This window comes from Allokutzneria sp. NRRL B-24872 (assembly GCF_002155965.1).
Lineage (GTDB): Bacteria > Actinomycetota > Actinomycetes > Mycobacteriales > Pseudonocardiaceae > Allokutzneria.
Genome location: NZ_MUMH01000029.1, coordinates 57,672 through 105,724, shown reverse-complemented (window position 1 = coordinate 105,724; position 48,053 = coordinate 57,672). Strand labels below are relative to the sequence as shown.

Annotated in this window: 52 protein-coding genes and 1 pseudogene (1 of these 53 only partly in view); 19 read left to right on the top strand and 34 right to left on the bottom strand. The window is 66.5% G+C overall.

All coding sequences use genetic code 11. The annotated features are described in order from the left end of the window. Positions 1-84: 84 nt before the first annotated feature. From CCN37_RS09065 to CCN37_RS09040, 6 genes are all read right to left on the bottom strand, one after another. Positions 85-945, bottom strand: a complete 861-nt coding sequence (locus tag CCN37_RS09065) for a type II secretion system F family protein (protein WP_086820248.1) — start codon at positions 943-945, stop codon at positions 85-87. Beyond that, positions 942-2,306 (bottom strand): CpaF family protein, encoded by a 1,365-nt coding sequence (locus CCN37_RS09060; RefSeq protein ID WP_086820238.1) that lies wholly within the window; start codon positions 2,304-2,306, stop codon positions 942-944. The genes CCN37_RS09065 and CCN37_RS09060 overlap by 4 nt, the downstream gene beginning before the upstream one ends. Continuing rightward, complete coding sequence (locus CCN37_RS09055; RefSeq protein ID WP_246842906.1) at positions 2,303-3,175, bottom strand: chromosome partitioning protein; 873 nt, start codon at positions 3,173-3,175, stop codon at positions 2,303-2,305. Before CCN37_RS09055 ends, CCN37_RS09060 begins: the two co-directional genes overlap by 4 nt. Before the next feature lie 11 nt (positions 3,176-3,186). After that, positions 3,187-3,855 carry an SAF domain-containing protein gene (locus tag CCN37_RS09050; RefSeq protein WP_246842905.1) on the bottom strand — a complete coding sequence of 223 codons (669 nt, stop codon included), beginning with the start codon at positions 3,853-3,855 and terminating at the stop codon, positions 3,187-3,189. Positions 3,856-3,949: 94 nt separating this feature from the next. Next, complete coding sequence (locus CCN37_RS09045) at positions 3,950-4,960, bottom strand: hypothetical protein (protein ID WP_086820235.1); 1,011 nt, start codon at positions 4,958-4,960, stop codon at positions 3,950-3,952. Beyond that, the gene (locus CCN37_RS09040; RefSeq protein WP_086820247.1) at positions 4,954-5,487 is read right to left on the bottom strand and encodes a hypothetical protein; all 534 of its coding nucleotides are present in this window, start codon (positions 5,485-5,487) and stop codon (positions 4,954-4,956) included. The genes CCN37_RS09045 and CCN37_RS09040 overlap by 7 nt, the downstream gene beginning before the upstream one ends. A 261-nt stretch (positions 5,488-5,748) precedes the next feature. On the opposite strand from CCN37_RS09040, the gene CCN37_RS09035 reads away from it, so the two are divergent. The 3 genes from CCN37_RS09035 (at position 5,749) to CCN37_RS09025 (ending at position 8,593) form a co-directional block, all read left to right on the top strand. Continuing rightward, entirely contained in the window at positions 5,749-6,387 is a 639-nt protein-coding gene (locus CCN37_RS09035; RefSeq protein WP_086820234.1) for an A24 family peptidase, read from the top strand. 356 nt (positions 6,388-6,743) lie between these two features. Further along, on the top strand, positions 6,744-7,193 hold the full coding sequence (locus CCN37_RS09030) for a hypothetical protein (protein WP_143261514.1): 450 nt from the start codon (positions 6,744-6,746) through the stop codon (positions 7,191-7,193). A 1,001-nt stretch (positions 7,194-8,194) separates the two neighbouring features. Then, the gene (locus tag CCN37_RS09025; RefSeq protein ID WP_086820232.1) at positions 8,195-8,593 is read left to right on the top strand and encodes a hypothetical protein; all 399 of its coding nucleotides are present in this window, start codon (positions 8,195-8,197) and stop codon (positions 8,591-8,593) included. Here CCN37_RS09025 and CCN37_RS09020 read toward each other — a convergent pair. Further along, positions 8,590-8,925, bottom strand: coding sequence for a helix-turn-helix domain-containing protein (locus tag CCN37_RS09020; protein WP_086820231.1), 336 nt, complete (start codon positions 8,923-8,925; stop codon positions 8,590-8,592). The genes CCN37_RS09025 and CCN37_RS09020 overlap by 4 nt on opposite strands. 398 nt (positions 8,926-9,323) lie before the next feature. Between CCN37_RS09020 and CCN37_RS09015 the strand changes: the two genes are divergently transcribed. Genes CCN37_RS09015 through CCN37_RS09000 form a run of 4 tightly spaced genes read left to right on the top strand, consistent with a single transcriptional unit; the run spans position 9,324 to position 13,250 of the window. Continuing rightward, positions 9,324-10,109: a helix-turn-helix domain-containing protein gene (locus CCN37_RS09015; RefSeq protein WP_168200589.1), complete on the top strand. Its 786-nt coding sequence runs from the start codon at positions 9,324-9,326 to the stop codon at positions 10,107-10,109. Further along, the gene (locus tag CCN37_RS09010) at positions 10,106-10,660 is read left to right on the top strand and encodes a hypothetical protein (RefSeq protein WP_086820229.1); all 555 of its coding nucleotides are present in this window, start codon (positions 10,106-10,108) and stop codon (positions 10,658-10,660) included. The genes CCN37_RS09015 and CCN37_RS09010 overlap by 4 nt, the downstream gene beginning before the upstream one ends. 2 nt (positions 10,661-10,662) lie before the next feature. Further along, positions 10,663-11,865 carry an MAB_1171c family putative transporter gene (locus tag CCN37_RS09005; protein WP_086820228.1) on the top strand — a complete coding sequence of 401 codons (1,203 nt, stop codon included), beginning with the start codon at positions 10,663-10,665 and terminating at the stop codon, positions 11,863-11,865. Next, positions 11,862-13,250, top strand: coding sequence for an NAD(P)/FAD-dependent oxidoreductase (locus tag CCN37_RS09000; protein ID WP_086820227.1), 1,389 nt, complete (start codon positions 11,862-11,864; stop codon positions 13,248-13,250). Before CCN37_RS09005 ends, CCN37_RS09000 begins: the two co-directional genes overlap by 4 nt. 99 nt (positions 13,251-13,349) lie before the next feature. Here CCN37_RS09000 and CCN37_RS08995 read toward each other — a convergent pair whose 3' ends face one another. The 20 genes from CCN37_RS08995 to CCN37_RS39695 all read right to left on the bottom strand — a co-directional run bounded on the left by CCN37_RS08995 (position 13,350) and on the right by CCN37_RS39695 (position 24,455). Further along, on the bottom strand, positions 13,350-13,796 hold the full coding sequence (locus CCN37_RS08995; protein ID WP_168200588.1) for an Imm1 family immunity protein: 447 nt from the start codon (positions 13,794-13,796) through the stop codon (positions 13,350-13,352). Next, positions 13,793-14,590 carry a DddA-like double-stranded DNA deaminase toxin gene (locus CCN37_RS08990; protein ID WP_143261513.1) on the bottom strand — a complete coding sequence of 266 codons (798 nt, stop codon included), beginning with the start codon at positions 14,588-14,590 and terminating at the stop codon, positions 13,793-13,795. Before CCN37_RS08990 ends, CCN37_RS08995 begins: the two co-directional genes overlap by 4 nt. A gap of 5 nt (positions 14,591-14,595) precedes the next feature. Continuing rightward, positions 14,596-14,868: a hypothetical protein gene (locus CCN37_RS08985; protein WP_086820224.1), complete on the bottom strand. Its 273-nt coding sequence runs from the start codon at positions 14,866-14,868 to the stop codon at positions 14,596-14,598. Further along, positions 14,865-15,242, bottom strand: a complete 378-nt coding sequence (locus tag CCN37_RS08980) for a hypothetical protein (protein WP_086820223.1) — start codon at positions 15,240-15,242, stop codon at positions 14,865-14,867. Before CCN37_RS08980 ends, CCN37_RS08985 begins: the two co-directional genes overlap by 4 nt. Then, positions 15,236-15,493 (bottom strand): hypothetical protein, encoded by a 258-nt coding sequence (locus tag CCN37_RS08975; RefSeq protein ID WP_086820222.1) that lies wholly within the window; start codon positions 15,491-15,493, stop codon positions 15,236-15,238. The genes CCN37_RS08980 and CCN37_RS08975 overlap by 7 nt, the downstream gene beginning before the upstream one ends. A 473-nt stretch (positions 15,494-15,966) precedes the next feature. Beyond that, positions 15,967-16,116, bottom strand: coding sequence for a hypothetical protein (locus CCN37_RS39710; protein ID WP_168200587.1), 150 nt, complete (start codon positions 16,114-16,116; stop codon positions 15,967-15,969). Between the two features lie 38 nt (positions 16,117-16,154). After that, a complete protein-coding gene (locus CCN37_RS08970) occupies positions 16,155-16,334 on the bottom strand; it encodes a hypothetical protein (RefSeq protein ID WP_086820221.1) in 180 nt (59 codons plus the stop codon). A gap of 55 nt (positions 16,335-16,389) precedes the next feature. Then, a complete protein-coding gene (locus CCN37_RS08965) occupies positions 16,390-16,866 on the bottom strand; it encodes a hypothetical protein (RefSeq protein WP_086820220.1) in 477 nt (158 codons plus the stop codon). A 73-nt stretch (positions 16,867-16,939) separates the two neighbouring features. Beyond that, complete coding sequence (locus tag CCN37_RS08960) at positions 16,940-17,566, bottom strand: hypothetical protein (RefSeq protein WP_086820219.1); 627 nt, start codon at positions 17,564-17,566, stop codon at positions 16,940-16,942. 175 nt (positions 17,567-17,741) lie between these two features. Next, positions 17,742-17,963, bottom strand: coding sequence for a hypothetical protein (locus CCN37_RS08955; RefSeq protein WP_143261512.1), 222 nt, complete (start codon positions 17,961-17,963; stop codon positions 17,742-17,744). 142 nt (positions 17,964-18,105) lie between these two features. Then, on the bottom strand, positions 18,106-19,494 hold the full coding sequence (locus CCN37_RS08950; RefSeq protein ID WP_086820217.1) for an MFS transporter: 1,389 nt from the start codon (positions 19,492-19,494) through the stop codon (positions 18,106-18,108). Positions 19,495-19,672: 178 nt separating this feature from the next. After that, positions 19,673-19,819, bottom strand: a complete 147-nt coding sequence (locus tag CCN37_RS39705; RefSeq protein ID WP_168200586.1) for a hypothetical protein — start codon at positions 19,817-19,819, stop codon at positions 19,673-19,675. A gap of 135 nt (positions 19,820-19,954) precedes the next feature. Continuing rightward, a complete protein-coding gene (locus tag CCN37_RS08945) occupies positions 19,955-20,308 on the bottom strand; it encodes a hypothetical protein (protein WP_086820216.1) in 354 nt (117 codons plus the stop codon). Positions 20,309-20,401: 93 nt separating this feature from the next. Next, a complete protein-coding gene (locus CCN37_RS38895; RefSeq protein WP_143261511.1) occupies positions 20,402-20,674 on the bottom strand; it encodes a hypothetical protein in 273 nt (90 codons plus the stop codon). A 149-nt stretch (positions 20,675-20,823) separates the two neighbouring features. Then, positions 20,824-21,702 (bottom strand): trypsin-like serine protease, encoded by an 879-nt coding sequence (locus tag CCN37_RS08940; RefSeq protein WP_143261510.1) that lies wholly within the window; start codon positions 21,700-21,702, stop codon positions 20,824-20,826. A gap of 66 nt (positions 21,703-21,768) precedes the next feature. Continuing rightward, positions 21,769-21,942 (bottom strand): RNA polymerase-binding protein RbpA, encoded by a 174-nt coding sequence (locus CCN37_RS42300; protein ID WP_086820214.1) that lies wholly within the window; start codon positions 21,940-21,942, stop codon positions 21,769-21,771. Beyond that, a complete protein-coding gene (locus tag CCN37_RS41385) occupies positions 21,909-22,073 on the bottom strand; it encodes an RNA polymerase-binding protein RbpA (protein ID WP_256388027.1) in 165 nt (54 codons plus the stop codon). The genes CCN37_RS42300 and CCN37_RS41385 overlap by 34 nt, the downstream gene beginning before the upstream one ends. Positions 22,074-22,120: 47 nt before the next feature. Further along, a complete protein-coding gene (locus tag CCN37_RS08930; protein ID WP_086820213.1) occupies positions 22,121-22,894 on the bottom strand; it encodes a hypothetical protein in 774 nt (257 codons plus the stop codon). 200 nt (positions 22,895-23,094) lie between these two features. After that, positions 23,095-23,520, bottom strand: a complete 426-nt coding sequence (locus tag CCN37_RS08925; RefSeq protein WP_086820212.1) for a hypothetical protein — start codon at positions 23,518-23,520, stop codon at positions 23,095-23,097. A 791-nt stretch (positions 23,521-24,311) separates the two neighbouring features. Continuing rightward, positions 24,312-24,455 carry a hypothetical protein gene (locus CCN37_RS39695; protein ID WP_168200585.1) on the bottom strand — a complete coding sequence of 48 codons (144 nt, stop codon included), beginning with the start codon at positions 24,453-24,455 and terminating at the stop codon, positions 24,312-24,314. A 329-nt stretch (positions 24,456-24,784) separates the two neighbouring features. Here CCN37_RS39695 and CCN37_RS08920 point away from each other — a divergent pair, with 329 nt between their 5' ends. From CCN37_RS08920 to CCN37_RS08905, 4 genes are all read left to right on the top strand, one after another. Next, complete coding sequence (locus CCN37_RS08920; protein WP_168200584.1) at positions 24,785-25,633, top strand: helix-turn-helix transcriptional regulator; 849 nt, start codon at positions 24,785-24,787, stop codon at positions 25,631-25,633. 36 nt (positions 25,634-25,669) lie between these two features. Next, positions 25,670-25,900, top strand: a complete 231-nt coding sequence (locus CCN37_RS08915) for a DUF397 domain-containing protein (protein ID WP_086820210.1) — start codon at positions 25,670-25,672, stop codon at positions 25,898-25,900. A 299-nt stretch (positions 25,901-26,199) separates the two neighbouring features. Then, positions 26,200-26,991: an alpha/beta hydrolase gene (locus CCN37_RS08910; protein ID WP_086820209.1), complete on the top strand. Its 792-nt coding sequence runs from the start codon at positions 26,200-26,202 to the stop codon at positions 26,989-26,991. Further along, positions 26,982-27,656, top strand: coding sequence for a DapH/DapD/GlmU-related protein (locus CCN37_RS08905; protein ID WP_086820208.1), 675 nt, complete (start codon positions 26,982-26,984; stop codon positions 27,654-27,656). The genes CCN37_RS08910 and CCN37_RS08905 overlap by 10 nt, the downstream gene beginning before the upstream one ends. Before the next feature lie 77 nt (positions 27,657-27,733). Here the strand turns inward: CCN37_RS08905 and CCN37_RS08900 are convergent, their stop codons facing one another. Both CCN37_RS08900 and CCN37_RS08895 read right to left on the bottom strand, forming a co-directional pair. Further along, positions 27,734-28,438 carry a glycosyltransferase family 25 protein gene (locus CCN37_RS08900; protein ID WP_246842904.1) on the bottom strand — a complete coding sequence of 235 codons (705 nt, stop codon included), beginning with the start codon at positions 28,436-28,438 and terminating at the stop codon, positions 27,734-27,736. A gap of 13 nt (positions 28,439-28,451) precedes the next feature. Next, positions 28,452-29,717: a hypothetical protein gene (locus tag CCN37_RS08895; protein WP_210407931.1), complete on the bottom strand. Its 1,266-nt coding sequence runs from the start codon at positions 29,715-29,717 to the stop codon at positions 28,452-28,454. Between the two features lie 410 nt (positions 29,718-30,127). On the opposite strand from CCN37_RS08895, the gene fxlM reads away from it, so the two are divergent. From fxlM to CCN37_RS08865, 6 genes are all read left to right on the top strand, one after another. Further along, complete coding sequence (fxlM, locus tag CCN37_RS08890) at positions 30,128-31,405, top strand: methyltransferase, FxLD system (RefSeq protein WP_086820205.1); 1,278 nt, start codon at positions 30,128-30,130, stop codon at positions 31,403-31,405. 12 nt (positions 31,406-31,417) lie between these two features. After that, positions 31,418-31,609 (top strand): FxLD family lanthipeptide, encoded by a 192-nt coding sequence (locus CCN37_RS08885; RefSeq protein WP_086820204.1) that lies wholly within the window; start codon positions 31,418-31,420, stop codon positions 31,607-31,609. A 90-nt stretch (positions 31,610-31,699) separates the two neighbouring features. Next, positions 31,700-34,816, top strand: coding sequence for a lantibiotic dehydratase (locus CCN37_RS08880; protein ID WP_086820203.1), 3,117 nt, complete (start codon positions 31,700-31,702; stop codon positions 34,814-34,816). Between the two features lie 32 nt (positions 34,817-34,848). Beyond that, on the top strand, positions 34,849-36,021 hold the full coding sequence (locus CCN37_RS08875; protein WP_210407930.1) for a lanthionine synthetase C family protein: 1,173 nt from the start codon (positions 34,849-34,851) through the stop codon (positions 36,019-36,021). Further along, the gene (locus CCN37_RS08870; RefSeq protein ID WP_086820246.1) at positions 36,003-36,977 is read left to right on the top strand and encodes a thiopeptide-type bacteriocin biosynthesis protein; all 975 of its coding nucleotides are present in this window, start codon (positions 36,003-36,005) and stop codon (positions 36,975-36,977) included. Before CCN37_RS08875 ends, CCN37_RS08870 begins: the two co-directional genes overlap by 19 nt. 2 nt (positions 36,978-36,979) lie before the next feature. After that, positions 36,980-38,122, top strand: a complete 1,143-nt coding sequence (locus tag CCN37_RS08865) for a hypothetical protein (protein WP_086820201.1) — start codon at positions 36,980-36,982, stop codon at positions 38,120-38,122. Between the two features lie 55 nt (positions 38,123-38,177). Here CCN37_RS08865 and CCN37_RS38885 read toward each other — a convergent pair whose 3' ends face one another. The 5 genes from CCN37_RS38885 to CCN37_RS08860 all read right to left on the bottom strand — a co-directional run bounded on the left by CCN37_RS38885 (position 38,178) and on the right by CCN37_RS08860 (position 45,400). Next, complete coding sequence (locus CCN37_RS38885; protein ID WP_143261508.1) at positions 38,178-38,420, bottom strand: hypothetical protein; 243 nt, start codon at positions 38,418-38,420, stop codon at positions 38,178-38,180. Beyond that, positions 38,410-39,129 carry a hypothetical protein gene (locus tag CCN37_RS38880; RefSeq protein WP_143261507.1) on the bottom strand — a complete coding sequence of 240 codons (720 nt, stop codon included), beginning with the start codon at positions 39,127-39,129 and terminating at the stop codon, positions 38,410-38,412. The genes CCN37_RS38885 and CCN37_RS38880 overlap by 11 nt, the downstream gene beginning before the upstream one ends. 646 nt (positions 39,130-39,775) lie before the next feature. Then, complete coding sequence (locus CCN37_RS38875; RefSeq protein WP_143261506.1) at positions 39,776-40,783, bottom strand: hypothetical protein; 1,008 nt, start codon at positions 40,781-40,783, stop codon at positions 39,776-39,778. A gap of 223 nt (positions 40,784-41,006) precedes the next feature. Further along, a complete protein-coding gene (locus CCN37_RS38870) occupies positions 41,007-42,167 on the bottom strand; it encodes an HNH endonuclease (protein WP_143261505.1) in 1,161 nt (386 codons plus the stop codon). Between the two features lie 296 nt (positions 42,168-42,463). After that, a complete protein-coding gene (locus CCN37_RS08860; protein ID WP_086820200.1) occupies positions 42,464-45,400 on the bottom strand; it encodes a tetratricopeptide repeat protein in 2,937 nt (978 codons plus the stop codon). Between the two features lie 506 nt (positions 45,401-45,906). Here CCN37_RS08860 and CCN37_RS42295 point away from each other — a divergent pair. Further along, a pseudogene (locus CCN37_RS42295) lies at positions 45,907-46,059 on the top strand (helix-turn-helix transcriptional regulator); the annotation flags it as partial. A 39-nt stretch (positions 46,060-46,098) separates the two neighbouring features. Beyond that, positions 46,099-48,053, top strand: partial view of a restriction endonuclease gene (locus tag CCN37_RS08855; protein WP_246842902.1) — the start only. Its footprint extends 1,972 nt past the window's final position; the window shows 1,955 of its 3,927 coding nt (coding positions 1-1,955); it begins with the start codon at positions 46,099-46,101; the stop codon falls past the right edge of the window.

Below are 48,053 nucleotides of genomic sequence, written 5' to 3'. Positions count from 1 at the left end.
GGCGGGGCGGGACCAGCCACACGGCCAACGCCCACAGGCCGAGCCCGAGCCCTGCCCCCAACGCGAGTGCGGTCGCCACGGCCATCACCCCTGTTGCTCGGTGGGTTCCGCGGTGAGGAACCGGGCGGGTTCGTCTAGACGCGCGATGCGCGCCAACCACGCGAACCCGACGACGAACAAGGCGCCGATGCCGAGCAGGACGAGCTGCCCCGCCGCGGTGTCGTACGCGTCCAGGTAGTCGCGGTTGAGCAGCACGATCGCGACCGCGAAGGCGAGGGTGGTGCCGACGATGACCCGGATCGAGGTTCGGGCACGGGCGCGGCCTGCGCTCACGCGCATCCGCATCGCGGCGTGTTCGCGGGCGGCCTGCGCGAGCGAGCCGAGGACGTCGCCGAGGTGGCGGGCCGGCCGGTCGGCGGCCAGCACGAGCGCGGCGATGACGAGGTCCCCGACCGGGTCGCCCAGCTCGTCGGCGAGGCGACGCAGCGCCGGCGCCAGGCGCTCGCCGGCAGCGATCCGTGTAGCCAGGACGGTGAGGTCGTCGCGGATGGCCGCGGGCGCCAGGTGTGTGGTGGCGAGGACGGCCTGCTCCAGGCCGGCGGCGGCCGAGAGGGTGTCGCGCAGCATCTCCGTCCAGGTCGCGATCGCCTCCACCCGGGCGATCCGCCGGGCATGCTCACGGTCGGGGCCGAGCATCCTGGGCAGCGTCCAGCAGGCGAGGCCGGCCAGCGCCGCGCCGACGATCCACCCGGTGACCGCGCCGGTCACCACGCCGACCGCGACCGCCACGACGACGCGCCGAGCCCCGTGCCTTGTCGAACGGCGGGAGCGCGGTCGCGGCACACGGCCAGGTGTGCCGTACCAGCCGATACCAGCCAGCAGCAGGCCGACGCCGACGCCCGCTCCGAGCACGGCGGCGATGACGCTGCCGGTCGGGGCGGTCATCGCGGCCACCACCCCTCGGGCCGCTCCAGCACCGCCGGATCGAACCCGACGTCGACGAGGTCGGCCAACGTGGAGGCGCTCAACGCCCCGGCGACGGGACGAGCGCGACGGTCGTCCGGGCCGGGCCGGTAGACCTCGTTGGAGATCACCTGCGGCCCTTCCGCTCCCACGACTTCGCGGATCGAGGACAGCACGCGGTCGCCGTCGCGGGTGCGAGCCAGGTGCACGACGAAGTGCACCGCGCTGGCGACGAGCAGGTTCGTGGCCTCCAGCGGGAGCCGTTCGACGCTCTGGGCGGCGTAGGAGGCCAGCCTCGTGAACGCGATCGCGGAGCTGGAGGCGTGGAGGGTGGCCATCGAGCCGTCGTTGCCCTGGCTCATGGCGTTGCACATCGGGATAACTTCCGAGCCGCGGATCTCGCCGACGATGACCCTGTCCGGGCTCAACCGCAGCCCCAAACGCACCAGCTCGGCTTGAGAGATCTCGCCCGAGCCCTCAACGTTGGGATCACGGGACTGCAAGGCGGTGACGTCGGCGTGGAGGTCGGGATCGCGGTCCAGCGCGAGCTCGAAGGCATCCTCGACGGTCACCAAACGCTCCATCGGGTCCATCTCGGCGGCCAGCGCCCGCAGCAGGGTGGTCTTGCCCGCGCCGGTGCCACCGGTGATCAACAGGTTCTTCCTCGCGCGCACGAGCGCGCGCAAGAACTCCGTCAGGCCCGCGTCGAGCGTGCCGCGCTCACGCAGTTGGGGCAGGGTGACGGTGAGGTAGCCGTGGCGGCGGATCGACAGCGCGGTCACCCCGCCCGCGGTCACCCCCATCACCGCGCACAGCCGCGCCCCATCGGGCAACTGCACATTCACCGTCGGCGAGCCGTAGTCGAAACGCCGCTCCTGGCTGGAAGCGCGCGCGGCGAGCATCCGCACCAGCTCGGTCAACTCCTCGTTCGACGCCGCGATCGGCGCGACCTGCGCGCGGCGGCCGTCACGGTACTGAACGAACACCCGATCCCACCTGTTGGCGTTGATCGTCTCGATCGAGGGGTCATCCAGCAGCGGCTGCAAACCGCCCAATCCCAGGAGTTCGTCGAGTACCTGGTCGAGCACCCGCTGCTCGTCATCGCGCTCGACTAGCGTACGGCTGTCCATCAGCTCAGCCTCGGTGTGCGCGGTGACGACCTCGGCGAGGATCTCCCGCGCGATCTCCCGACGTACTCCCGCAGAGACGGGAACGCCGGAACTGCGCTGATACTCCTCCATCCGAGCGGGCAACGCTGCCCGCAAGTCCGCGCGCAGGCGGCTACGCAGCCGTGCCACGCCCGTGGTGTCCGGCAACGGAGTGCCGTCGTGCGGATCGGTCATGACGCTCGCCCTCCTCGGGACGGGATCTCCTCGTGCACCAGGTGGGGTGCGGGCCGCAGCCCGTTGACCGAGATCGCGGCGGCGGGCACGCCCGGGACGACATGCAGCCCAGGAACTGGCCGCTGCTCGGCTCTCCGCGGGATCGGGATCTCCTGCCGGGCAAGCAACGCCGAGGCGACTCTGCGGGCAGCGCCGCCCACCGCCGAGCGCTCCAGCACGCGCGCACCCGGCCGCAGCGCGGTGCGCCCACACAGCAGTGCCGCGCCGCGCGGATCGTCCGGCACGCGCCCCAGCGGCGCGACGCCGAGTTCGCGGGCGACCTCGGCGGGCGAAAAGCCGGGTCCGGCCAGCAGCAGTACGGGATGTGGCGTCCAGGCGCCGAGCACCGGCAGCCGGTAGACGAGGTGTGCGAGATCGGGCGCGTGCGCACGGGAGATAAGGATCAGGGCGTCCGCGCCGCGCGCGATCGCCGCCGCCGGAGAACCCGCGTCGATCCGACCGCAGTCGACGATCACCACCGTCTCCGAGGCGCTCGCGACCGCGCGCACAAGCCTGATCCCGGCGCCGGGCTCGGACGTCAAAGCCGACAGCGTGCTGCGGGCGCGGTCAGCGTCCGCCGGAGCGGCCACCACCGGTACCCCGAACGGCACCACCTGGGCGTGCTGCCACAGCAGCATCGGGTCGTCGGCGTGCCGCGCGGCGGCGGCCAGGCTCACCAGGCCCGGCGTCGCCGCCATCCCCATCCGAACACCGACATCGCCGCCGGAGTGGTCCGCTTCGATCAGCAGCGTCCTGGCCGGCGCTGGCCAGCACGCGGCCAAGGCGAGCGAGAACGTGGTCGCCCCGGGGGAGCCTTTCACCGACGTCACCGCGACCAGCATCACCGCTCACCGCCCGCGAGCAGCACGATCGCCACCTGCCCGGCGGGCACGGCGGCGACCTGCCGGGCGGCGGCCCTGCCCAACTGCACCGAGACCACCGTGCCCTGCTCCTGCGGCGACGAGGTCACGCTGACCACCACGGCTGGCCACACCGCGCTGGCCTCCGGCGTCGCGGGGCTCGTCTCCGCGACGTCGGTCCGGCCGGGCACACGCACCACCGAGACCTGCGCGCCCGCGGCCACCTCCACCGGGACCTGGCCGGCCTTGACCGCCACGGCGACGATCGCCTGCCCCGCCGGAACGACCGCTGGCCGCACCGACTCCGCCGTGAGCAGCGCACCGGCAGGCAGGCTCGCCGACACCGACTTGCCCACCACGCTGGAGGCATCCCGAGCATCCACAAAGGACACTCCCGGATCAACGGACATCGATACCTGACGCAGATCCTGCGGCGTCACCACCTGGCCGACCGACACCGGTCGAGCCCACGCCAGCACCAGCCGGCGGGTGTCGGCGGTCAGCGACACCACCAGGAAGCCCGTGGCGCAGCCGAGCACGAGCAGCACCCCGAGCACCAGGTGCGGGACGCTGCGCCGTCGAAGCCCGGTGGCGGGCTTGATTCCGCTCGCCGCCCAGGTGCCGTCGCTGGCCGTGATGTTCGTATTCACGCTGCCTCCAGGCATGGGGGTACTACGCCGCGTCGCCGGTCATGCGGTGAGCGGATGAGGATCGTGCGGAGTGTGTTGGGAGAGAAGGGAAAAACTAGCCGCTGGTGTTCAAGGCGTGCGATTCCGCGACGCGGAAACTCGTGTTCGCCGTGGTCGTCAGATCAGGGAAGGTCCCGGCCTGCCCGGCGCCGGACCAGGTGACCGTCCACCGCACAGTCGCGGTCACGGCGAACGCCTTACTCGGTTGGTTCGCCGAGGCGGTGCGGTAGATGTGGCCGCAGTCCGGTGAGGCCGCCTTCGGGTCGCTGCCCGCGCGAAACGGTGTGCCGCCGCCGGTGCAGGTGATCGTGGTGCCATCCCCCATCGCCCACGACACCGACATCGGCTTCGCCACCGCGGTCACCGCCACCCCCGGCACTTCCGCAGTCGCTGACACGGAGCCCCAGCCGCTGGACAACCACAGCCAACTCGGCAGGTGCACCAGGTGCTGCCCAGCGGGGCTTGCCGCGATGGTCGGCGTCGGGAGCCGCAGCTGCTGCCGCGCCTGAGCCGCAACCTCCGCAGGCGACGGACGACGGACCGCATCCGGTTGCGCGCCGTCAGGAATCCACACCGGCGGCCTGTAGAACGCGTCGGCGAACCCGTTTCCCGTACACCGCCACACGTACCACGCGCCGCGCTGTCCCGACGGTGGCTGCGGTGCCGCTACGTGGCTGTGCGCCAGGACAGCCGCGCGCACCACGGCAACGGTGGAATCCTCGGTCGCCGGGCGGGTGAAGCCGATCGTCGTCGCGCCGGCGGCCGGCGGCTGGTAGGTGCTCTTCGTGTACGAGCACTGCGGCAGGTTCAGCCTCCCGGCGACCGAGTCGCCCCTACCGCTCGCATCACGGCGAGGCGCACTGCCCTTCGGCTGCGGCGAACCGCCGCGTGGGGAAGTGCCCTTCGTGCCTCCTCCGCTCTTGCCAGCGCCGAGGTCGCACGCAGCGGTAGGGCTCTGGACACAGTCGACGCTGCCGTAGATATGGGCCCACGCGGGAAGTGCCGTCGCGAGCAGCGCCGTCACGGTGACGCCGCCAACGAGGAGCTTCCTGTTTCCTGTCAACATGATCCGACCTCCTGGACGCCAAAGTCCGTGACGCGCCATGCTCCGTCGGGTTGCTGCTGCACCGTGGCGTTGATCAAATGGTGGCCCCCCGGGCTGTCACCGGCGGGCTGGCCGTCGGAGCGGAGCTTCGTCGTGTTGGTGGAGTCGCTGCAATCGCGCACGATCACCGTGGTCGGGTTCGATTGAGTGTCCACTGAGGACACTTCGGCGTTGTGTGTCGGAGCGCCCTTGCTGATCAGCCCGTTGTAGTGATCCGCGTACAGGCCACGGGAAAGCGTGGACAGCGCCGTGCCCGTCGCGTGCCGGCCCAGCGTCGGCGACTGCCAGTCCGCCGTCGCCGCCGCGGCGACGAAGTCCCTCCACATCCCCAGATACGCGGCGACGCTGGCGGCCTTCGCGGCATCCTCCGGGGAGGACCGGGTCGTGGGAGCGGCGGACTGGGGTGGCGCGGTCGGCGCTCGACTGGGCGCCGAGGGACTTGGCGTGCCGGAGTTGCACGCGGCGAGGGCCAGCAGTGCGACTGCCACGGCGCCCGCCGTCGACCACCTGCGCGCCGTTCTGTGCGATTCCGTGATCACCATTCACCCCTGGGCCATCAAGACGTTCTCTCCGATAAAGGACAGGATCTAGGTCTACACCGTCACCCCGTACTGACCGCAAAGTGCGTATGCGCTAACTCCGGGGTCAGAATGGGGTTATCGCCTCGAATTTCATTCGTTCGGCTTATGGGCATCTGCGTGCTCGGGTTGTGTCGAGCAATACTGGCGGCGAGGGCGAGGTGGTTTCCCATGTCGGTGTTCATCGCAGCGTGGGCGGGTGCCGGCCTCGCCGTCGGAGCGGCCGTATCGGTGCTGTACCGGCGGGTGCTCGACGTCGGCTCAATCGGATCAACGACACGGTGCTTCGCGGTCCTGGTGACAGGCGCCGCCTTCGGTTCCCTGGCGGGCCGCTACGGCACCCAGATCGAGCTGCTGCCCTACAGCGGCCTCGCCGCGCTCGGCGTCGTCCTCGCCGTCGTCGACCTCATCGAGCAGCGCTTGCCCCAGCAGCTCACCTACAGCTGCGGCATCCTCGTCGGCGGGCTGCTGGCGAGCGTCGCGGCGATGCACTCCCGCGAGTCCGAGCTGCTCCGCGCGCTGATTGGGATGGCGTTGCTGGCGGGCTTCTACCTCGTCCTCGCGCTCATCTCGGCAGGAGGCATCGGGGCTGGCGATGTGAAGTTCGGCGGCGTGCTCAGTCTAGCGACAGCGTGGCAGGGCTGGTCGACGCTGTTCGTCAGCACGCTGCTCGGGTTGGTCCTGGCCGCACTCGCGTCGCTGCTGCCGCCGCTGCGCCAGCATTGGCGGCGACACGACGGCGTCGCAGTTCCCTTCGGGCCGTTTCAGCTCGCCGGGGCGCTGCTGGCTTTGCACGTCACTGGCAGCTGATCCACGTCACCTCGGGGTTCCCCTGGGACCGTGCCAGGTTTGGTGGTGCACGGTTCTCTCGGAATGGTCGACGGCCCCGGCGCTTACCCGAGGGGGGAGGGGTAAGACCGGGGCCGCCTGGCACGTGTCAGGGGGGAGGACACGCGGTGCAGCAAACATAAACACCGCCGCCCAGGAAAACCTACACAACAGGACCGGGGTCACCCATTCGGGCAAGAATCCCCTTTCTGACTTCTTGGTTAGCACATCTTGACGTTGACATCAGTGGCGTGTGGCGCGATAGGAAGTAAACACGTTGACGAACACCGTCGACGCTCTTCACTTCCCGGAACTCGACCGTGCCAATGGAGGCCGCTGTGAAATCAACAACGAGCGCACAACGTGACGAATCCTGGTCGCTCGACCCGATGCGAGAACGAAAGCCGCAGAGTCGAGCCGCGATGATGCGCATGGCCGCCATGCTCGTCGTCGTTACCGGCGCGCTTTCCGTTCCTATTGCGACCTCGGCTACCGCCAACGCGGCGTCGGCCCCCGGATACCGCCTCGTTCACGAACACCGCCAGGGCGGTGCGCTTCTCAAGGTATGGCGCGGCGCTAATGGCGCAACCCACGCCGACCTCATCGCGGCCAAAGACGATACGTGGATCTACCTGCACGACTGCAACAGTGGGCGCGTGTTGGCCCGAGAGGTCCAGTGGTACGGCATCGGTCGCAAGGACATCCGCGTGGGACCGGTCACGGGCGCCGCGAAGGTGCGCATCACCGGTCCCGAAGGCAATTACGAACCGCGAGTGTGCTTCCTGTAGCCGATTTTGCCGCGTGCTTATCGCTCAACGATCCCAGGGGCCCCGAATGCGCCTTCAGTAGCCAAGAGAGGGCTCCAGGGGAAGATTGAAGGAATCTCGAAATGGTCAGATCCACGACTGGGTCAACAAGGCTACGAAGAGGGCTGGCTAGAGGCATCGCAGCTTTGTTCATGGTCGCCGCTACCTTGCTTGCCGACGGCGGTCTCGCGACGTCCTCACCTGTTGAGGCAAGGGCGAGTCGGCCATGTGGATTCTCGGTAGACAATCATATTGGCTTCTATCGAAATTGTACAGATTATCCGGTTCGACTCAAGCTGGAATATTACGGGGAAGAGTACACCTATAAGTGTGTCGACGGCTGGCAGACGCGCAAGCTCGGTTTTGTCGGCGTTGACTGGGGAATGCTTTACGACTTGTGGGTTCTTGGTCGCTGTTGGGGTTGAAGTGCCTCGTTCGCTTGATTCAATGGCGTGCTGTGGGCGGCCTCTCTCCGGAGAGGCCGCCTCGTCGAAATTCTCACGTCACCAACGTCGGCCCATGTGGCACTGTTCTTCCAGGCGTTGAAGAACCGCAGCATCGTCGCCGGCCGTGCAATCGTGCTTTTCCAGTGCGGCGTCGGCCGCTTCGTGGCTTGCGAAGTGGCCCGCCCATCCGCAGTAACAAATGGCTCGAACAGCGGAGTTTGCCGCCGGCTGCGTGTCAGCGTCGCTCGCTGTCCAGTGCGTAGTGAACTCCGACATAGCCGACCTACTTCCTTTGGTGTCAGCACCGAGTCGAGCCCTCTTAGCTGGCCGCGACAACGGGGAACTTCTATGAACATCCGAAGGCAAGGAATGTTGGCGATGATCGGGCTCGTAGTGCTGGCCGGATGCACCTCCCCAGATCAGCACCCTGCCTCCTCGTCAGCCCGTCCACCGGAGACAACGATCACGAGAGAGCTGGCACCACTGCGACCAGGCCCGGCGCTGCCGACATCTCTGTCGGCAGCTACAGAAGACGCCGTGCACGACGCGCTCGCCAGCTACACGTTGCTGTGGCAGGACTACGCGATGGCGGCGGCGACCTCCGACCACGGCACCTCGACCCTGTCCCGCCACGCCAGCGACCAAGCACTGCGTGAGATCCAGGGCTGGCTCTACCGCGACCGGATCGGCGGGTTCATCACCCTCGGACGACCCGCTCCCACACCGCGTGTCCTCGCCGTCCGCGTACCCGAGATGCCGGTCGAGGTGTTGCTTGTCGACTGCTTCGACGCCGCGCTGTGGCCGAAGTACCGGATGGCGGGTGGACGCTCCGACAAGCCCTCGGCAGGCCGTCAGCATGTGGACGCGGTGGTCAGGCTCGACCGCGGCAAGTGGCTCGTGACCGGCCTGACCCTCGCATCCTCTGGCACCTGCTAGGCCCGTCGTGCCCAGTCACCGATCGGTCCGAGCGCGGCGATCAAGGACTTCCCCTCGTCGGTGAGCTGGTACGTCACCACTCGCGAAAATGCCCCCGGCCGCTCGACCCTCGCGACCAAGCCGTTGATCTCCATGCGCTCCAGTGTCCGGACGAGCACCGCGTCGTGCAGCACGCGTCCGCCCCTCCGCTTCTCGTTGTCGCGCATAGTGGTTGCGAGTTCGGTGAAGCGGTGTGGCCGGCCATCCGCCAAGGCCGCCAGCACCGCTGGAACCCACTCTCCCCGTAGTTTGTGAGCCGCGTCGGTCACGCCACTCCAGAAATCTCCTGCCATTGCTCATCCCTCCCCGTTGAGCTCAAGTTTTCGTGGGTCAGATCCCGCATCTGGTCCACGAACTTGGTGCTCTGTCCGCCGTGTGCAGAGGTAACGCGCTCTGCGACGGCGCCCCGAAATCCGAACGTGCTCGTTCCTTCCCGTGAACTCGATGCCCCGTGCAGATCCCGCATCTGACACGGAGCGCGGCACAGAGCGCTCGTCGCCGGTGCTCGCTGGGCACCGACATTTGCTTGTACTCAGTTGAAGGTCGAGAGCGATCCGTCGCCGTTTGAGTCTATTTATGCAGGGTAAGCCGCTGTGGGGCTTGGCGCAGTCCTTGGATGGGAATGAACCTGATTGGGGCATAGGCATCAACTGAGTACAAGCGGACGATCGAAGGTGGTACGGGCGGGGGTGTGATCATCAGCGCGAGATCGTTCAGAGAGCTGCTCGACGAGGTGTGCGAGGAGCGGCGCACGGCTGCGGGACGGAGCTTCTCCAACGTCGCGCTCGCGGAGCGGACCGGCTTCACGCACAGCTACATCGCCGCGCTGCGCCGAGGACGGACCAAGCCCTCCTACATCACCGTCATCGCGCTCGCGGAGGCCCTGGACGTCCACCCGAGATTCTTCGTCGGCGGGCCGCGTGAGCGTGTCCCCGCCGCGAGTCTGCCTCGGAGGCCGTTCGCGGAGAAGCTCAACGTGTTGTTCGCGCTCGTGCATCCGCCTGGACGGCCGGAGATGACCACGGACGCCATTGTTACGCGCGTCCGCGACCGGGGGCGGGAGCTCGACGATCCACTGTGGACGATCTCACCGAGCACGGTCGTCGACCTCCGCAGCGGCAAGACGACGAACCCGCCCATGAGGCACGTCGTCGCGCTGGCAGAGGCATTCGGCACGGAGCCCCGCTACTTCTTCGACGATGCCTTCGCCGCCGAACTCGAAGAGCAGCTGGCACGGCACCACACGCTAAACCAGCTCGGCGTCAACGCACTCATCCTCCGTGCTGCCGACCAGCCGCGCGAGATTCGCGATGACATCTTGAAGGCGCTGGTGAGTGCTCTGCGTCCTAGCTCGCAGGTCGAGATCGCCGTGCAGGCGGCTTTAGATCAACGTCCATCGAGCGCCGACCACGGTCAGGACGCGCTCGACGAGTGTGGCAAAGCCAGCGACGAGGACACGGCAGAGGAGACGAGATGAAGCGGCGGGAGGTGCGCGCACTCCGAGCCCGGCTCCTGGACGAGCTTCAGCACCTCGACCGAACCGCGCCCCCCGACGCGATGTGCGCGCACCTGTGCGACATCGTCTCGGCCTGGCTCGGCCGACGAATTCTGCTCCGCTTCGACGATCTCGGCCCACGCGGGCTCACCGGCTTGTGGGCCGTCACCAACGAAGGCACCTACCTCGTCATCGTGACGACCGTGGCGAGCTGGACCCAGCGCGTCCACATCCTGCTGCACGAGCTTTCGCACATGCTCTGCGATCATCAACCCCCTGAGGCGGAAAGCGACCTCGCCCAGGAGTTGTTCTACCCCGACATCTCGCCGAGCATGCTCCAACTCCTCGCGGGCCGATCACCCTCGCCTCACCGCGACGAGCTCGAAGCCGAGCATCTGGCGGGCGTGCTGCTCAGAACCGTTCTCGACTGGGCTCGCGAACCGGCGGCGCCGGAATCGCCCGCAGGTAGGGCGGACGCCGCCACACGCGTCTGGTTCTCCATGGGCGGACCGTCGTCACGGCAGGCGGAGTAGCCATGCCGATCTGGGCGATTTTCGCGTGTGCCACCGTCGCTTTGGTTCTCTACAAGGTGTCGGTGTGGCGCTCCGCGCCCGCCGAGGTCCGCCCGTCCATCATCCCAGTCTGCACCGGCGGCATGGCCGTCGCCGCCGCGTCCATCCTCGTACCGCCCTCGGTCGGCGCCGCGGTCAACAACGCGCTCGGCATCCCGAGTTTCGCGGCGCTGCTGATGCACGTGCTCACGCTGATGTGGGCAGGCTCGGCACACGCCATGCTCGTGTACTGGCGCCACGACCGAGCACGAGCCTGGCGCACCACCCGCTGGGCCATGGCGTTCTACGCCACCGTAGTCGCCGCCGAGACGATCCTGTTTTTCCTTGGGGCTCCTGAGGAAAACCACGACGACTTCACCGTCACCTACGCCAGCGCGCCGTGGCTGAGCGCGATGCTCGCCATCCACTACCTCGCGTACTCGGTCACCATGGGCGGCGTGGTGCTCCAGTGCTGGCGCTGGTCCCTCGACGACGGAACCCTCGACCGGCCGTGGCTTCGGCGAGGACTGCGCACGACCTCGTTCGGACTGGCCTTCTCCTGCACGGGCAGCATCCTCATCCTCGTCGCGCTCATCGGCCGCTGGAGCGGCGCCTCGTGGAGCACGCCCGCGATCCTCGTCGGCCAGGAGTGCTCCACGGTGGCCCTGCCGCTTGTCATCGTCGGCATGACGATCTCCGCGTGGGGGCCACGCATCTCCCTTGCACTCCAAGGGATTCAGCGCGCCTACGACGACACGCGCGACTACCGACGGCTGAAGCCGTTGTGGACGACGCTGAACAGCGCCGGGCTACCCCGTATCCACCGAAGCCGTGGGCTTGCCGACTGGGCGCCAGGCTCGCGCCTGCTGTGGAGGATCGTGGAGATCAACGACTGGCACCACCGCCTCCGCCCCCACGCCATCGACCGCGAGCACGCCGACCACGAGGCCGCGATGATTCTGGACGCGATCGACGCCTACGAGCGGGGAGAAGTGCCCCGCATCCCCGAGGCTGCCGACGACGCCCGAGTTTCCGGACGGACCGCGCACGTCATCGTCGACGAGCGCTCCTGGCTCCTCCTCGTCTCTCAAGCACTGCACGATCGCACCAGAACGTCGTCGCGCCGACCTGAGAAGTTCCTGCACACCAACGCTTCTACCGATGTTCACGGAGGATTGACTTCATGACGATGCGCCACGCACTGGTGCTCGGCGGCGGCTTCGCCGGGACGCTGGCTGCGATCGTGCTCGCACACCACGCCGACACTGTCATGGTCGTCGATCGCGACCGCCTCGACGACGCCGAGGCGCCCCGCAGGGGCATCCCGCACGGTCGCCACACCCACGTCCTCGTCTCCGGCGGTGCCCGAGCCCTCGATAAACTCCTCCCCGGCATCACCGATCACCTGTTTTCTCTTGGCGCACAACGAATCGGTCTCCCCGGCCGCTACATGGCCACCGCAGCGGGTGGCGGTTGGTTCCCTCGTCACGAGGGCCGGCAGTTCATCATCGGGTGCAGTCGAGCGCTGCTGGAAGCCACTGTCCGCGAGCGCCTGCTCGACCACAACAACATCACCTTCGTCAGCTCCGCTGACGTTGTCGGCCTCACCGGTGATCCCGCGCGCGTCACCGGCGCGCGCATCCGCGACCGCGCAACGCGGACTGAGCGAACCATCGAGGCGGACCTCGTCATCGACAGCACCGGGCGGAGTTCCCGCGCGCCGCAGTGGCTCGTCGAACTCGGCCTGCCCGAGGTGGAGGAGGACGTGGTCGACCCGCAGATCTTCTACGTCACCCGGCGCTACCGCGCCCCCGACGGCGCGCACAACCTGCCCGCGATCAACATCATGGCCGACCCCACGCGCACCGACCGCGTCCGCGGCTCAGGACTTCTGCTCCCCATCGAGAACGGCACCTGGAGCGTCACCCTCTCCGGCACCGTCGGCGGACACCCACCGGTTGAGGAAGCCGGCTTCCACGACTTCGCAGCAGGGCTCCCGTATCCGACGATCGCCGAACTCCTCGACCTGGCCGAGCCGCTCGGTTCTCCTTTCGGGTTCAAAGCCGACGCGAACCGGCGCAAGCACTTCGACAAGCTCGTTCCGCCCGGCTTCCTCGTCCTGGGCGACGCCGCGGCCACCTTCAACCCCGTCTACGGCCACGGCCTGACCGTCGCCGCCCGTGGCGCGGTCGCCCTGCGCGACGGGCTCGCGCGCGCAAGAGCCGAGGCGTCCCAGGACATCCAGCGCGCGATCGCCCGCGCGTCGCAGGACGCGTGGATGATGGCCACCAGCCAGGACTTCCGATTCCCGCAAACCCTCGGCCCAAGGCCAGAATCCCGCGACGGGCTCGCACAGCGCTTTCAGGAGCGGCTCGGTCGTTCGGCAATGAGCCGCCCCGCCATCGCCGACGCCCAAATGGCCATCTTCACCCTGTCCACATCACCAGCAGAGGCCCTCATGCGCCCGAGCGTTCTCCTCAGCGCCCTTCGAGGCCCAGACCCTGCGGTGAAGCCGCTCTCCGAACCACCATTCACCCCGGATGAGCGAGAAGTCCTCGCGCAGTGCCGATGAACCACCCGCATTGAGCACCAACTGAGAGCCCAGCGAATACGTTCGGGTAGACATAGGTCCCGGTCGTCGAAGGGAGTGCTGTGGTCTCGGGCGAGCGGGTCACAGGATGTGCGCGGGCTGCCAGGTGATCACCGTCGGCTGAGCACCGGTGCGAAGGTACTCGGCGATCGCGGCGTGAGCGAGGTCGCGGGGCAGGACAGCGTTGGTGGGAAAGAACTCCTGCGCCTCGGCGTCGTAGATGATCTCGGGTGCGTCCGGGAGCGGTGGTGCGCTCAGCGACTGCGCCACAACCTCTCGGGGCGTTCTGGCGCAGTAGTGCAGCGCGGCGTGGTGGCCGTCGCGGGTGGTGCCGACACCCAGTTGGTGTCCGGGGTAATGCCCGCCGTGTCCGTCCTCGTCGGGGCTGGAGCAGCGTTGGTCGGAGAGGTAGAACAGGCTGCGGTTCGGCCAATGTCGCCCGCTGAGTGCCAACTCGATCAACGTGGTGATGGCGGCGGGCGCGGTGGCGTAGCGGAAGCGCTGGGACAGGAGCGCGCTGACGATCACTGGTTGGCCTTTCCGTGGAAGACGCGGGGGCTGGCGGCCTCGGTCGTCCACACCAGCAGGGTGCAGCCGCGAGGGAGGATAGCGGGGATGGCCTGCCTGCATCCGTAGATCCCGTCGCAGACCTCGCTGGTGTTAAGGACGAGGGTGGCGAAGGTGATTCCCTTGTGCCGCATCAGGGTCGCGGTCTTGGTTTCGACGTGAGCAGCAGCGGCTACCGGCAGGCCCGCGATTGGTCGCGGAAACTGCCCGGAGTTCGCGAGCTGCGTCCTGGCCGCGGCGATGAGTTCGCGGTCACCGGGGCCGCTGACGAGGGTGAGGTCGCTGCCGTCGCTGAAGCAGACCCGGCCGGTCTGCGGCTCGGTGCCGGTGGGGCGTAGGGGAAGCGTGTCCTGCTCCCACCGAGCCCACGCCGGGTCGAGGGTGCGTGCCAACGTCGGCGGCGGCACGAGCTCGGACCGAGGCACCCACACCGTCTCCGGCGGTGGCGCGGGGCGACGCGTGCTCGCCACGGGGCCCGCTGTCTCGACGAGGCCGTAGACGTCGATGATGTAGTCGGTGATCTTCTCCGTGGCCATCGTGAACTGATCGGCGGCGTCGGTGAAGCCGTGCATCGTGGCGTCGAGGAGCCCGAGTGCGTCGCTGAGGCCGACGTTGGTGGTGCTGCGGCTGAGCTGCCCGAGCGGCTGCCACACCTGTTCACGGATGGCCTCCGCGAACGCGTGCAGTTCGGCGGGGGCGAGGTCGTCGCGGGCATGCCGAAGCCGTGCGATGACCTCGGCGAGAGGAGAGGGCATGCCGGTCACATCCTCGCCGCGACGTCGCGCAGCAGCTGGGCGACGCGGCGCAGACCGGCCACGGCTTGGTCCAGAGCGGCGACGCCGACGGCGATGTGGGCGCGTGCGGTGTAGGCGGCGTCGTGGGTCGAGCCCACCCACACGTGGGCCACCGTCACTTCCGTCTGGTGCCGGGCACGATGGAGTGCTGCGGCCTCGCCGGCTCGGAGGTCCAGGCGTTGGGCGAGCAAACGCAGCGTCTCGGAGACATCCCGCACCGAGGAGTGGTACTCGCTCACCGCACGCACCTCGCCTCTTCGGAAGGCGATCCCAGCTGCGATGCTTTGGGGGACAACGGAAGTGAGCTAGGAGGAGCTTCCGTGCCCTGCGCGGCCTGGGGCTGCGGAGCCTGCTTGTTGTTGATGAGCAAGACGAACTCCTCGCGTTGAGCTGAGGGGCCGAAACGAACGGAGTGCCCAGCGCGCAGCACGGAGTGCAGGTGCAGCCCGTCGCGCAGAAGGAACTCGGCGGCGTAGTGGCGCTCCGGCAGCGCGTACTGCTGCACCGACGAGTCCGAGGCGCGGGTGCACCGCGCGCGGAGGCGGGGAGCGAGATCGGCCGCAGCGTCGTGGATGCTGGCCCGCGTGGCGAGGGTGAGGTTGATGGTCAGCACTGAGCCCCATTCGCAGACCGGGGGCAGGGCAGCGGGGGCAGGCCAGGCAGGTCCGCCTCGCGCACCGCGTGGATCTCGCGGCCGAGTTCGACCACGATGCGCACCGCTTCGGCGTAGGAGGGCTCGCCCAGCGCTTCGAGGCGGGCGCGGGTGGAGTCGGTGAGCACAAGGCTGGTCGACACCGGCGTCGGCGTCGTGAGATCCAGCGGTGCCGAGACGCCCTCCACCGCGATCGGGCACGGCGCGGTCATCGCCGCCTCCCTGGACCCGGGAGCTCCGCGAACACGCTGAAGGTGGCTGCGACCGCTTGTAGCCCACCGAGTTCCTCTGTGGACGGGATGGGCCTTTGGTGGACTGTCCTCTGAAGAGTGTCGGCGTTCGACGTGGTGGTGCGCGCGGGGGCGAGGGTGCTGCGCTGCCCTGCGGGCACGGTGAGATAGCCGGAGAACGCTGCGGCCAAGACCAGCAGTCCGGTGACGCGGCGACGACGCGCGCGTTCAGGGAGGGCGATGTCCTTGTCGTGGTGGGGCATGGGGTCTCCGTGAGGTGGGGAGTCGACGTGATTGGTCTCGGCTCGGTGATGTCGTGTGCGCGTGCCGAACGCGGGAAGGGCGGCGAATGCTTGGTGCCGCACGCAGCGGCGCCGAGCGGTCAGGTCGACAGCGGAGTCGTGGGCGAGCGGGCCTTGTGGTTCCGGGGTGGCGGCCATGCGTCACCGACCTGTTCAGCGGGCAGGCGGCGCGGGCCGCGCAAGCCCGTCGTTGACTTTGGCCAACACGGTCGCGAAGAACGGCTTCGCGGTGAACGCGGGGTCGTGCCGCGAGCCTTTCCAGGCCGTGTGCAGCTCCTGCATCGCCGTCTCGGTTCGCAGCACGCCCGCACCGGCCTTTTCTTGTGCGCTCGCTGCGGAGGTCAGTAGTCCGAGCCGGTTCCTGCCTCCGAACCGCGGTCCACCACGCATCCGCGGTGCCACAGCTCGTAGACACGTTGCAGCTCGACGATCAGCCGACGGACCTCCTCCGGTGTCGCATCGAAGGAGATGCTGGGCACCAGTACGTGCAGTTCGTGATTGTCGATAAAGTGCAGTCCCATGCGACTTCTTCCTATGTGAAAGCGGAAAGCTCGATTGGTGTGCGGCGCACGGTGGTTATGTCATCGCGCTGGAGGTGGCCCAGATGACGCCGCTTCGCGCGTGAGCGGTGCAGTAGCGGCGGACATTCGAACCCCGAGACCGTGTCCGCGTTCCGAGATGTAAAAACAGGTGCTGGTGCTTCGTGGCGAGTGCCCGATAATCGGGCCGGTATCCATTCGCCTGAATCCCGATCTTCCCGATCACTTCCAGGGTCGTCGTGTCGTCCGTGAGCACGGCCTGTGCCTGGCGAGGGTCGATCACCTGGGGCTTCCAGGTGAAGTCGCGAAGTTCCAGGAGGTCGGCCAGCTGACGGAATCCGGCCTCGCCTTCCGGGCGGAACGGGCTCATCAGCCAGTGGACCGCGGTCCTGGTTTTCCATGATTCGTTCTGGCCGTGCTGTGTCACGAGCCGACACGCACTCGTATACGCGTCGAGAATGATCTCCTTCTCCAGGGAGTCAAGCTCGATCACATCGGGCAGGTGCAAATCCACTGCGGCTTCTCCTTGGAATGTAGAAAAGTGTGTATCGTTGGATGTGCTTAGGCGAAGTTCATCGTGTTCTCCTTTACGGTGCCGTCGTGATCTCGCACGTACAGACACAGGCAGCGGGCCATTTCCCGATCGCGGACTGGCGCAGCCGTGTCACGGTGTCCTCGCACACGTTCAGGCGCTCGGCAATCTGGTGACGCAAGTGGCCCTTGCTCACCGCTTCGGCCACGAGTTCGGCGATCCGTTGCCGGGATTCGGGCCTGTGTAGCGAGCCGGGCTCGATCCCGTTCGGCAGCCGCTTCCACACCTCCGGACAGGGAGGCGCGGGGGTGGCTGGAACGCCGTCTGGGTGCGGGCCGCACCGGCACCGGCAGGTGTGCACGCCGATCATGTGCAGAAGCGTGCGCCCCTCCGCCTCGCACAGGCCGACGCGAGCGGCGACCGTCAACAGCGTCATCTTCCGCCGGTAGTGCTCGGCGCAGGCATGAGCGAGCTGCACTGCCCGAGGATTGCTCGACTCCAGCGGCCCGATGTTCTCCAGGATTCCCGCGTTGGCTTCCCGCAGAAGGCCAGCGAGGACGCCGCGACTCACTCCGAGGCGGTGTGCGATCAGAGGAGCGCTGGACAGGCTGTCGAAGAGCGCGTTCACCTGCGCCAGCCGCCCAGCGCGATCCGGGTCTCGGTGCTTGACGTACTTGCTCATCGCCCGTCCACCCCGCACGGCGTGCCCGTGGGATACACGGGTGTGCTCGGGGAGCGGACGACCGTCGTCTCTACCGCCTGATCCCTCGCGTGGTCGGCATCCATCGATTCTCCTTATGCACCAACAAAATTGTTGGAATTACCGTGGCGTGAACGCGCTTCTGGTTTCGAGTCGGCTATCTCGGTTTGAGGAAGGTCACGGTTGCCGGAGGCGTGTCGGTTTCCCTGTGCGACTCGACGTGATCGACGTACCGACACAGCAGGAGTAGGAGGTCTTGGGCGAGGTCATCGACTCGGGGTAGCGCGTCGGTGATGACCGGCGGTAGCTCACCGGGAAACCGCTTCGCTGCCGCCATGACCGAGTGGAGTGCCATCAGTGCGTAGTCGAGCTTGTTCACGGCGTCATCGCAGAGTTCGCCGACCTGCTCGGTGATCGCCGTGTTCCCCCTTGGGGTCTGCTGCGGTTGAGGGGTGGCTGGGCGCGGCAGCATGAGGATTGTTGCGCCCGCGCTCGATGGCTCCACGCTCGGCTGATCATCGTTACTTGCCAACGTTTTCCGCCTCGACATCGTTGGCGGGTCTCGGATTCCCTTGGTGCGGAGCGGAAACCGCGTGAGGATGATCGGATGCCGTGTCGGGGCACAGCATGGTGTCGGTCGAGGGGGGCGTGGCGGCGAGGCTGGAGAGGTTGCGTACGTGGGGGGAGAGCAGCGCGAGTGCGGCGGAGGTGGCGATGATCAGCGCGCACCCGAGGAGCACCGGCCGGTGGCCGTAGGCGGTTGCCAGCGGACCAGCAACCTGCAACGCCACTGGGGTGAGCGTCAGGTGGGTGAGGTCGTCGATGCTGGCCACGCGCCCGCGCAGCTCGGCGGGGATGTGCTGGTTGAGTGCGGTGTCCCACAGGATCAGCGACAGGCTTGTTCCCAGTCCCACCAAGAACATCGCGCTCGCGCTCACGGGAACGGGAGCGCCGAGGGCGAGTGACACCATGGGAATCGGGTAGACCGCAGCGCAGCCGATCGCCCACACCAACGGCTTCACCGGGCGTATCCGGTAGCCCACGGTGCAGCCGAGGAGCGCACCCACGGACGGGGCGGCGATGATGACCGACCACGCCCACACGCCCCCGAGCCCGTCGCTGACCGCCACCGGCCCCAGAATCGTGGTGACAGCACCGAAAGTGGCGAAGCACGTGCCGATGTGCAGGGAGGTCCGCCACACCCACCTACGCTGGGCAACCAGCCGAGCACCCTCGCGCAGATCCGCCCACGGCCGACTGTCTCCGCGAACGCGGTGCGAGGGTACGCGCGCGGCGGCGATACAGAGGGCACTGACCACATAGGACAGTGCGTCTACAGCGAACGCCACGCCGGGGCCGACCAACACGACCACGGCGCTGGAACAGCTCAGACCAATGAGCATGGCGACGGCGGTGCTGGTGCGCAGCACCGCGTAAGCCGACTGGAGGTGCACGGTCGAGATCAGCTCGGGGACAGCGGCGCGGGAGGCAGGCCCGAACAGTGATGTACTGACGCTCGTTGCCGCCGCGAGCACGGCCAGCACCGGGATCGAGGTCGTCCCGGAGAGCACCGCCACGGCCAGGACCGCGTGCGTCGTCGCACCGAGCAGGTCAGCGACGACCATGATTCGGCCTCGGGGCAGACGATCGGCGAGAACACCACCGAGGGGCGCGAGAAGGAGTTGCGGCAGCGCCAGACACACCATCACCACCGCGAGATCGGCGGCTGTTCCACCGGGTAGTCCTAGGACGGTGAAGACGAGTCCGACGCGGGAAAGCCCGTCGCCGAGCGCGGAGCAGGCCCGCGCGGTGAGCAGCAGGCGAAACGGGCGCAGCCGCCACAGCGTGCGTGGCTGCGCGGAGGCTCCGTGCTGAGACGCGGGGAAGGCATCGACGACGGGAGTGGGCATGGATGCGATCACGTTTCTGTTGGTGTATCAAGACAAAGTGCGATGAGTGGGCGCCGCAGGCGATGGCGGTGTTGCGGCGGGCGAAGGAGGCTGCGGTGACCGCGCGCTTACGAGGACGTCGGCGAATCCGTTCCGGGACTGGTCCTCTTTGCTTTGCGTGCCACAGTGATCGCAGCCTTCACGTGTCGTTGCAGGAGTGCTTGTCCAGGGCTCGGGTGAGGGCTTGGAGTTTGGCCAGCAAGGAGGAGGTCAGCATCTCGGCTTCGCGGGCGAGCGTCCGCAGTTCGTCATTGTCGTGATGCCCGCTCAGGCTCGGGATGATCATCGACGATTCCACGTCAACGCGTCGCCGATCGTGTGCGGCCTCCCGCGAGCGCCAGAGGGGGATGGCGAAGCCCTCTGGACTGTGGGGGTCATACGCGTTGGACACGCGGTTCCTCGGCTCTGTGCAGGGACGGTGTCAGTGAGCGCCGACCTGGTGTTCCGGGGGTGCCGCGTCGTCGAATGGCGAGTCGCTAACGAAGTTGTCGTCGATCGCTGCCTCATCGTCCTCGTGGACATGGCCGTAGTAGAGACCCCTGTAGGTGACGTTCCACCTCGCCCACTCCGATGTCATGGCGTTCAGGAGTAGGCCGAACATCGGAGGGTCGATCATGAGGTCGACTGCCGCGCCGGTCTTCGGGTCGCTGAGCTTGATGAGGATGTCTTCTTGCTGTGCGTCAACGGACATCGTCATACCCGGTTCGAGCGCGACCACGTTGTCGATGTACAGCGTCGTTTCGAGATCGAGGATTGGAAGGGGAGTGATCCCCATCGAGTTCTCCCAAGGGGCGGCGCGAAGGTGGTGGCGGGCACGGCCGAGTCGAGAGCTCGACCGTGCCCGCCCTGTCCGTGTGCGGTCGGCGAACTAGCGGGTTCTCGGCCGTGCGGGTGCGGAGGAACCGCGTTGACGTTGCTTGGCCGTCATCTCGGTGGCGACGCGGGAAGCGGTATCCTTCAGTGCCGTTACCGCTGCGGGGTTTCCCAGATGGTCTAGGTGGCGAGCCAGCTTGATGAACTCCTCACGGACGAGGCCGGGGAGTTCCTTGAACAGGATCGACTGGTTCAGCTGTGCGACAGCGGACCCGGTGGTGGTGCGAGTGCTCGCAGGGGTTGCCACTTGCTCGTGATAGACGTGCATGGCCTTGCTCCAGTTCGTGCTCGTCGATGCGATGCCGACAGGCCAGGAGACGGCCCGCTGGTCGGCTTCTGCGGAGAGGCGGCGGTAGCCTCGTGACGGGGACGGCCGAGCTACAGACTCGGCCGTCCCCGCCTCATCGCCCGGTGCGGCTAGCTCGCCTCGGCGAGCCGGGCCACATCGGCGTCAGAGACCGCGGCGGTGTGCGGTCGGTCCAGGACAGCGCGGACGACGAAGTCCCGGTGCTGGCGCGCGGTGGCGTCGGTGAAGATGTCCGGTGCGCCTCCACCACAACGGCCGTTCGTCCGCGCGCCCCGGCTAGCCACGCCCACGACCATCCAGCGTCCGGCGACTTTCCGGAGCCCGGGGCTTCCGGAGTCGCCGTAACAGACTCCCGCGTTCTGCCCGCTCCGTGGCGCGAGGCAGAGTTCGCGATCGTCGATCGACCCGACCGAGCAGGCGGCTCGGGTGGTACGGATCAGATCGACCTGGTGCAGGATCTGCGAGCCGTCACCCTGGCCGGCCTCGTCGGTGCGGCCCCAGCCGATCGCGCGGACGGTCGCGCCGAACTCCCCGGCGGACGGGGCGATCCACGTAGGCCGAGCGCGAAGGCGCCGATCGAGCGTGAGGACGGCGATGTCGTTGACTCCGGGCGGCGCTTGATGAAAGTCCGCGATGCGGGCACCGACCACCTTGGCGAACTCGCCCTGGTGCTTGTCGGGATGCCCCGCCCGCACGTGCACCGCTTCTGGCTTCGGGTGGCCGGGCAGCATGAAGCAATGCGCGGCGGTCAGCACGTGCCGGCCGCCGGGCAACAGTGCCCCGCCACAGAAGTCGTAGTCGGGATTTCCCTTGTGCGCGAACTGCAACGACACGGCGAAGGGAAAGTCGGCGGGTGTCCCGCCGATGATCCTGCTCTCGGCCTGCTCGGTCGACGGGGTTGTCATCGCCGGTTGGGCGGCACTCACGCCGGTCATCACGACCAGCAGAGCGGCCGACGACAGCACGGCCTTCTTCGTTCTCTGTCTCACGATTCCTTCTTCTGTAGCAACGCTGTCCGGACGCTCTGCCCGGGGACCTGTTGCAGGGAAAGACGATCAGGCGGCACTGCGGCTTCGGCGCAACAGCTCTAGTCGCTCGTCGAGCAGCGCCTCCAGCTCGGGGATAGTGCGCCGTTCGAGGAGCATGTCCCAGTGCGTCCGAACCCGGACGGGCCGCGGCTTGTAATCCGGCGCGCTCACGGCCCCGCAACCGTCCCGTGGCGGCGACATCCCCACTCAACAGGCAGATCCGGAACGTCTGCCGAGAAAGACACCGCGAACACGTGCGCCTTCGGACAGCGGAAGGCCCTCGACACGGTGAGGGCGCGCTCGGCGTACGGCCGCTCATGGCTGACGTGCATGCCTTTGTCTCCAAGCACATTGCGGGTGTAGCCGTTGCGAAGCCGAGTCATCGAGCTGCCTCCCCGCAGTCGTGTCGCAGGACGTCGCGGGTGGCCCTCGCGACCTCCTTGATCACCTCGTGGACAGGCATCCGGTAGCGCTGCGCGAGAACCCGCACGGACTCCCCGGCGAGGTGTTCTCGGGTCATGCGCTCGATCACGAGAAGATCAACCCACTGGAGCAGGCCCGCCGTTTGTTCCTTGCCCGGCGGCGAGCCGGCCTCGCTCAAGTAGGCGGTCACCTCGCCCTGGACAAGACCGGTGCGACGGGTGATGTAAGCGACGTGCTCGCCCGCGCGATAAGCCCGAACCACGCGATCGGCCAAGGCATCCAGCTCGCCGATCGTCATGTAGTCGGGAAGCCTGCGCTGCGGCTGGATGAACGGATCACGTTCAGGGACAACGACCGTGTCGACGGAGAGGTCCGGATGCTCACCCCAGGAAGCGGGATCGTGATCGTGCGAACGGAGCTCGGCGACGGGTGCGACACCCCTGTGGACTTCGGTGTGCATGTGGAGTCGCACCAACATCGACAGCGGCAGACCCATGTCCTCGCACACCTCGTGCACCAGGCGTCCCCGCTCCTCCAGGTTCAGCCACACCAGATCACCGACGTGGTAGGCCACCAATGCCTGAAGCCCCCACAGCTCATCGTCACCACCGACGCCGTGGCGGTGCAGGATCTCGTCGATGCGCTCCTGAGTCCACTTCGTCGGCTCGTGCAGCAAACACGCCCTGTAGCCCGCACGCACCGCGTCGACCAGCCTCCGCTCAAGCGCCACGCGATCCTCCTCGGCGACCCCCAGAGGGGAAGGGAAGATAGGCAGCGCGAACGGATCATGATCTGGGATCTCAACGCGGGACATGTCGAGATCAACAGGTATGACCGGAACCCTCGGATAGACAGTCATGGCACCTGACCCTGTTGTGCGACAACACGAAACGGACGGAGCTGGGAAGTGATCGGGCGGCGAGTTGACCTCTAGGAGAGACTCGTCAGATCAGGCGGGCGCGGAGAGACGTTGCGGCGCAACACCTTCGCGAACAGATAGAAGCGTCTGGCGGCAGGTGCGAACATCTCCATCCGTGCCGCCGTCTGCTCAAGCTTCTCGCCTCGCTCCACGACCCCACGCCACACCAGATCCGAGACATGCACGGCCCACAACGCCATCAGACCGGCTTCCCGATCCCACTCAATCAGCTGGGCCCGCGCGAGAATGTCCTTGACCGCCTTGAAGTGCCAGCCCGTCCGGAGCGCGATCGGATGGCGACACATCCCCGCCCGGTACGCCGTGATGATCCTCCGCTCGTACCGACGGCGGTCAAGCTCAGAGATCTCCGTACGTCGCGGGAACCGCTCCAGCACATACGGATCGTGGTCGGGGATCGAGATGGTCCGGTCGAGCATGCCAAGACCCGGCACAGTTGGCTGAGGACGTCGTCGACGGTTCATAACTACCTGATTTCACTGGTATGTAAGGCTTCTGGAGAGACTGCGGACGACTCGGGGGAGGTGGAAGCCGTCCGCAGTCCCTCTCATGTCCGGCCGCAGAGAGGCGGGAAGTTCTCCGCGACCGGTGGCCTAGTCGTCGACCCAAGGGGGCGATCAACCATCTGCTGGGCATCGGTGTGGGCCATCGGTGCAAGCGTTCGTTCGTGGGGGTTTCGACCTCAGCGAACGGCCGGGATTGGCAGGGAAGGGATGGAGGCGGGTGGCGAGACGCGTTTGCGGGAGATCGTCTCGCCACCCGCACGGCAGGTGCCGCGCCATAGTGGTCAGCGGTGCCAGCCGGAGCTATGAGATCAGATCGCGCGTGCGAAGCGTTGCGCCGCAGGGGGGGTTGAAGGTTGAAGCCTCCTCGCGGCGAGCTGCTTTGCGCTCTAATCGCGAGATTGTGTCCAAATGTCGATCGATCTCGATCAGGGAAGGGCACGGCCACGACACCCGCTGCTGCTGAAGCATCGTTCGGCAACTTGAGCAGACCCGGCTGTGCTTACCCGATTTTCGGCGCCATCGTGATCGCAGAGCAGGCACACCGTCATGCAGTGAACGCATGGAGTAGAACCATCGAACGGCAAAATGCAGTGCCTCGGCGTGCGATGGCGTGCGGTGAGCCACAAGCGGCGCCGAGTCGAGTTCGTCAAGCACGACGTCAAGTTGTCCGACCAGCGCGTCCAAGGAACGAACCAGGCTGCGGCTCATGGCGTTCGCGCTCCAGCCGTCTCGATGCTGGAGAAGCCGCCAACTGAGCGCAGCATGGCGGAAACGATCTCCAGCTTCTGCTGCGCCCCGTAGCTGGAGAGCAGGCTGCAGAAGAAGACCGGTGCGTCCTCGTCCTTCACGAGGAAGGACCTCTCACCTCGGGGAACCACATGGAGTGCTTGGTTGCCACGGTGAACGTGGAGGCGCGTCGGATGCCATCGGTGATCGTGAACCCACACCGTCGGCTCTGCCGACTTCAAGTCCTGTTGTGGAGCGCTTGCCCTCGACATCGGCTCCTCCTCGACTAGTTGGCCGCTGGAGTCGGACACATCGAGAGTGAACCGTGTGTTGAGAGTTCGCAACACGCAAACTCTCAACGCACGGTTTCTTCACCTGTTCGGACGAGTCGCACTGGCCACCTCTCGCCTCGTACGGTGTGCACGGACGACTTGATGATCAGGAGGACGCCGTGGCCAACCCCGCGCGGCAGCGCCGCAAGCTCGCGTTGCGACTCAAGGAACTGCGCGAGGCTGCCGGGCTCACGCACGACGAGGCCAACCAGCGGATGGGTTGGGCGCGCGGCAAGCTGACGCGCATTGAGAACGAGAGCCAGCGCGTCCTGCCCGACGAGATCGACGACATGCTGAGCGCGTATGGCCACACGGAGGAGCGCGAACGGCAGGAACTCAAACGGATCGCCAAGGAAACGCGCCAGCGCGGTTGGTGGCAACAGCCGCACAGCACGATTCCCGTCAAGGTCAAGCCGCTGATCGCCAACGAGGCCGCTGCGAGCCTCATCCGCGTCTTCGACAACAAGATTCCAGGCCAGCTCCAGACCGCTGACTATGCCCGCGCGGTCATCAGAGGGTTTCGCCCGAAGATCGAGGAACAGGAGCTCGAACGCAGGGTCGCCTCTCGCTTGAAGCGGCGGCTTCCGCTGGACGAGCACCCTCCACAGGAGCTCGTTGTCATCCTGGACGAGGCCGCGCTGCGGCGCCCCATCGGAGGGTCGGCCACGATGCAGGAGCAGGTGCGGCACCTGATCGAGATGGCGGAGCGCCCCAACATCACGATCCAAGTCGTGCCAGAGAGCGTCGGCGCGTATCCGGGCTTGGGTGGTTGGTTCTGCATCCTGACGTTTCCCGACGACGACGTGCCGGACATGGCCTATACCGACGGCATCGGCGGCTCGGTCTATTTGCAGGCTGAGAACGACGTCGAGACCTGTAACCTGACCTTCAACGAGTTGAACGACTTCGCGCTCTCGGTCCCCGAGTCGATCAAGCTGATGCAGGCTGCGATCGAACGCTTGTCGTGACAGCTCCGCCCAACGAACCTCCGGAAGGGGTGCACTGTGCAGGCTCGTCCTACCTTCCGCCCCGACACGTGGCGCAAGAGCAGCAGAAGCGGCGTCAACGGTGGCGGGGACGACAACTGCGTCGAAGTGAACTTCTTTGCCGATCAGCCGGTCGTGGGCATCCGTGACTCGAAGCAGGGACCAGACGGAGTGCCGCTGGTCTTCGGTCCGCTGGCCTACACCCGCTTCCTCGCTGCGCTCAAGGCCGGCGAGCTCAAGGGCTGCTGAGTGACAGGGGCGGGACGGCCGCGGCTGCCCCGCCCTTCGCCCTCCTGGCTTGCGCCAGCTGCCCACGATGCGTCTACTTCCCTACGGTTGGTCGTCGCCGTATGGAGGATGTCGGTGGGCTGTCATGGGGGGCTAGCCCAGATGCCTCCCGTGTTTGTGGACACCCCGAGTCCGGTTGGACAAAAGCTGGACACTTTGCACCCTCCGTGGGACGAGCACGGGGTCGTGGCGCTTGTGCTGTAGCCGTGTGCGGCAAACTTGCGTTCGCGCACGACCAGTCAGCAGTGAGGGGACACCAAGTGCAGAATGTGGCGTTGACATCGGTTGATGGGTTACAGCTCGAAGCCGCCGTGCACACCGCTAGTTCAGGAACAAGCCTTGGCACGGTCATTCAGGCGCATGGGATCAACGCGAACATGACCGAAGGCGGAATGTTTGTCCGACTCGCTGACGGCCTGGCGGACGCAGGGTTCAACGTGCTGAGATTCTCATTTCGTGGGCACGGCAAGAGCGGGGGAACTCAGCGCGGTGCAACTATCGCGGGCGAACTGCTGGACCTTCAGGCTGCCGTCGAGTACGCGGATCAGCGATTCCCTGGCCCTCGTTCCATCGTAGCTTCAAGCTTCGGTGCTGTGGCGACATCGCTGTCTCTTCCATGGTTGGAGGGCAACCTCATCCGATTGGCTTTATGGAACCCCGTACTCGACCTGCGCCGCACCTTCCTTAAGCCGGAACTGCCCTGGGGTAAAGAGAACTTCAGTGCGGAGCAACAGCGCCTCCTCGCCACTCAGGGTTTCTTGCTGCTCGACGGCGAATTCGAAATGGGCAGAGTCTTGTTCGAAGAGTTCGGGCACTACCAGCCGCTGGACTACTTGGTCGCGAGCGGGGTGCCTGCGTTGGTAGTACATGGCGACCGTGACAGCGCGGTGTCGTACGAGATCGCGCAGGAGGCAGCAGCGACACGCCCCAACACGGATTTTCATACCGTACGCGGCTCCGATCATGGGTTTGATACGCGTGATCGTGAGAATGAGGCTGTGACTGTCACTATTGAGTGGCTGCTCGGGGGGGAGGAGCGGGCGTGGACATAACCTCCCTGTATGCGCCGGTTCGAATAGACGCCAGCAGTGCGGTCGGCGAGTTCTGTGTCTTGGGCTACCCAAAGGAAGAACGCCTGCGCGCCGAGCAGCAGGTGCCGGGCTCAGTTATGATCGGCGAGCCTGTCACGGTCGGTCCCAACTGCTTAGTGGCCAACCATGTCGTGATTCACGAGGGAGTTCACGTCGGTGCCGGCTGCGTGGTCGAGGATCGAGTGCGCATCGGGTACAACAGCAAAGTCGGTGAGCGCGCTCGCTTGATTTACGGGGCATATGTGTGCGATCGCGTGACCATCGGAGCGGATGCGTGCGTTGCGGGCTTTGTATGTGACGGCACGAGTATCGGGGACCGCTCCACAGTAATGGGCGAGCTCGTGCACGAGTACGCCCGTCCGCATGAGGGCTGGTGGGAAGTCGATGAGGAGCCTCCGGTGATCGAGGCGGACTCGGTCGTCGGCTACGGGGCTCGGGTCGTGGGCGGAGTGAGGATTGGTCCGCGGAGTTATGTCGCTGCGGGCGCTGTGGTCACGAAGGACGTCCCGCCCGAGCACATCGCCACGGGGGTGAACGTCCTCACTCCAGCTGCCCGGTGGCAGGGACGCCGACTGCAAAGCCTCATCGGCCACTGGCAGTCGTCCTCCGCGAGGCCCCAGCTGTGACGGCCCCTGGCTGAACTGGCCACATCGGCCATGTCACTGGCGTGAGGCCGCTGAACCAGGCGAACCAGCGGAGAACGCTAGTGCTCGATGAAGTCGGAGTCCTCGGTGTCGCTGCCTGCTTCGTCCTTCGGACGTTGGCGTACTAGCGGCGGGTCGAAAGCAATGGCGGTGAGCTGCTTGGGAAACCTGGCGCGAAGATCGGGACGGGGATGATCGATATAGAGGGCCGGCAGGAACTCATCGACTGGGACTATGGCCTGTTCCAAGCTGGCGGCGAGCAGCTTGTCGACCGCGGAGCGAGTGAGCAGATAGCCGAAAGTGCAGTGGCTGTAGGCCGGTGAGGCGAACCCTTCCACAACGGGTCGGTCATGCTCGGGTTCAAGCGGAACCCGGCCCAGGTAGAGCAGGTCGAAGGGAGCGTCCTGCGTCAGCCGACGCAGTCCATCGAGCAGGTCTTCGATGAAGGTCGCCGGTAGGATGGCGTCGTCTTCGAGGATGACGATGAAAGCCTCGTCCCCGCTCTGGGCAGCATGGCGCCAGCAGGCCAGGTGCGCCAAGGTGCAGGCGACTTCGCCGTACTTCAGGGGCCTGCTCCACCACGGATTATCAGATTCGACCTTCCAGGGAAAGAGCTTGTACCCCTGGGATTCAAGTTGATGCGTTGTCAGGTCACGGCCATCGAACGGGCCGGTCCAGTCCGAGGTGAAGGTAACAGGCAGTTCAAATGGAAGGCTACTGGCGATCCATGCGCGCCGGTCGGGGCGTCGCGGCAGGTTGATCACGTACGTTCGTATGTCAGCTGACGTGATCAACGTGCCGAATTCCTTTTCCAGTTGAGTCGTTAAGGTAGCGATCGGAGTTGTCGACGACTTCAGCAAAAGGTTCGTTGTTGCGTCGAGCGAGCAGCAGCAGCGGGTTGACCAGGGACAGATCCGCGACGTCCGTGATTCCTCCGATGCGCCGAGCTTCAGTTACTAAGACGAAGTCGGCATCGCCGACCTGTTCCTTGATGTAGCGGACACTGCGAGCCCCGCGCTCAGATTCGAGTAGGCACCGAGCCGCACCTAGGACGCCGAGAGTGAGACAGCCTCCAAGCAGAAATACCGTGGTCCCCTGAGCAAGCGTGAGCCGTGTAAAAACTGCGAGGTCTTCCAACAGCTCCTGTCGCTCAGTCCAGCGCGGGCCTAGAGTCATTCTATTCAAGCTCGGCACGACAAGTGGATCATCCTCACCCAATGGCTGCGGCTCGAAGTAGAAGGGAAGCTGCGGCAGAAACTCGCGATACTTCGCATTCCAGGGTGGTCCGCCGACGACCACGAGGACATCCGCCTGGGTGTCATAGTACTCGGACGGAGCAAAGTCACGAATCGTCACGACGGGAGCAAGTTGGGCAAAACGGGTTCGCAGATAGATCAGCGTGTCCAGATCTGCGAATTTGGCGTAGCGGAGATAATTGCGGTCAGCTGGCGATGCGTACTCGGGAAGCTCGTCCGCTGGAATCTCCGAGCATACGATGTCAACACCTCGTCCACCGGAGAGTCGCCAGAAGTCCCGCAGATCGTCTCCCGAGGTCGGACTCACGTCCGCGGATGACTGCCCCCTGCCAGAGGACAATGCGGTTGGGGCGCGCCGGCTCTTCGGACCCTTCAGTGAGTTCCGGTCGGCAAGGAGCAGGTAGGCGAGGGTGTCGAGTGCCCTGTTGCCATGCCGCCGAACTGTCTTCGTCGCCCGCTTCTGCAAGCGAGCAAGCGACTCTTGCCGCTCGGTGAGTGTGGGGAAGCGGTGCTCGGCAACCAGATTGAAGTCGACTTGGACGATGATGCGCTCTTCTTCAGTCAGCTCGTCAATCGCCCGCCGAAGCGCGCCCACGAGCAGCGTCACTTCGTCGACCGATCCGTGCTCGTCCACCCCGCCGCTGAGCAGGTGGGCACGAACCGAGTCGGACAGCGTGGTGAGAACAGCCGTTGGGCGGGCGAGGCCATGGCCTTGGCGCAGACGCTTCAGGCAGCCTTTGAGCTCAACCACGGACAGTGACGGACTGGACACCACGTTGTCCAGCATATGTCCAGCGCTCCGGCCCGTGGCCAGCAACACGGTCACTCGATGGCCTAGTCGATCAAGCTCCCTTGCGGCAGGCTCAACGACACGAATGGGGTGTGCAAACGAACATGCGGGCTGCGCCATTCCCGTCACTGAAGCTGTGCGAGGACGGAGGACTTCACAACTTATTTTTGTGCTCATATACGAAGCTCCAAGAAGCGGCAATCTCAACGGAGACTCTACGTGACGGTTCAAATGGACCTGAGCCACACCGATCAAACCGAGTGTGAAGAGTTGCCCTGGATCGGATTGCTGCGGACTTTTCCACCGGCATGCGCTTGCTGTCGCCTGCTCAACCGGCGCGGCGCCGGGCTTCGTAGCCGCAATTGGGTCGGCAAACGCGAACACCCCCTTCCTGAAAGAGTAGCCAGGTGAACACTTTCCCAAATGACGACGCTAATGCTGCCGCGAGCCGCAATGCCCTGGTGGACAAGCTTCTGGCAAACGCCATGATCACCTCGCCGGTGGTGGAGCGAGCCTTCCGCACTGTGCCTCGGCACCTGTTTGTCGCCGAGGGCACTCCGCTGGACGTCACCTACAACGTCGACAACTCGGTGGCGATTAAGCGGGACCGAGACGGCGTGATCATCTCCTCCACCAGTGCGGCGTACATCCAGGCCCGGATGATCGAGCAGGCCGAGGTCGGTCCAGGTATGAGCGTGCTGGAGATCGGGTCCGGCGGGTACAACGCCGCGCTGTTGGCAGAGGTCGTCGGTCCGGACGGTCGGGTGGTCAGTGTGGACATCGACCCGGACGTGACCGAACGTGCCCGCGACCTGCTGGAGGCGACCGGATACGGCAGCCAGGTCACCGTGCTGCAGGCCGACGCCGAGAACCCACTGCCGGGGCTGCACGAGCCCGTGGACGCGATCCTGGTGACGGTCGGAGCGTGGGACCTTGCACCAGCCTGGCTGGAGCACCTGTCCGCCGACGGCAGGATCGTCGTTCCGTTGCGGATGAACGGAATCACCCGCGTCATCGGCTTCCGCCGCGAAGGCGACCACCTGGTGAGCACCTCGGCCGAGGTGGCGGGTTTCGTCCCGATGCAGGGCGAGGGTGCCCACGACGAGCGCGTTTTCCTGCTGCCCGAGGCGAACGGCCACCACGTCAAGCTGCGCTTCGACGGCGACGTGCCGCAAGACATGAGCCTGCTGGACGGGGTGTTGGCGACCGAACGCACCGAGGTCTGGTCTGGCGTCACGATCAAGCACGGCGTGTCCTTCGCCGACCTGCATCTGTGGTTCGCCGCGTTCCTGCCCGGCTTCTGCAAGCTGGCCGTGGACGAGGGCACCCGCATGGCGAGTGAACGCAAGAGCTGGTTCCCCTTCGGCGTCGTGCGCGGCGACTCCTTCGCTTACCTCGCCGTCTGCCCTGCTTTGGACGGCGGCGGAGCTGAGTTCGGCGCACGCGCCTACGGCGAACACGGCGACGTTCCTGCTACCGCGATGGTCGAACAGATCCAGGCGTGGGATCGCCAGGCCCGCGACGTCGAGCCCACGTTCGCCTACTGGCTGACCGGCTCCCACCTTCCTGAGTTCGATAACGACACGGCGGTGCTGGCAAAGACGCACGGCCTCGTCACGATCTCCTGGCCGCGAGCGGCGAACGCCGCGCCTGGTCAGGGTGCCCCGCACGACCCCGAGCAGTGAGGAGTGAAACCGATGTCGCCAATGCTGACCCTCGGCCATACGGAGGCTGCGGATTCCGCGGTCGACGAAGCCGACTTCGTGCTGGATATGCGCGTCGTGGAGTCCACCACGAAGCTCGTGATCATGATGTGTGACACGAGCGATGGGTGCGGCAGCACCTGCAGCACCAGTGCGTGCAGCTCCGGTTCCAACGACCCGTTCTGAACCAGCACCTGTCCGTCGGCGCCCGATTTGCTCTTGGGCGCCGACGGCCGCTGCTGCGACCAATCGTGACCGGCTGAGGAGGGAATCGCCATGATCGTGTCCACGCGCTACCGGCACACGGGCCTTGTTCTGGCCCGTGTCACGACCGACCCCGGCGACCTCGACCCTCCGATGCATCTGAACCTGACCGATGCGGCCGTGGTCGAGCAGGAGGGCCGGGCGTGGTTGGCGAAGGTGTGGGCGCGCCCGGAGGTGCGTGACGCGCTGATGCTGGCCAGCCCGGTCCTTGGCGCACGTCTCGACCAGATACTCAACGAGACCACCCCGTACGTGGTGAAGGACTTGCGCCGCGCTGTCGTCTCCGTGGCGTCCTACGTACTGCGCTGGCAGCGGCGGGCAACGCCCTTCGGCCTGTTCGCGGGAGTCGGGGCTGTGGGCATCGGACCCGCGATGGCCGACGTGGGCACGGGACACCGAGCTGTGGTGCGCGCGGACGCCGAATGGCTCACGACGTTGATCAACCAGTTTGAACAGCGCCCGGACCTGCGCCCGCGGTTGACTGTCGTGTCCGACAACGCGCGGATCGTGCGCGATGGGCGTGTCATCGTGCATCAGCGTGCCGAGAACGGGGCCTCCACTCCAGGGCCGCTGCGGGAGTCTTCGGTTCGGCTCACCCGTCCTGTGCGGTTCGCGTTGGACACCGCGGACTCGCCGATTCGCTTCGGCGCGCTCGCCGACCAGATGGCCGACCGGTTCCCCTCAGCCTTTCCGGACAAGATCCACGCGCTGCTGCACGGACTGGTCGACGCCGGTGTGCTGATCACGAGTCTGCGGCCTGCGATGACCACAGTTGATGCCTTGGGCCACGTGATCCGCGCGTTGCGCGCGGCCGGCGCTGATGCCCTGGCCGATGTCGCCGCGCAGCTGCGCGGCCTCGAAGCGATCAGCAGCCTGCTGGACCGGCATAACCGCACCGCGGACCTGGAGCCAGCGAGGGAGATCCGTACCGCGGTCGCCAAGCGGATGAGAGACCAGGTGCCCGGAGCCGTTCATGTGCTGGCAGCTGACGTGAGGATCGACGGGCGGATCGTCGTTCCTGAGTGGGTGCTGGACGAGGCTGCGGTCGCCGCCGGGGTTCTGCTGCGAACGACCACACAGCCCTTTGGGTCTGCCGCGTGGCTGGACTATCACGCCCGGTTCCGCGACCGTTACGGCCCCGGCGCGCTGGTGCCGGTCCGGGAGTTGGTCGCCGACTCGGGGCTCGGATACCCGGCTGGCTACCTCGGTGCGCCGCGCGCACGGCCCGCGTGGCGGGTCCTGACCGACCGCGACGCGGCGCTGCTGGCGTTGATCCAGCAGGCCACTCTCACCGGGGCGCGGGAGATCGAGCTGACCGACACCGACGTCGCGGCGTTGACCGTCGGAGACCATGCCGACGCCGTGCCGCCCCAGCGGGTCGAACTCGGCGTTGAGGTCTACGCCGCATCGACCGCAGCGATCGATCGCGGCGAGTTCAGGTTGCGGGTCAGTGCCGCGCCGAATGTTCACACCAGCATGGCTGGACGGTTCGCATACCTGCTTGACGAGACCGACCAGGCACGGTTGGCCGCGACCTACACCGCAGGATCGGCACGGCCAGAGCCGGATCACGCGGTGCCGGTGCAGGTGTCCTTTCCGCCGCGCCGCCCCCACAACGAGAACGTGGTGCGCGTCGCGCCGCTGCTGCCGGACGTCGTGTCGCTGTCGGAGCACCCCGATCCGGCGCACCCCGACGTCTCGGTCATCGGTCTGGACGACCTGGCGGTTACCGCCGATGCCCAGCAGATGTATCTGGTGCAGGTATCCACGGGTCGGCGGGTGATTCCTCGGATTCCGCATGCCCTGGATACCTCGGTGCAGAGCCCGCCGCTGGCCCGGTTTCTGGCCGAGGTTGCCGACGCTCGCAGCGCGAAGTTCCGCGGATTCGATCTGGGTGCCGCCCGGACCCTGCCCTACGTGCCGCACATCCGCTACCGGCGCACGGTGTTGTCCGCCGCTCGCTGGGTTCTCGCCTCCGCGGACCTCGCTGTCGGCTCCGGCCGCGAGGAGGCGTTGCTGTCGTGGCGGCAGCGGTGGCGGGTACCGGCGCGGGTCGTGCTGGTCCGCGGTGAGCTGCGCTTGCCGCTGGATCTCGACCAGGAGCTGGACCGCGCCCTGCTGCGTACCCACCTGGAGCGAGCCAGCCGAATCGAGTTGTACGAGGACGGCCCGCCCGAGGGACAGGGCTGGATCGGGAGGCCGGCAGAGCTGCTGATCCCGATGACCGCGACTAGCCCGCCCGCACGGCCGCTGCCCGCCACTGCAGCGCCCGGTGCCGTCCTAGGCCCTGGTGACTCCACCGTGGTGCACGCGCAGCTGGTGGGCAATCCGGCGCGGTTCGATGAGATCCTCACCGCGCACCTGCCTCGATTCGTCGCTGAACTCCGCGACTCGCCTGATCTGGAGGGTGCGGTCGAGGCGTGGTGGGTGCGGCGGCACCGCGACATGATCCGGCCCGAGACCGATCAGCACCTTGCCGTGTTCCTGCGCCTGATCAGCCTCGAGCGCTACGGACCGGTCGCCGCCAAGATGGCTGGGTTCGCGGCCGACCTGGACTCCCGCGGTCTTCCTGGTCAGCTCACGCTCGCCCCGATGCCGCAGCACACCGCCCGCTACGGCGACGGCCCCGCATTGACGGCGGCCGAGCAGATGTTCGCCGCCGACACCACGGCCGCCATCGCTCAGCTTGCCGCGACGCAGGCGTCCGGGATTCCCGCCCAAGCGTGGGCGGCGGCATCGATGGCGCGCCTGGCCGCGTCCTTCGCCGCCGATCCGCAGACCGGGTACCGGTCGCTGCTCGACTGTCTGCGACAGGAACGCGGGTCGCTGGACCGGGCGCTCCGCGACCACGCCCTCGCGATCGCCGCCCCAGACCAGGACTACTGCGCCGTTCGCGCACAGCCGGGTGGCGAGGCGGTCCTCGCGGCCTGGCGTGTCCGCGACACCGCATTGAGCATCTATCACCGCGCCCTCCTCCAGCAGCAGCGCGAACCGAGCGCGGTGCTGCGCACGCTGCTGCACGAACACCACGTGCGTGCCGTTGGCGTTGATCCGACCATCGAGAAGGAGACCGGACGCCTCGCCCGCGCGGTCGCGCTGCGCCATCTCGCCTTGGCCGGTGCTCGATGACACCCGGAACGCGCTCCAGCCGGGATAGCGGTGTGGTGACGCTGACCGTCGAGGAGGCAGCTGCCCAGTCCTTGGCCCGAGGGGCGGCGGGGACTGCGCTGCTGCACGTCGAGCGCGCTTGGACCGGCTCCGGGAGTTGGGAGACCGCACAGGCCCACATCCGTCGCGCGGTGACGGCGCCGGTCGATGCCGCCGAGCATGCCGGCCTCTACTACGGGGCACCCGCGATCGCCTTTCTGCTGCACGCCGTCGCCGACCGGCATCCTCGCTATCGCGCAGCCGCCGAGACGCTGGATGAACACGTGCTGCGCCTGGCCCGTCGTCGTTTGGCCGTTGCGGCGGACAGGATCGAGCGTGCCACGTTCGCCTCGTTCGCCGAGTACGACCTCTTCTACGGGTTGAGCGGCATCGGCGCGCTGCTGCTGCGCCGCAACCCCGGAAGTGATGTCCTTGCCCGGGTTCTGCGGTACGTGATCACTCTGACGACCGAGCCGCACCACCGGGACGGCGTCGAGCTGCCGGGGTGGTGGGTGGCGCACGACCCGGACGAGATCCTGCCGACCCCCGGCGGGCACGCGAACTTCGGAATGGCCCACGGCGCGGCCGGACTGCTCGCCTTCCTGGCACTGGCAATCCTTCACGGCCGGGTGGTCGACGGCCAGCATGAGGCGATCACCGTGCTCACAGGCTGGTTCGACCGGTGGCGGCAGGGCGGACCGGACGGACCGTGGTGGCCACAGTGGATCACCCTCGCGGAACTCCGAACCGGCCACCCAGCCCAAGCAGGCCCTGCCCGGCCATCGTGGTGCTACGGGACGGTCGGCATCGCCCGCGCCCTGCAACTCGCCGCGCTCGCCACCGGCGACCCGCGGCGCCAAGACGCCGCCGAGGACGCCTTGGTCGCGAGCCTGACCAACCCCCAGCTCGACCGGATCACCGAACCGGGGCTGTGCCATGGCATTGCCGGGATCTATCAGACCGCCTACCGGGCCTCCCGTGACGCCCGCACTTCCACCCTCGCCCAACGACTTCCGGCGCTGGCCGACCGGCTCGCCCTACACGCACCGTCGCTTGGCGATGACCTCGACGAGGCGAACGCCTGTGGGCTGTTGACCGGACGCGCCGGAGTGAACCTGGCACTGGAGACCGCCCGACGCCACGCGCCGCCTCACACGGGATGGGACGCATGCCTGCTGATCACCTGACCACCCCGCGCCGGACTCCCGCGCTCTCCGACCTGGCCACCGACGTGCTGGCGGTTCTCGCAGGAGCCGACCTCGGTGCCACCGCGGCCAAGCACCGCCTGGACCCCGCTGACCTCGATGACGCCGTGCAGACCTACCAGGCCGCCGGGCTCGCAGCCCTGCAACACCGAGTTGAGCACGCCTGGTACCAGGTGCGCGTCCAGTTCCCCGACTGGTCGGCCGCCGAGATGATCGGCGCCGCGCGCCTCGGACCGGCCCTGGACCAGCTCCGCACAGAAGGGGCGGTGGCCGGCTGGTGGTTCCTGCGCAAACACCCCTGCTGGCGACTGCGCTTTCTGGGCACGCACACCACCGCCGTCAACCGCGTGCTCGACGAGCTGACCGACAGCGGAGTCATCCAGCGCTGGTGGCCGACGGTGTACGAGCCGGAGACCGCCGCCTTCGGCGGCCCGACCGCACTGCACACCGTCCACGACCTGTTCTGCGCCGACAGCGCAGGCGTACTCGACTACCTGCGCCACCCCGCCCCCGGCCTCGGCCGCCGCGAACTCTCCCTCCTGCTGCTCAGCGGATTGATGCGCGCCGCCGGGTTCGACACCTTCGAGTGCGGCGACGTCTTCGACAGAGTCGCCCGACTGCGACCCGCACCTGCCGACACTGCACGCCTCAACACGTTGGCGGACAACGTGCGCGTGCTCCTGTCGATCCCCAATCTGGCCGCCAGCAACCTTTTCACGCCTCGTGGTCCGGTCGCGCACGCCGCTTCCTGGCTCGCGGCCTTCCGCACCGCCGGCCACCAGCTCGGTCACGACGCCGCGGAAGGGCACCTGGACCGGGGCCTCCGGGCAATCCTCACCCACGTCGTGATCTTCCACTGGAACCGGTTCGGCCTCTCGGCCACCAGCCAAGGCATCCTCGCCCGCGCCGCGACGGCGGCCTTGCTGCCCCGGAGCTGATCATGAACCCCGCCACGCTGGCCGCCGTCGTCCGCCGTTTCCCGCTGCTGGGTCGTCCCCGGCCCGCCTGCCCAGCCTTGCCCGAGCGCGTTCAGGAGGTCGCCGACATTGCGGACGCCGCAACACGAGACGGCGTGGATCGGTTGGCTGAGGGTGCGCACGCCTTGAACAAGGCCGCCTTGATCGCCAGCGACTGCGGCCTGCCGGACCTGGCCCGCGACCTGTGCTGGCAGCACATCAACCTCTACCGCGCCGCCAACCAGCCGCTCACCGTGCACCAGGCCCGCTACATGCTTGAACCCGTCCTCAACCTCGCTCGGCTCCAACTCCGCGCCCATGAGGGCGACCAGGCGCTGCGACTGCTGACGGCGATGTTCCAGGCCGTCACGTCCAATACCGACCTGGTCATCGATGGACACACCCTGCCGCTGGGCAACCTCGCCGGCACCCGCGCCGAACACCACAAACTGCGCGAATGGGTGTGGCTGCACCTGATCGGGGACGGCATCCGGGCCTTGGCGCTCGCGGGACGATGGGACGACGCGGTTGCCCACGCCCGCGCTCACCGAGGGATCGGCCTGCACCTCATGGAAGGCCGACAGGCCACCATCGTGGCCCACTGCATGAACGGAAACCCAACGGCAGCACGGGAAGCACTGGCCGAAAGCACGCCGGAGCAGCCGTGGGAACGCCAAGTCGCCGCCTGCCTGAAGGTGATGTGCACCGACACGGACAGCACGTCCGCCCACCGGAATATCTCCGCGATGATCGCTCGGTTCGTTGAGTACCAACCGATGCCCGGCTACGCGGTCTTCCGCGCCCAGCTCGGACTCACCATCACCATTCTCGGCGGAGCCATCGACGCAGACGCCGCCAGTCGAGTACTCGCCCAGGTGACCGACGAGGTGATCGCATCAGGAGACGGCTACGCCGCACGCGAGGTACTGCGCTACCGCGGCGCACAAATCGCTATAACCAGCGAACATCGCGCGAGGCTCACCGGCCTGGTGAACGCCGCCTGCCTGGGGGCCGCAACACTGCCGGACCCGCTCTCACAGAGCCTGCTCAACTCGACGCAGACCGCAGCAATGGCAGTGAGCACCGGGTTGGCGCAGCGGTTGCGGGGACCAGGCTCGCGACCCTGATGGCGCCGTGCGGTTGCTCGAACAGGTCAGGTCGACTTTATCGTTGTGTTGCCTACTATCTTCGAGGTCGTCGGATGAAGCGAAGGACGCTGTTCAGTACCGCTCGCGCGTCGGCGCGCCGTTTTTGATCGGGGTGGAACAAGGCGACGGCGATCGCTGCGCCTATGTAGGCGATGATGGCAGTCGAGAGGATTGTGATGCTGTAGTTGACGGCGCCTGCCGCGATTTCGGCGAAACCATTCCAGGGCGGAGCGGCGGGCAGCGTCGCTAGAAGGTCGTGGAAGATGTCACTTGGCACGGACGTACCTGCCCTGGGTGAAGTGTTGTACCAAGTCCCATGGAAATTGCCGTCGCTCCAGCATCAAGCAGGCTTCGCCTAGTCGTACCTCGGCGGTGTTGTCGGTGTGACATACTGCTTGCGCACCCGCGATTCCAATACGGGGATGGGTCAGGCAGTGTGCGACGTCTACCGCTGGGACAGCGAACATTCCGCCCCAGCGGAGATGGAGTGTTGTTCCTCGGCCATCTAGGTAGCGGTAGTCATCGCCGGAGCCTGTGAAGTCTTTGCGGTCGAAGGCGTCGCGGGTCAGCGCGCTTACTGCCCACCGCTCGGTCTTGCTCCGAGTCCACAGGCGACTGATAAGCCCTGCGAGCAGGCGTTCAGCGTCGGGGTGCAGGACCGGGACATCGTTCCAGCGTGAGCGTTCCCTCTCGGTCATCTCGCATGATCTATTGACGCTTCGCCAATGGGAGTCGAAGAACCGTTCCGGGGCTCGCTGATTCGGCGCGAAATAGTCAAAGTGGCGAAAGCTCAGAATCGCCTGAGTGGGCAGGTGTAGGAATTTAAGGTACTCGCCGTTATTGGCCGCTTCCAGTGGGCGCAGTCCGGGTATCCCGTGAACCCCTTGACCAGTCGCGGAGGTGATGGTCTGCAGCAGGTGATCTGCCATCTCCGTGAGGATCGCGAACTCGTCATAGCGCGGCGAGAACCGGATGTCGTTCGCCATCAATCGGTCTGCGCCGGAGTATTGGAAGGGAGATGGTTCCGGAGCGTTACGAGCTTGAGGTGGGGTCGCGTCGGAGTTCAGCAGAAAGAATGCCAAGGCGGCGCGGAGCTTGAGCTGCTGGGGGCTGCATCGGTCCAAGCCCACCGGGTCGCTCCGGCGACCCGTTCCTCGGGCTGCGAGCCGCTTGGGCTCGCCCGTGTACGGAGCCCGGATCCGAGCGGAGGAGGTGCTGCCGGGATTGTGGTTGGACATCGCGCGTCTCCGTGTTGCCCAGACCAACAATCGACACGCCTCAGCCACGCTGACGGCACAAAGTTGACGAACGTGAGGCGGATGACCCGCATCCTCTATGCCTTCGACCGATCGTCTGGGTTCTCGGTCGATGGGCCCCGGACCCTCGGTGCCGGGTACTACGGTGATCTTCAAGTGGACTCTAGCACTCCGATGCAGCCTGGCTCAGTACCTCGATCCGGCGTCGCCGATGGGGACCGCCGTACGCCAAGTGATCCACCGCGTCGCATTACTCCCGCGTCGCGCTGTGTCAAAGCCGGGACCGCGGACGTCCGTGTTCGACATGACGCCGGCGTGCTCTCGATTCGCCCAGCAGGTTGAGAGCCCGGCGAGGCCGGACTGATGCGGCGTCGCCTCAAGCGAGCCCCGGCCTCCCCAGGACGCGTCGACGTGCAACACCTGCCGGTGATGACCGTGGCGTGCGCGTTGTGGGCGAAACCTCGGTCTTGTGATGACATGAGGCGTGCGGGCGCAGAAGCAGCGCACCTTCGGGAAAGCCTCGCATGGGCTTCCAAGTGGCATGAACAGGAAGAGCAGGGCCCTGGAAAGTGACCGAATGCAGCGACCTGTGATCGTCGAGGACAGTGCGGTCAGGCAAGCTGATCTCTGACCCCAAGAGCCCGAAACGAGGATGGGTGAGCAGGCGCGTGACCTCGCGCAGCGAGGGGCCGCCGCACCACTCGACCTTCACGGCGAGGTCCGCAGTCCAGATGCTGACCCAGCACGCGGAGTGAAGAAGGTGCAGACGGCGCAGCATCGCGCTCGCCAGCATCGGATGCGCGTCGAAGAACGGGTACCGCCGCAGAAAACGGCGTTCATGCACGCTGAGCCGCTGTTCATGAACAAAAGAAGGTAGGGCGCTGCGCGCGTCCACGGCGGCCACGGCCATCGCCCAGTCCTTCCGACTGACACCCCTGAGAAAGACCTGCGCATCGGTCGGCGTCCCGGTGGGATCGAGCAAGTTCAAGGTGACGCCGTTACGGCCAGGAGTAGCGCGCAATCCCGGCGCGCCAACAAGTTCGTTGTCCTCGTGGTACGTGGGCAGCATGGCAAACACCAGCGGCTCCAACGCACCTGGCGCCAACGCCAGCTCCAGCCGCTCCGGCTGGGGGACAACGTAGTGGAGTGGATAGGCACTGTGTCTGCGCCTGTCGTAGAGGACGCTTGATACACGGCTGGCGGCGAGCAGAATGCTCGCTTCCAGTTCGTGCTGCCGGGGCGAAACCGTGTCCAGTGCAAGACTTCGCTGCAGCGCTGTCGATGCCCTTGTGGTGGCGGCGACGCTTCGCCCGGCCAGACGGTGCGGCTCGCCGGTGTAGAGCCGCCGCGCGTTGATGGCGCAGCCGGAAGTGTTCCTCGACATCTGGTCGTCCCTTGTCTTCACCGCCCCGGCTCGGCGAACACATCGACCGATGGATCTGCTTGCACGCCATGGTTGCTCAGTGTGTGAAGGCGGAGGACCTCGTGATCCCTGGGGCCGTGACTTCCAGCAAGCCGGGTGCTGGTGCGGCGGGGCTCCCGCCGGAGCCATCAAGCCGGGACGGTAGCAGCATCAGAACGTGTGGATCAACCGCAGCTGAACCTGTCTAGGCATCTCTTTCCGGTGTCCGCGTCGAAAAGGCCCTGTCGACGTCTGAATGAACACGGATGAGTGGATCTGATCCGACGATCGCGTTCTCGGCGTCGGTGCGAGTGAGGGTGGCGTTGTTGGAGAGGGCGTATTTGTAGCGTTCTTTCCCAGCACGCGCCTTCGCGTACAGCACGCGGCTGAGAGGTGAGAGTTCGGCCCATCGGGCGATGACAGCGTCGTCGCTGCTATCCGGCTGTTCTTCCCACCAGCAGGTCCTCCGTAGATAGGTGAGGTCGTCGCTGTCCGGAAAGCTCTCGTGCTTGAGGCATGCGAGGATGTTGCGCCATGCAGCTGCGAGATCGGCGCGGGGCCAGTTGCAGAGGTTGTACTGGTCTTTCAGTTCGTGGCAGTCCAGACAGGCTGGCACTACTCGGCGACCGCCAGTCGATCGGGGAACTGGGAAGTGGTCGTGCTCGTGTCGGCGGGAGGCCAATGTTCGTTCGCAGTAGAAGCAACGCGCGCAACTACAACGGTTGGACCGGACGGTGCGGCAGAGGTTCTGGGTGCTGTTGTCCTCTTCGCTTTGTGGACCGGCGCGGAGGAGCGTCGGGTCGATCACCGGGCGAGCCCTGCGTTCGTAGGCGGCGATCTCTTGGTCGTGGCGTGTGCAATCGGCGGCGTGTCCAGATTCGCGGTCGCTGGGGTGACCGTGAGGACCGCGATCGGTGATCTTCTGATTGCAATCCCCACAGCCCCAGGTCAACGTCTGCGTGCTGGCCCATTCTGGGATCTGCTGCGCCACAGATTCGAATGTGGCGAGTTCGTGCCAGGACCATCCCGCGCCTCGTGCTTCGAGGGTGAACCTGGAGAGAAGGTCGGCGGCGAGATGTAGCACGTTGCGGGTAGCCCGGGTGCGCAGCTCGGGATTGACCAGCCGTGGATCGGGCAGCGAGTCTCGCTCTCCGGACACCGCTGCCCAGCGCAGCGCGATCAGGCGGTACACAGCGGTCCGGACGATGTGGCTTTCCATCCTGCCGAGTTCGCGGTCGTTCGCTTTCACGCAGTCAGGATCGACCTGCCACTGCCGACAGTAGTCCTCATAAGAGACGTAGACGTACTCGTTGGGTGCGATGTGGTGGTACTTCCTGGCACGCTTTTGGTGCGCGCTTGCGGACATCCGGGCCGTCCTTCCCAGGGAGCGTCGAGGTGCACGACGGTATCGGTCGCTACCGACATCGACGGTCCGGCGACCGGGTCACTAACTGGCGGGTGCAAGGTTGTCGATCGGGTGATCCTCACGCTCATCTCTTAACAGTGTCGATTCCCGCAAGATGATGAAGACGTGACCGACACTGATGTGAACCACCAGATAATGGCCATCGAGTTGTGCAAGGGGATCGACGAGCATGCGTTCCCGGCGGGACTGTCGACGGCCGGATACGGCTACAACGAACCGACTGACCGGGAATTCGCTTACGTACCACGGTTGAGGATCAGGTTCGTCAAGCGTGAGTTGAACCATTCTGCGACCACGTCGTACTGCTGGGATTCGAGCCAGGATCGATAGTCAGGTGGGATGGTGGCCAGGATGCCTGCCTCGTCTCCGTTCTCGGCCATCGTGAGCAGGTCCTGGATGCCCGAGGCGATGCGCTGTCCGAGTTCCACGTCCACGCCGGAGGCGGCCCGCGCGTAGAAGGCTGGGCCGTGCGGCAGGTTGCGGACGAGGAGGGGCGGTCTGTCCTTCAGGGATTGGTCCGCTGTGTGCCATGGGCATTCCGCACTGATTACGTCAGCGCACCACTGCATGAAGTGCATCGGGTTGGCCTGTTCCATGTCCCAGCCCCAGTCCGCGACGCATCCGCAGGTGTGCGCTAGCGGAGTCCAACTGATCGCGTCGTTCAGCTCGCCGGGGTCCAGTGGGCTAACGCGCACCTCCTGTTCGCTGTCCGCCCCGCTCATTGCTGCGAAAACCATGTCGACCACCGGGTCGTCCACCTCACGAGCCTTGGCCAGCCACTCCCGCGCCTGCCCGGTGTCGCCCTGCTCGTGAAGGAAGATTGCGTAGCGGCCCGGGGCCAGCGGATGTCCTGCTTGCGCGGCTTTCCGGTACCAAGTGTCCGCCTCGCCGGTCTCTTCCTGCTCGTCCAGCGTCATAGCCACGTAGAGCATGGCCTGCGTCTCGCCTGCCTCCGCGGCTGGCCTGAGCCAGGTCAAGGCGCGTTCGTGCTCGCCTTCGTGCCAGATCAGTTCACCGAGTTTCATCATCGCTTCTACGCGTCCGAGGTCTGCGGCGCGCTGAAGCCAGATCTTCGCTTCCTCGGAGCGTTCCTGCGACAGGTAGATCTCGCCGAGGCAGAGCGCTGCGCTCGTATACGTGGTGGCGAAAGCCGCACGGTGCTTTCTGATCGCGGAGTCAGTCACCCCGACAGGCAGTGGCATGTGGAGGAATTCAGGGCCAGTGAAGACGCGCGCGGCTTCAGCTGCCGCATGCAGGCATTCGACGGCGGCCTCCAGGTCCCCTTGATCGCGCAGCATGCAGCCAAGGAAGAGCTCGCCCATGCCGTTGTCACCGGCATCCGATGCCGCTTCGTACCAGTGCCGCGCCTCCTGATAGTCGCCGTCGACCTGTAGCGACTGGCCGAGGCCGATCATGGCGCCCGGCACGCCGGCCTCCGCGCCCTTGCGAAGCCAGGCGAGCGCCTCTTTGGTTCGGCCGAGCTTGTCCAATGTGGCCGCGAGAGTCGCCATCGCCCCGCTGTTCCCGGCGTCGACCGCGCGGCGATACCAGGTGGCCGCTCCTTCGTCATCGCCGTCGTCCAAGCAGTCAAGCCCGAGCGAGGCCATGGAGGCGGTGTCGCCAGCCTCGGCCAGGCGGCTCCACGCGGCCACGGCGTGGTCGCGGTAGCCGCATGAGCTGGCGAACAGTCCGATGATGTGGCACGCCTGGTAATCAGAGCGCTCGACCAGGACCTCCCAGGGCTTGTCCGGAGACTCCCGACGCGCTGCGTAGCGTTGTGCCGCGCGGTGCGCGAGGATGTCCGACGCCTGGTAGCCATCGAGTTCCCCGACGCGGCGCGCCGCCGGGGTCAGCAAGGCGACGTCCCCGCGGACCGGACGCAACGCCCACTGCAGCGCTGAGTCGAACCAGCCGGCCGTCGCCGTCGCCTTTTGCGCACTAGTCAGATATTCCTCGGTGAGCGCCCGCAGGAGGCCCGGCGGGATGACCGCGGGGTGGCCGCACAGCCGCGCCTCGACGGCGGCGGTAACGACGGCCGCGCCTACCGGGTCGCTGGGCTGCTCCCAACGGCGGATCAGCTCAGGCGCGCACGCCAGGCACGATGGAATCGCCGCGTCTGCCGAGCGCTCGATCGCCTCGCGGACCCGGGGATCTCGTTGACCGATCTCCGCCGCTCGCCGGTGTTCAGTCTCGGTGAATGCGGGGAGGAGATCGAATCTGGTTGCCAGGCGGAGGATCGCGGCGGCGTCGGCGTTCACATCCCGCGTGTGGTCCTCGACAGGCGGGATGCACAAGCGGTCGAAATCTGCGGACCACATAGTCCCGATGACAAGAAGTGGGCCGTTCTGCTCCGCGAGAATCCTGCGGATGGCACGCAGGCTTAGCGTGCCGGGATCCAGATAGCGGGCGAGCTCGTCGAGCCAGATGACCGAGCGGTCCAACGGGATTCCCGAGAGCAGCAGCTCGTCCAGATCGCCCGCCGTCGGCGGGATAATCATCCGCCAGTCGGACAGTCGGGCGCGCACAGCCTCGTACACCGATCGCGTCTTGCCCGATGCCGATGGCCCTACGACGACGATGAAGCCGCTTCGGCGCGCTGCGTCGCCAACCGCTTCACGGAGTTCGCCGTCCACATCACGGCACACGTACTCGGGCAGCTGTGTTGACAGCGACTCCGGTGATCCCGGTGGGAGAGGCAGCGCAGCATGGATACCCAGAAGCGCCCGGTCGATCGGGGAGTCGACGGCGGGCCAGCGCTCGGCCTCGGTGATGAACCACTCGATGAAGTCACTCCCGGGGTGGGCGCATCGATCGGCCGTGCCTGTCACGGGATCGATCGAGCCGAGCCGGAACCGCACCCATTCCTCATGAGTCCGCTTCATCGCGTCAAGCCGCGAGACTGTCCAGGTGTCGGGTTGTGAATCGATGAGCCGGTGGTGGTAGTTGCAGAGGAGAATAAGGTTCTCGTACTGATTGCGCTCGCGGGGCGTCAGCGGAGAAACACCACGTGGGCCGTTGGCGCTGTCGCCCACGATATGGGCTATCTCGCCCAAGGACGCCACGGGGTCGCTGTCCGTCTGCTTCGCCGTGAGCGCCTTCTTGCAGCGAGGGAAAGCGCACATGTCGCCGGAGCGCTGGAACAGCTTGCGCTGTTCCGTTACGGGAACCGCCATCTCATGCCCCTGGAAGGTTATCGGCCTCGATGTTCTCTGCAGTCTGTCGAATGGAGGCGCGTCCCATCACTGCTCGCGCGAAGACGCAGCCAGCTTTCGGTCGTCGCGTTGAATCCAGTCCACGCTCCTTGCTCCACAACCGCAGATCCACCACCTCCTCGCCCACAGCCACGCTGTCACTGGCTGTGGTCGACCGGTGACCGATTGACACCATGGTCGCGCAACGTAGCGGCCCTCACCGACAAGGCTCGCCCAGCATTAAGGCAAACACCCAAACCCGTATCCTCTCCTCCCAAAGATGCAGCTAGGAAGTGTCGTCTCTGCGTACGCGGAGGTTGTCCGGCGGCGAGGTAGGAACCCCGTCCGGCGCGGAGTGCTCTCTGCGCACGCGGAGGTTGTTCGCAGCGCGCGACCTGATCCTGTGCGGCGGACTGTCGTGCTTTCCGCGCACGTGGACGTTGTTCGTCACCTACTACAGTTTCAGGGTGACAGTGAGCTTCGGTGCGATGGTCAAACGGGCGCGGACGGGGCTCGGGTGGAGCCAGCATGTCCTCGCGAGCCGTCTAGGTGCCAGTCGGCAGGCGATAGGCAGGTGGGAGCAGGGGAAGTCGACGCCTTCCAGCGACATGCTACGCCGACTCGCGGAACTGCTCGGCCTCGATGTCGATTCATTGGGAAGCCTCCAGGGAGATTCTGGCGTGGGAATCGTCGACGTTTTCGGGCCGGGCCTACCGGTTCGTCCCCTGGTCACACAGCTCCCGCTCAACGAGCTTGTTCCAGAGACTTTCGAGCAGTTCAGTGCCGATTTGGCCGCAGCGTTGCATCCGCAGGCCCGGGTGCATCGCGTTGGAGGGCAAGGGCATACCCAGGGTGGGATCGATGTAATCGTCCACCATCCTGACGGCCAGACGACGGGCATTCAGTGCAAGCGGGAGAAGCAGTTTGGCCCGAAGAAAGTTCAGAAGGCAGTTGGCGCCCTGGAGATCAAGCTCGACCACTGCTACATCTTCCTCACCCGCATAGCCAGCCCCGAGGCGCAGCGAGAGGTTGAGAAGCACTCAGCGTGGACGCTGTGGGACATCGTGGACTTGTCCAGTCAAGTGCGGTCACTTCAAGATCGAGACGCGGCGCTCCGGCTCGTGGATACCTACTTCCCCGGTTGGAGGGAGTCTTTCCTAGGAGTACCTGTCCCAGGCCCTTGGTTGACCACCGAGGAGTTCTTCAGGCAGTTCGCGCAGGGAAGTATCTACTCGCACGAATGGGAACTCGTTGGCCGCGACGTTAACTTGGTAGCCCTACGAGCCTTTGCCACTGCCCCGGATCACAACGAGAAGATCGCCGTCGTCGCCGGGCGAGGCGGGATCGGGAAGAGCCGGCTCCTGCGCGCTATCGCGCAGGATCTAGGTGCCGAGAAGGGGCGGACGGTCCGCTTCCTTGCAACTGGCGCCGAAGTCACCCCCCAGCACTTCGAGATACTTCCGCCCGATGACGGGCTCCTCGTGGTCGTCGATGATGCACATGACCGCGAGGACACTGCAGCGATCATCGCGGGTATCGAGCGATTCCGCCCCACCGCCAAAGTGCTGCTGTCGCTTCGACCATACGGTCTGCCACAACTTCACACCGACTTGCGTCCGCTCGGCGTGCACCCCTCGGAGGTGTCGGTCCAAGAACTCACCGATCTGACAGCACGTGAGGCTGAGCGCTTGGCACGCACCATTCTGGGGCCCGACAGCCAGGAGCACGTGGCGACGTGGCTGGCGGAGATGGCGGCCGACTGTCCGTTGCTGATCGTCGTTGGCGCGCAGCTTATCGCGAGAGGAGTCCTTGATCCTGCTCGGTTTGACGCCAGTGACGACATTCGGGCGGAGATCCTTTCACTGTTTGGGGACATCGTGGCGGGCACTCCGGGCACCTCGGAGGGCGACCTGCGCCGCGAGATTCTTAAGGCGGTGGCCGTGCTCCAGCCGCTTCGTCTGGACGAATCCGTCTTCCAAACCGCCATGCTTGCGCTGACAGGACGGCCGTTTGATCAGCTGTTGCCGCATCTGCACTCCTTGCAGGACGCGGGGGTGTTGCTCCGTCGAGGCAACTCACTCAGGATCGTTCCCGACCTGCTCGGTGACGTGATCCTCGCCGACGCCGCGGTTGACACACCTTCTGGCATCTCAACGGGGTACTTGGAGCGGGTCTGCGGCGCGACTTCCGGAGACGCGCTCGCGCACGCAGTGGTCAACGCGGGTCGAGTGGACTGGCGCCCGCGCAAGGCACGCAATGGCACAGGTCTTGCGGTCGACGTCCTGTGGAACGCCCTTACGGCGGAGTACGAAGCTGCCTCAACCTCTTCGCGGTATCGGATCTTGCAGGCGGTCCGCGCCGCCGCTGCCTTCCAGCCGAGGCATGCGATCGCCTTGGTTCGCCTCGCTCTCAGCAAATCGGCGGTGCCCGGCGAGTCTGTGTGCTTCACGAGTGATGACGACAATGTAGCTCGCGTGCTGCCGACTATCCTCTATCGCGCGGCGTTGAGCTTGAATTGTCTCGTCGAGTCAGCTGATCTCTTGTGGGACCTGGCTCGCCACGACGTGCGCCCGGTCGGCCAGGACCCAGATCATCCGATGCGTCTACTTGCCGAGCTCTCCACGTATGACGTCGG

Coding starts and splice junctions, on each gene's coding strand:
- CCN37_RS09065 (WP_086820248.1), bottom strand. CDS start 945: ATGACCGCCCCGACCGGCAGCGTCATCGCCGCCGTGCTCGGAGCGGGC.
- CCN37_RS09060 (WP_086820238.1), bottom strand. CDS start 2,306: ATGACCGATCCGCACGACGGCACTCCGTTGCCGGACACCACGGGCGTG.
- CCN37_RS09045 (WP_086820235.1), bottom strand. CDS start 4,960: ATGTTGACAGGAAACAGGAAGCTCCTCGTTGGCGGCGTCACCGTGACG.
- CCN37_RS09035 (WP_086820234.1), top strand. CDS start 5,749: ATGTCGGTGTTCATCGCAGCGTGGGCGGGTGCCGGCCTCGCCGTCGGA.
- CCN37_RS09020 (WP_086820231.1), bottom strand. CDS start 8,925: ATGGCAGGAGATTTCTGGAGTGGCGTGACCGACGCGGCTCACAAACTA.
- CCN37_RS09010 (WP_086820229.1), top strand. CDS start 10,106: ATGAAGCGGCGGGAGGTGCGCGCACTCCGAGCCCGGCTCCTGGACGAG.
- CCN37_RS09005 (WP_086820228.1), top strand. CDS start 10,663: ATGCCGATCTGGGCGATTTTCGCGTGTGCCACCGTCGCTTTGGTTCTC.
- CCN37_RS09000 (WP_086820227.1), top strand. CDS start 11,862: ATGACGATGCGCCACGCACTGGTGCTCGGCGGCGGCTTCGCCGGGACG.
- CCN37_RS08990 (WP_143261513.1), bottom strand. CDS start 14,590: ATGCCCTCTCCTCTCGCCGAGGTCATCGCACGGCTTCGGCATGCCCGC.
- CCN37_RS08975 (WP_086820222.1), bottom strand. CDS start 15,493: ATGACCGCGCCGTGCCCGATCGCGGTGGAGGGCGTCTCGGCACCGCTG.
- CCN37_RS08970 (WP_086820221.1), bottom strand. CDS start 16,334: ATGGGACTGCACTTTATCGACAATCACGAACTGCACGTACTGGTGCCC.
- CCN37_RS08960 (WP_086820219.1), bottom strand. CDS start 17,566: ATGAGCAAGTACGTCAAGCACCGAGACCCGGATCGCGCTGGGCGGCTG.
- CCN37_RS08950 (WP_086820217.1), bottom strand. CDS start 19,494: ATGCCCACTCCCGTCGTCGATGCCTTCCCCGCGTCTCAGCACGGAGCC.
- CCN37_RS39705 (WP_168200586.1), bottom strand. CDS start 19,819: ATGATCATCCCGAGCCTGAGCGGGCATCACGACAATGACGAACTGCGG.
- CCN37_RS08945 (WP_086820216.1), bottom strand. CDS start 20,308: ATGGGGATCACTCCCCTTCCAATCCTCGATCTCGAAACGACGCTGTAC.
- CCN37_RS38895 (WP_143261511.1), bottom strand. CDS start 20,674: ATGCACGTCTATCACGAGCAAGTGGCAACCCCTGCGAGCACTCGCACC.
- CCN37_RS42300 (WP_086820214.1), bottom strand. CDS start 21,942: ATGTCGCCGCCACGGGACGGTTGCGGGGCCGTGAGCGCGCCGGATTAC.
- CCN37_RS41385 (WP_256388027.1), bottom strand. CDS start 22,073: ATGCACGTCAGCCATGAGCGGCCGTACGCCGAGCGCGCCCTCACCGTG.
- CCN37_RS08925 (WP_086820212.1), bottom strand. CDS start 23,520: ATGCTCGACCGGACCATCTCGATCCCCGACCACGATCCGTATGTGCTG.
- CCN37_RS08895 (WP_210407931.1), bottom strand. CDS start 29,717: ATGCTGGACAACGTGGTGTCCAGTCCGTCACTGTCCGTGGTTGAGCTC.
- CCN37_RS08885 (WP_086820204.1), top strand. CDS start 31,418: ATGTCGCCAATGCTGACCCTCGGCCATACGGAGGCTGCGGATTCCGCG.
- CCN37_RS08880 (WP_086820203.1), top strand. CDS start 31,700: ATGATCGTGTCCACGCGCTACCGGCACACGGGCCTTGTTCTGGCCCGT.
- CCN37_RS08870 (WP_086820246.1), top strand. CDS start 36,003: ATGCCTGCTGATCACCTGACCACCCCGCGCCGGACTCCCGCGCTCTCC.
- CCN37_RS08865 (WP_086820201.1), top strand. CDS start 36,980: ATGAACCCCGCCACGCTGGCCGCCGTCGTCCGCCGTTTCCCGCTGCTG.
- CCN37_RS38880 (WP_143261507.1), bottom strand. CDS start 39,129: ATGGCGAACGACATCCGGTTCTCGCCGCGCTATGACGAGTTCGCGATC.
- CCN37_RS38875 (WP_143261506.1), bottom strand. CDS start 40,783: ATGTCGAGGAACACTTCCGGCTGCGCCATCAACGCGCGGCGGCTCTAC.
- CCN37_RS38870 (WP_143261505.1), bottom strand. CDS start 42,167: ATGTCCGCAAGCGCGCACCAAAAGCGTGCCAGGAAGTACCACCACATC.
- CCN37_RS08860 (WP_086820200.1), bottom strand. CDS start 45,400: ATGGCGGTTCCCGTAACGGAACAGCGCAAGCTGTTCCAGCGCTCCGGC.